This is a genomic window from Anaerococcus tetradius (assembly GCF_947087635.1).
Lineage (GTDB): Bacteria > Bacillota > Clostridia > Tissierellales > Peptoniphilaceae > Anaerococcus > Anaerococcus tetradius.
This window is the reverse complement of the sequence record NZ_CAMUDP010000003.1, coordinates 1-57,671: the sequence shown is the minus strand read 5'-3', so window position 1 is coordinate 57,671 and position 57,671 is coordinate 1. Positions and strand designations below refer to the sequence as shown.

The 57,671-nt window shown below is 35.8% G+C and carries 52 protein-coding genes and 2 other annotated features (1 of these 54 running past the window's edge); of the genes, 10 read left to right on the top strand and 42 right to left on the bottom strand.

Annotated elements, in window-relative coordinates; genetic code table 11:
- Window positions 1-1,190 carry the 5' portion of an ABC transporter ATP-binding protein gene (locus P6936_RS01630; RefSeq protein WP_276880654.1) on the bottom strand. The gene continues 340 nt to the left of window position 1, outside the view, so the window shows 1,190 of its 1,530 coding nt (coding positions 1-1,190); its start codon is at window positions 1,188-1,190; the stop codon falls past the left edge of the window.
- Window positions 1,191-1,304: 114 nt separating this feature from the next.
- Window positions 1,305-2,423: a BMP family lipoprotein gene (locus tag P6936_RS01625; RefSeq protein ID WP_276880653.1), complete on the bottom strand. Its 1,119-nt coding sequence runs from the start codon at window positions 2,421-2,423 to the stop codon at window positions 1,305-1,307.
- Window positions 2,424-2,703: 280 nt separating this feature from the next.
- On the opposite strand from P6936_RS01625, the gene P6936_RS01620 reads away from it, so the two are divergent.
- Together P6936_RS01620 and P6936_RS01615 are read left to right on the top strand one after the other, a co-directional pair.
- Window positions 2,704-3,426 carry an MIP/aquaporin family protein gene (locus P6936_RS01620; protein WP_276880652.1) on the top strand — a complete coding sequence of 241 codons (723 nt, stop codon included), beginning with the start codon at window positions 2,704-2,706 and terminating at the stop codon, window positions 3,424-3,426.
- A gap of 39 nt (window positions 3,427-3,465) precedes the next feature.
- Window positions 3,466-4,938, top strand: coding sequence for an NAD(P)/FAD-dependent oxidoreductase (locus P6936_RS01615; protein ID WP_276880651.1), 1,473 nt, complete (start codon window positions 3,466-3,468; stop codon window positions 4,936-4,938).
- A 234-nt stretch (window positions 4,939-5,172) separates the two neighbouring features.
- Here P6936_RS01615 and P6936_RS01610 read toward each other — a convergent pair whose 3' ends face one another.
- The 14 genes from P6936_RS01610 to P6936_RS01545 form a co-directional block, all read right to left on the bottom strand.
- Complete coding sequence (locus P6936_RS01610; RefSeq protein WP_276880650.1) at window positions 5,173-6,051, bottom strand: class C sortase; 879 nt, start codon at window positions 6,049-6,051, stop codon at window positions 5,173-5,175.
- On the bottom strand, window positions 6,020-6,895 hold the full coding sequence (locus P6936_RS01605; RefSeq protein WP_276880649.1) for a class C sortase: 876 nt from the start codon (window positions 6,893-6,895) through the stop codon (window positions 6,020-6,022). The genes P6936_RS01610 and P6936_RS01605 overlap by 32 nt, the downstream gene beginning before the upstream one ends.
- Window positions 6,885-7,835, bottom strand: coding sequence for a class C sortase (locus P6936_RS01600; RefSeq protein ID WP_276880648.1), 951 nt, complete (start codon window positions 7,833-7,835; stop codon window positions 6,885-6,887). The genes P6936_RS01605 and P6936_RS01600 overlap by 11 nt, the downstream gene beginning before the upstream one ends.
- 55 nt (window positions 7,836-7,890) lie before the next feature.
- Window positions 7,891-9,789 (bottom strand): MSCRAMM family protein, encoded by a 1,899-nt coding sequence (locus P6936_RS01595; RefSeq protein WP_276880645.1) that lies wholly within the window; start codon window positions 9,787-9,789, stop codon window positions 7,891-7,893.
- A 313-nt stretch (window positions 9,790-10,102) separates the two neighbouring features.
- Window positions 10,103-10,459: a DUF1667 domain-containing protein gene (locus P6936_RS01590; RefSeq protein WP_004836788.1), complete on the bottom strand. Its 357-nt coding sequence runs from the start codon at window positions 10,457-10,459 to the stop codon at window positions 10,103-10,105.
- On the bottom strand, window positions 10,456-11,715 hold the full coding sequence (locus tag P6936_RS01585) for an NAD(P)/FAD-dependent oxidoreductase (protein ID WP_276880644.1): 1,260 nt from the start codon (window positions 11,713-11,715) through the stop codon (window positions 10,456-10,458). The genes P6936_RS01590 and P6936_RS01585 overlap by 4 nt, the downstream gene beginning before the upstream one ends.
- Before the next feature lie 10 nt (window positions 11,716-11,725).
- The gene (locus tag P6936_RS01580; protein WP_060928807.1) at window positions 11,726-13,147 is read right to left on the bottom strand and encodes an NAD(P)/FAD-dependent oxidoreductase; all 1,422 of its coding nucleotides are present in this window, start codon (window positions 13,145-13,147) and stop codon (window positions 11,726-11,728) included.
- Window positions 13,148-13,262: 115 nt separating this feature from the next.
- On the bottom strand, window positions 13,263-14,768 hold the full coding sequence (glpK, locus tag P6936_RS01575) for a glycerol kinase GlpK (protein WP_276880643.1): 1,506 nt from the start codon (window positions 14,766-14,768) through the stop codon (window positions 13,263-13,265).
- Window positions 14,769-14,779: 11 nt separating this feature from the next.
- On the bottom strand, window positions 14,780-15,349 hold the full coding sequence (locus P6936_RS01570) for a glycerol-3-phosphate responsive antiterminator (protein ID WP_004836784.1): 570 nt from the start codon (window positions 15,347-15,349) through the stop codon (window positions 14,780-14,782).
- Between the two features lie 206 nt (window positions 15,350-15,555).
- Window positions 15,556-16,155 (bottom strand): sugar transferase, encoded by a 600-nt coding sequence (locus tag P6936_RS01565; RefSeq protein WP_040349418.1) that lies wholly within the window; start codon window positions 16,153-16,155, stop codon window positions 15,556-15,558.
- A 33-nt stretch (window positions 16,156-16,188) separates the two neighbouring features.
- Window positions 16,189-16,887 carry a pseudouridine synthase gene (locus P6936_RS01560; protein ID WP_276864763.1) on the bottom strand — a complete coding sequence of 233 codons (699 nt, stop codon included), beginning with the start codon at window positions 16,885-16,887 and terminating at the stop codon, window positions 16,189-16,191.
- The gene (locus P6936_RS01555; protein ID WP_004836781.1) at window positions 16,884-17,210 is read right to left on the bottom strand and encodes a PadR family transcriptional regulator; all 327 of its coding nucleotides are present in this window, start codon (window positions 17,208-17,210) and stop codon (window positions 16,884-16,886) included. The genes P6936_RS01560 and P6936_RS01555 overlap by 4 nt, the downstream gene beginning before the upstream one ends.
- Window positions 17,211-17,250: 40 nt before the next feature.
- Window positions 17,251-19,806: an ATP-dependent DNA helicase gene (locus tag P6936_RS01550; protein WP_276880642.1), complete on the bottom strand. Its 2,556-nt coding sequence runs from the start codon at window positions 19,804-19,806 to the stop codon at window positions 17,251-17,253.
- A complete protein-coding gene (locus P6936_RS01545; RefSeq protein WP_276880641.1) occupies window positions 19,803-20,306 on the bottom strand; it encodes a GNAT family N-acetyltransferase in 504 nt (167 codons plus the stop codon). The genes P6936_RS01550 and P6936_RS01545 overlap by 4 nt, the downstream gene beginning before the upstream one ends.
- A gap of 117 nt (window positions 20,307-20,423) precedes the next feature.
- Here P6936_RS01545 and P6936_RS01540 point away from each other — a divergent pair, with 117 nt between their 5' ends.
- Window positions 20,424-21,605, top strand: coding sequence for an NAD(P)/FAD-dependent oxidoreductase (locus P6936_RS01540; protein WP_276880640.1), 1,182 nt, complete (start codon window positions 20,424-20,426; stop codon window positions 21,603-21,605).
- Between the two features lie 109 nt (window positions 21,606-21,714).
- On the opposite strand, the gene P6936_RS01535 is transcribed toward P6936_RS01540, so the two are convergent.
- The 7 genes from P6936_RS01535 to P6936_RS01505 form a co-directional block, all read right to left on the bottom strand.
- The gene (locus P6936_RS01535) at window positions 21,715-23,289 is read right to left on the bottom strand and encodes an ATP-binding cassette domain-containing protein (protein ID WP_423775379.1); all 1,575 of its coding nucleotides are present in this window, start codon (window positions 23,287-23,289) and stop codon (window positions 21,715-21,717) included.
- Window positions 23,290-23,466: 177 nt separating this feature from the next.
- Complete coding sequence (locus P6936_RS01530; protein WP_276880639.1) at window positions 23,467-23,937, bottom strand: hypothetical protein; 471 nt, start codon at window positions 23,935-23,937, stop codon at window positions 23,467-23,469.
- A gap of 89 nt (window positions 23,938-24,026) precedes the next feature.
- Entirely contained in the window at window positions 24,027-24,308 is a 282-nt protein-coding gene (locus P6936_RS01525) for a helix-turn-helix domain-containing protein (protein WP_276880638.1), read from the bottom strand.
- The gene (locus P6936_RS01520) at window positions 24,295-24,657 is read right to left on the bottom strand and encodes a type II toxin-antitoxin system RelE/ParE family toxin (RefSeq protein ID WP_276880637.1); all 363 of its coding nucleotides are present in this window, start codon (window positions 24,655-24,657) and stop codon (window positions 24,295-24,297) included. Before P6936_RS01520 ends, P6936_RS01525 begins: the two co-directional genes overlap by 14 nt.
- Before the next feature lie 176 nt (window positions 24,658-24,833).
- Window positions 24,834-26,453, bottom strand: a complete 1,620-nt coding sequence (gene groL, locus P6936_RS01515; RefSeq protein ID WP_060928815.1) for a chaperonin GroEL — start codon at window positions 26,451-26,453, stop codon at window positions 24,834-24,836.
- An 18-nt stretch (window positions 26,454-26,471) separates the two neighbouring features.
- Window positions 26,472-26,753, bottom strand: a complete 282-nt coding sequence (locus P6936_RS01510) for a co-chaperone GroES (RefSeq protein ID WP_040349415.1) — start codon at window positions 26,751-26,753, stop codon at window positions 26,472-26,474.
- A 92-nt stretch (window positions 26,754-26,845) separates the two neighbouring features.
- The gene (locus tag P6936_RS01505; RefSeq protein WP_276880636.1) at window positions 26,846-28,078 is read right to left on the bottom strand and encodes a pyridoxal phosphate-dependent aminotransferase; all 1,233 of its coding nucleotides are present in this window, start codon (window positions 28,076-28,078) and stop codon (window positions 26,846-26,848) included.
- A gap of 87 nt (window positions 28,079-28,165) precedes the next feature.
- Here P6936_RS01505 and msrB point away from each other — a divergent pair, with 87 nt between their 5' ends.
- Window positions 28,166-28,603, top strand: coding sequence for a peptide-methionine (R)-S-oxide reductase MsrB (gene msrB / locus P6936_RS01500; protein WP_276880635.1), 438 nt, complete (start codon window positions 28,166-28,168; stop codon window positions 28,601-28,603).
- Between the two features lie 476 nt (window positions 28,604-29,079).
- On the opposite strand, the gene P6936_RS01495 is transcribed toward msrB, so the two are convergent.
- From P6936_RS01495 to metG, 10 genes are all read right to left on the bottom strand, one after another.
- Window positions 29,080-30,372 carry an NAD(P)H-dependent oxidoreductase gene (locus tag P6936_RS01495; RefSeq protein ID WP_004836769.1) on the bottom strand — a complete coding sequence of 431 codons (1,293 nt, stop codon included), beginning with the start codon at window positions 30,370-30,372 and terminating at the stop codon, window positions 29,080-29,082.
- Complete coding sequence (locus tag P6936_RS01490; protein ID WP_276880634.1) at window positions 30,365-31,573, bottom strand: aminoacetone oxidase family FAD-binding enzyme; 1,209 nt, start codon at window positions 31,571-31,573, stop codon at window positions 30,365-30,367. The genes P6936_RS01495 and P6936_RS01490 overlap by 8 nt, the downstream gene beginning before the upstream one ends.
- Complete coding sequence (locus P6936_RS01485; RefSeq protein WP_276880633.1) at window positions 31,570-33,003, bottom strand: UDP-N-acetylmuramoyl-L-alanyl-D-glutamate--2,6-diaminopimelate ligase; 1,434 nt, start codon at window positions 33,001-33,003, stop codon at window positions 31,570-31,572. The genes P6936_RS01490 and P6936_RS01485 overlap by 4 nt, the downstream gene beginning before the upstream one ends.
- Before the next feature lie 121 nt (window positions 33,004-33,124).
- Window positions 33,125-33,436 (bottom strand): type II toxin-antitoxin system RelE/ParE family toxin, encoded by a 312-nt coding sequence (locus P6936_RS08175; protein WP_004836766.1) that lies wholly within the window; start codon window positions 33,434-33,436, stop codon window positions 33,125-33,127.
- A 9-nt stretch (window positions 33,437-33,445) separates the two neighbouring features.
- Entirely contained in the window at window positions 33,446-33,727 is a 282-nt protein-coding gene (locus P6936_RS01480) for a type II toxin-antitoxin system RelB/DinJ family antitoxin (RefSeq protein WP_004836765.1), read from the bottom strand.
- 98 nt (window positions 33,728-33,825) lie between these two features.
- Window positions 33,826-34,056, bottom strand: a complete 231-nt coding sequence (locus tag P6936_RS01475; protein WP_004836764.1) for a glutaredoxin family protein — start codon at window positions 34,054-34,056, stop codon at window positions 33,826-33,828.
- Between the two features lie 32 nt (window positions 34,057-34,088).
- Window positions 34,089-34,931 carry a 16S rRNA (adenine(1518)-N(6)/adenine(1519)-N(6))-dimethyltransferase RsmA gene (gene rsmA, locus P6936_RS01470; protein ID WP_276880632.1) on the bottom strand — a complete coding sequence of 281 codons (843 nt, stop codon included), beginning with the start codon at window positions 34,929-34,931 and terminating at the stop codon, window positions 34,089-34,091.
- Window positions 34,928-35,458, bottom strand: coding sequence for a ribonuclease M5 (gene rnmV, locus P6936_RS01465; RefSeq protein ID WP_004836762.1), 531 nt, complete (start codon window positions 35,456-35,458; stop codon window positions 34,928-34,930). The genes rsmA and rnmV overlap by 4 nt, the downstream gene beginning before the upstream one ends.
- A complete protein-coding gene (locus P6936_RS01460; protein WP_276880631.1) occupies window positions 35,455-36,216 on the bottom strand; it encodes a TatD family hydrolase in 762 nt (253 codons plus the stop codon). The genes rnmV and P6936_RS01460 overlap by 4 nt, the downstream gene beginning before the upstream one ends.
- Window positions 36,216-38,153, bottom strand: coding sequence for a methionine--tRNA ligase (gene metG / locus P6936_RS01455; protein WP_276880630.1), 1,938 nt, complete (start codon window positions 38,151-38,153; stop codon window positions 36,216-36,218). The genes P6936_RS01460 and metG overlap by 1 nt, the downstream gene beginning before the upstream one ends.
- Before the next feature lie 193 nt (window positions 38,154-38,346).
- Here metG and P6936_RS01450 point away from each other — a divergent pair, with 193 nt between their 5' ends.
- The 4 genes from P6936_RS01450 (at window position 38,347) to P6936_RS01435 (ending at window position 42,124) form a co-directional block, all read left to right on the top strand.
- Entirely contained in the window at window positions 38,347-39,726 is a 1,380-nt protein-coding gene (locus P6936_RS01450) for an alanine/glycine:cation symporter family protein (RefSeq protein WP_276880629.1), read from the top strand.
- 159 nt (window positions 39,727-39,885) lie between these two features.
- Window positions 39,886-40,251, top strand: a complete 366-nt coding sequence (locus P6936_RS01445; RefSeq protein WP_276880628.1) for a DUF3139 domain-containing protein — start codon at window positions 39,886-39,888, stop codon at window positions 40,249-40,251.
- 98 nt (window positions 40,252-40,349) lie between these two features.
- Entirely contained in the window at window positions 40,350-41,138 is a 789-nt protein-coding gene (locus P6936_RS01440) for an Mrp/NBP35 family ATP-binding protein (RefSeq protein ID WP_197416309.1), read from the top strand.
- Between the two features lie 8 nt (window positions 41,139-41,146).
- The gene (locus P6936_RS01435) at window positions 41,147-42,124 is read left to right on the top strand and encodes a DUF1002 domain-containing protein (protein ID WP_004836756.1); all 978 of its coding nucleotides are present in this window, start codon (window positions 41,147-41,149) and stop codon (window positions 42,122-42,124) included.
- 145 nt (window positions 42,125-42,269) lie between these two features.
- On the opposite strand, the gene P6936_RS01430 is transcribed toward P6936_RS01435, so the two are convergent.
- The 9 genes from P6936_RS01430 to P6936_RS01390 form a co-directional block, all read right to left on the bottom strand.
- A complete protein-coding gene (locus tag P6936_RS01430) occupies window positions 42,270-43,331 on the bottom strand; it encodes a branched-chain amino acid aminotransferase (RefSeq protein ID WP_276880627.1) in 1,062 nt (353 codons plus the stop codon).
- A gap of 61 nt (window positions 43,332-43,392) precedes the next feature.
- Window positions 43,393-43,618 (bottom strand) — a binding site (T-box leader).
- Window positions 43,619-43,817: 199 nt separating this feature from the next.
- Window positions 43,818-44,525 (bottom strand): D/L-lactic acid transporter LarD, encoded by a 708-nt coding sequence (gene larD, locus P6936_RS01425; RefSeq protein ID WP_276880626.1) that lies wholly within the window; start codon window positions 44,523-44,525, stop codon window positions 43,818-43,820.
- A gap of 13 nt (window positions 44,526-44,538) precedes the next feature.
- On the bottom strand, window positions 44,539-45,816 hold the full coding sequence (larA, locus tag P6936_RS01420) for a nickel-dependent lactate racemase (protein ID WP_276880625.1): 1,278 nt from the start codon (window positions 45,814-45,816) through the stop codon (window positions 44,539-44,541).
- A 496-nt stretch (window positions 45,817-46,312) separates the two neighbouring features.
- Complete coding sequence (locus P6936_RS01415; RefSeq protein WP_276880624.1) at window positions 46,313-48,079, bottom strand: ABC transporter ATP-binding protein; 1,767 nt, start codon at window positions 48,077-48,079, stop codon at window positions 46,313-46,315.
- Complete coding sequence (locus P6936_RS01410; RefSeq protein WP_276880623.1) at window positions 48,069-49,937, bottom strand: ABC transporter ATP-binding protein; 1,869 nt, start codon at window positions 49,935-49,937, stop codon at window positions 48,069-48,071. Before P6936_RS01410 ends, P6936_RS01415 begins: the two co-directional genes overlap by 11 nt.
- Window positions 49,921-51,120 carry an ArsR/SmtB family transcription factor gene (locus P6936_RS01405; RefSeq protein WP_276880622.1) on the bottom strand — a complete coding sequence of 400 codons (1,200 nt, stop codon included), beginning with the start codon at window positions 51,118-51,120 and terminating at the stop codon, window positions 49,921-49,923. Before P6936_RS01405 ends, P6936_RS01410 begins: the two co-directional genes overlap by 17 nt.
- 166 nt (window positions 51,121-51,286) lie before the next feature.
- Complete coding sequence (gene tyrS, locus P6936_RS01400) at window positions 51,287-52,537, bottom strand: tyrosine--tRNA ligase (RefSeq protein WP_276880621.1); 1,251 nt, start codon at window positions 52,535-52,537, stop codon at window positions 51,287-51,289.
- Window positions 52,538-52,878: 341 nt separating this feature from the next.
- Window positions 52,879-53,880: a PTS transporter subunit IIC gene (locus P6936_RS01395; protein ID WP_276862157.1), complete on the bottom strand. Its 1,002-nt coding sequence runs from the start codon at window positions 53,878-53,880 to the stop codon at window positions 52,879-52,881.
- Between the two features lie 555 nt (window positions 53,881-54,435).
- Entirely contained in the window at window positions 54,436-54,936 is a 501-nt protein-coding gene (locus P6936_RS01390; RefSeq protein WP_040349408.1) for a transcription repressor NadR, read from the bottom strand.
- Between the two features lie 67 nt (window positions 54,937-55,003).
- Window positions 55,004-55,235, top strand: a binding site (T-box leader).
- Between the two features lie 63 nt (window positions 55,236-55,298).
- Here P6936_RS01390 and P6936_RS01385 point away from each other — a divergent pair.
- Both P6936_RS01385 and P6936_RS01380 read left to right on the top strand, forming a co-directional pair.
- Window positions 55,299-56,864: an ABC transporter substrate-binding protein/permease gene (locus P6936_RS01385; RefSeq protein WP_276880620.1), complete on the top strand. Its 1,566-nt coding sequence runs from the start codon at window positions 55,299-55,301 to the stop codon at window positions 56,862-56,864.
- A complete protein-coding gene (locus P6936_RS01380) occupies window positions 56,857-57,603 on the top strand; it encodes an amino acid ABC transporter ATP-binding protein (protein WP_004836745.1) in 747 nt (248 codons plus the stop codon). Before P6936_RS01385 ends, P6936_RS01380 begins: the two co-directional genes overlap by 8 nt.
- Window positions 57,604-57,671: the final 68 nt, after the last annotated feature.

Genomic DNA, 57,671 nt, shown 5'->3' with positions numbered 1-57,671 from the left:
CTTATATCGAATTTTTCTACCAAATTCCTTGCATTTTCGTCTATTTTTTTGAAGTTGAGCCTGCCTTTTGTTGAGAAAGGCTCTTTTCTAACTCTCTCTAGGATTAGATTGTCCTTTATAGGATAGTCTAGGATTAGTCCCCTTTTTTGCCTATCTTCTGGTATAGAATTCATGCCAGTATCTAGAATTTTTCTTGGAGATGCCTTGGAAATATCTACTCCATTTAAATTAACTATTCCCCTATTAGCCTTAGTCATCCCTGTTATAGCATCAATTAACTCTGTTTGACCGTTGCCATCGACACCTGCTATACCGAGGATTTCTCCAGCGTGAAGCTCTAGATTAAGGCCCTTTAGGGCATCGACTCCCCTCTTATCCTTAACCCAAAGGTCTTCGATATTAAGGACAACTCCACCTCTTTCGATTTCTTTCTTATCTACATTAAAGCTAACATCACGTCCTACCATTTTTTCTGCTAGAATGTTCTCGTCAACAGTTGAAACATCTACCTTATCAATAAATTTACCACGTCTAATAATAGTACATGTGTCAGCCATGGCTTTAATTTCTGATAATTTGTGGGTAATAATTATGACTGACTTTTCAAGCTCTGTTAATCTATTTACTATTTCGATAAATTCCACAATTTCTTGTGGGGTAAGGACTGCTGTTGGCTCATCGAAAATCAAGATATCTGCTCCATGGTAGAGGGCCTTTAGGATTTCTACCCTTTGTTGCATACCAACAGATATATCCTCGATCTTTGCCTTAGGATTGATTGATAACTTATACTCTTCACTTAACTTTTCTACCTCAGCATAAGCTTGTTTCCTATCTAAGAAAAGCCCCTTGGATTTTTCATAACCTAGGATGATATTTTCCGTTACAGTCAAAGGTTCAATTAGCATAAAGTGTTGGTGAACCATACCTATACCTGCTTCTATAGCTTTTTTGGGCGTCATTGAAGCGAATGTTTTTCCATTGATAGTAACAGATCCCTCACTTGGAGGAAACATACCATAGAGAATATTCATAAGGGTAGTCTTGCCAGCTCCATTTTCTCCCAAGAGAGCGTGAACCTCACACTTGTGAAGGTCGAAGTCTATCTTAGTCAAAACTTCCTTGTCAAAAAAACGCTTAGTAATATTTCTCATGCTTACAACTGGGGCCCTATCAAAATATTTTTTCATTAATACTCCCCTTTACACAACTTTCTACACTTATCATATCATAAAATTAGAAAAATTTATAAAAAAAGAGTAGGAAACCTATCTCAGAAGGAAATAGGTTTCCCACCTTGCTTTCTACTTATCGTATCCCATTGACTTAAATTCGTCTTTGTTTTGTGGAACTTTGATTTTGCCGTCAATAATTTGTTTTCTTAGATCTTCTACCTTATCTTTGATTTCTTTGCTAACAAGGTCGTTTTTAGCATAAGCAATATCAACTGCCTTGCCATCAGCTAGGGTGAATTGTTTAGTTGTACCACCTTCAAATTCTCCCTTAGCTAGTCCATCAATTACAAGTTGAACAGCATCGCCAACACCCTTGATTGTAGAAACTAACATATTATCTGGAGCTTCATCAGATTGATCACGGTCAACACCGATAACCCATTTGTTATTTTCCTTTGCAGCTTCGTTAACACCGATACCAACTCCGCCTGCAGCATGCATTACAACATCAGCACCTTCTTGATACATTTGGTTAGCTATGTTTTTGCCTGCAGCTTGATCAGAGAAGCTGTTTGCGTATTGAACGTCAACCTTTATGTCTTTATTCTTTTCTCTAGCAGCTTGCTTAACACCAGCTCTGAAACCATATTCAAATCTGTCGATTACGTCAGAAACTTGACCACCTATAAAGCCAACGTGGTTTGCTTCAGATTTCATACCAGCTATATAGCCTACCAAAAATGAGTTTTGGTGGTCAGCAAAAGTAACACCTAGTAGGTTCTTTTGGTTTTTAACATTTGCATTGTCGATTATAGCATATTTTTGATCAGGATTTTTTTCAGCAGCTTCGCTTGTTGGATTGTAAAGAGCAAAACCTACTGTAAGGATAAGATTTGAGTCACTATCTAGGGCAGACTCAAGGTTTGGTTGATAGTCAGCATCTGTGTGTGATTCGATATAATCGAAGTTTACTTTTCCTTGGTCTTTGTAAGCATTTAGACCTTCAAAAGCAGATTGGTTAAAGCTTTTATCATTAACTCCACCTTCGTCTGTAACCATAGTTACCTTAACAGTATCAGTCTTAGAATCTTCAGATTTTTCATCTTTCTTGTCAGCTTTTTCGCTTGTTTCAGCTGGAGCCTTTGCTCCTTCATCCTTGTTATCCTTTGCCTTATCGCCACCACAAGATGTAAGAGCGAAAGAAAGAGTTAGGACTGAGATAAGAGACATAATTTTACTAATTTTCATTTTTTCCTCCCTAATTATGTTAACTTCTTATGACTTAATCATATAATAAATGAGAATTTTTGTCCATAGAGTAAAACGATATTAGAAAAGAAATTTCTTTTTTTATAAATTATTATAGAATTTTTTAAATTTTTAGATAAAATACTTGTAATTTTTTCAAATCATGATATACTATAAGTGTAAATGTTTTCACAATTTAATATCCGAAGAGCCTGGCAACAAACTTCTCTTATTTGTTGCTTTTTGTTTACTTATCTAAATATCTTATTAGGAGGAAATTATGAGAGATATTATTATGGGTGAATTTTTCGGTACAATGATACTTATACTACTTGGTGACGGCGTTGTTGCAAACGTTTTGCTTAACAAGAGTGGACAAAAAGGTGCAGGCTCAATCCAAATTACTCTTGCTTGGGGTCTTGCAGTACTTCTCCCAGCATTCATATTTGGAAAACTTTCTGGCGCAAGCTTTAACCCTGCTTTGTCACTTGCCTTGGCATTTAAGGGTGATGTAGCTTATTCTGATCTACCAGCTTACATAATAGCACAATTGGCTGGTGCTTTCGTTGGTGCTTGCTTGGTATATATTCTCTTTAAAGACCAATATGACGCAACTAGCGACAGACCACTTGATGTAAGAGGTACTTTCTGTACGGCTCCATCTGTTCCAAACACATTTAGAAACTTGCTATCAGAAATTATCGGAACTTACGTACTAGTATTTGCAATCTTAGGCCTTTCCCAAGTTGATGGAGCTGGCACTGTTGGCGTTGACAAATTATTAGTATTTGGAATAATCGTTTCTATTGGTATGTCTTTGGGCGGACTTACAGGTTATGCTATAAACCCTGCCAGAGACCTTGGACCAAGAATCGCCTATGCAATTCTTCCTTTCAACAACAAGGCTGACCCTAACTGGGGATATGCTTGGATTCCAGTTGTAGGACCAATTATAGGCGGACTTTTAGCAGTTGTTTGCTATAACTTTATTTTTATAGGATAATCAACTTCTAAAAGTTAAGAATTTATTAGGAAGTGACTTATGTTTGATGTAATTATAGTAGGAGCTGGAGTTAGCGGAGCTTCAATAGCTAGAAGATTGTCCCGCTACAAACTCGATATTCTCTTACTTGAAAAAGAAAATGACGTGTCCATGGGAGCAAGCAAGGCTAATTCAGCTATAGTCCATGGTGGCTATGCTGAAAGTGGCAAGGAGCTTAGGGGTAGACTTTGCTATCCTGGTAGAATAAGCTTCGAGAAACTCAACGAAGAGCTAAACTTTGGTTTTCTAGCCAATGGTTCTCTTGTTCTAGCCTTCGATGAGGACGATATGAAAATGCTAGCTACCCTCTATGAGATGGGTAAGGAAAATGGACTAAACGATATTGAAATTATAGGCCAAGATGAGCTAAGAAAGCTCGAAGAAAATGTCTCAGACCAAGCTATTGGTGCTTTGTATTGCAAGGGAGCTGGTGTATGCTCTCCTTACGAATATGTTATAGCCCTAGTAGAAAACGCCATGGACAATGGTCTAGAATTGAAATTAAATAGCGAAGTAATAGGAATAGAAAAAAATGGCGATGTCTTTAGGCTAACTTGCTCTACTGGCGAAAGCTATGAGGCCAAATATGTGATAAACGCTAGTGGCCTTAACGGAGCTAAAGTTTCTTCTATGATTACACAAACAGATTTTGACATTCATCCAAGAAGTGGTGAATATTTGCTTATGCAAAAGGGAACTGGATCTCGTGTAAAGCAGGTCCTTTTCCAAACTCCTAGCCCTAAATCAAAGGGGATACTCGTAACTAGGACCTATCATAACAATATATTGATTGGCCCTGATGCCATAGACGAGGAAGAAATAGACCTAGGAACTCACGAAGAAAGACTAAAGGAAATCTACACCCTTGCAAAGAAATCAGTAAAAGACGATGTCTTGAATCTAAGAGAATTTATAAGGTCTTTTACCGGTCTAAGACCTGCAAGCTCAACTGGAGATTTCATAATTGAAAATACTAGGACTAATGGTTTTATCAATGTAGTAGGAATCCAATCGCCGGGAATTACTTCATCACCTGCTATTGCAGAAATGGTGGAAAAAATCCTCGAAGAAATCGGTCTAAAACTAACAAAAGACCCTAACTACAACCCTTATAGAAAACCAATCATCAAATACAAAGACCTAGAAGACTTTAATAAGATTAAGGATAAGGTTGACCTAGAGTTAGGAAATCCTGAAAGGCTTGTATGTAGGTGTGAGCAAGTAAGCGAAAAAACCATTAGGGATGCCCTAAATAGGGGTATAGAACTAACAAGTTTTGATGCTGTCAAAAGAAGGACTAGAAGCGGAATGGGATTCTGCCAAGGAGCCTTCTGCCGAAATCGTGTACTCGAAGTAATGGAAGATGAATATAAACATCCTATCGAGAATCGGAAATTTGATAGTGAAAATTCAGGCATATCAAGACTTAACAAAAAAGATATAAATGAACTAATCAAAAAAATGGAAGTTTAGCAAAAGAGCCCGTTGAGGCTCTTTTGTTGTCTAAAATTTACTTTCCCTAATATGATTAGGGTGATTTCTTGGTGAAATCTTTTACTTTACCAAGTACGGACGAGATTTTTTTTATATAAACAAAAGCTTTGTCGTAATTTTAGCTAAGCAATCTATTATTCCAAACAAAAAATAAGCCTTGCAAGATTAGCTAATTTGTATCAGATGAAATTAGCTCCTGCAAGGCTCTTAGCTTTATTTGTTCTTTAATTTTCTAGTGTATTGGATTCTTCTGATTAATCTCATAAGGACTAAAATTATAAAAAAGATTCCAAGACCAGCTCCTAGTTTAGTGAAAGTCTCTGATCTTTTTACTTTCTTAGCCTTTGATTCTTTGACTTCATTAGCCGACTCCTTTTTATCCTCCTTGCCCTTGTCCTCATATCTTAGGCAATTTACAAGAAGCCTATCTGGCCTAGGTGGATAGAAGGGGCTACAAGTAAGGAGGGTTAGGACGTCCTCATCTCCCCTTTTTTCTAGCCTATCCCAATCGTAAGGGCCTATTACTTCCTTATCACTAACCTTGTAGTGGAGGGTTTCTGTCGCTCTTTTCACATAGACATCATCGCCTTTGACTAGCTCATCTACATATAAAAACATATTATCTCCCCACCAGTCCCTGTGGCCGGCTATAACAGATCTTGTTCCCTTGCCTCCTACTGGTATGCTAGTTCCTTCTACTTGGGCAACTCCCCTTGATATGTGATCAAGGGTAGCATCAAGATAGATTGGGAGATTCTTGCCAAGTTTAGGTATTACTAGATAAGCAAAAACTCGGTTAGAGTTTTTGAAATAATTGTAACGAGTTTTGTTATCCTTACTTGTAAAGGGATCGACTATTCCTGTATCGCTCCTTTTTATAAGTTCGTTATACTTTTCTGCCGACTTATTTTCTTCCTCGATTTCTTTCTTAGGTCGTTTTTCTTGTTCTTTTATAAATTCTTCAAGTTTCTTTTGGTAGGATAATTCATTAATCGTCCTATTTATTAGGGGAATAGTTATAAAAAGTAGGCCTGTTAGGATAAGAAGATATCCTAAGATGCTAATTTTTGTTAGTTTTGAATTTTTTTTCAATATCTTCTACCTCTTTTCTTAGTTTTATAGACCTTCTTTTTTCTCTTGTAGAACCTACTATCAAAAAGACTAGGACTGGAATTAGTGCTAAAACTAATTGGAAGAAGTCCGGTCTAAATCTTGGCGTGTTAGCTATACCATCATCTATGGCGTCTTGGTAAGGAATCCTATGGCCCCTTACCAAAAGCCTGTGAGAGTTAATCATGTAAGGAGTACAAGTTAGAAGGGTAGCTAGATCTTTTCCTTCTTGGACTAGGATTGGCTCGAAGTTTGAAGGCTCGACTACTAGAATCTGATCAACCTTATAGGCTAGAGTTCCTTGGAGATTGTGGAAGTAAAAAATATCTCCTTCTACTAGTTGGTCTAGGTTTCTAAACAAAACGGCATTAGGGAGGCCCCTGTGACCGGTAATAACGGTGTGGGTTGACCTACCTCCTACTGGTAGGGAAGTTCCTTCCAAGTGACCACAGCCCTTCTGAAGGACTTCTTCGCTTGTTCCTGCATATACAGGGATATCCTGGTTTATCTTGGGAATTTCTATATGGCCTATCATCTCATTAACTTCTAGCATATGGGCGTAATAGGCCTTAGCCTCCTTGACTCTTTTACTATAAGGATCGGCAAGCTTAGATGGATCAAGGGTCTCGTTGTAGACTCTGGCAAGCTCCATCCTCCTACTTACTTCCTTCTTATCAATTTCCTTAGACTGTTTTACAAACTCTATTATCTCATCTTCAGCCTTAATTTCATAAAACTTCTGTGAAATCAGAGGATAGGAGAAGATTAAAAGACCGATTAGAAAGACTATGCCAAACTTTATCTTATCCTTTAAACTACTTCTCATCTTCTCTCACCTTCTTGGATTTCTTTAACAACTCTTCTTGTCGTTTCTTTATCTCCTCGATCCTAGAATAGTATCTCTTATTGTCCCTTCTAAGTCTCCACAAGTAAACTATTAAGACTATTATCAAGAATAGGGCTAGGAAGAATAGCAGTCTGAAAATCCAGTTAGCCTTAGTCGTCCTTATTAGCTCTTCATCAACAGCTGGCACATAAGGAACCCTATGGCCTCTTACTATAAGTCTGTGAGAGTTAATCATTATAGGTGTACAGGTAAGAAGGGTTACATAGTCATGACCAGGAGAAATCAGCAAATCGCTGAAATTACTTGGCTCAATTACCTTGATTTGATCAACCTGATAGGCCAAAATCTCGGCAATATTATGAACATAAAACTTATCTCCAATCTCAAGCTCATTTAGGTGGGTAAAAAGAGTAGCTTCTGGAAGACCAGAATGGGCTGTAAGGACTGAGTGAGTGGAGTTACCTCCTATAGGTAGGGAAGTTCCTTCCAAGTGTCCAACGCCCTTCTGGAGGACTTCCTCAGACGTACCAGCATAGATAGGAAGGTCTTGGTTAATCTTTGGTATCTCCACATGGCCTATCATCTCATGAACTTCAAGCATCCTCGCATACTCGGCCCTACCCTTTGCGTGTTTATCCTTAGCATAGGGGTCCTCGGAAACATTATTTACTAGGGAGTCATTATAAGCACGAGCAAGACCCATCCTTCTTTCGATTTCTGCTGTATCTATCTTATTAACCCCCTCGTTGAAGACGTTGACTTGATTGTTAGAATCAATCCTATAATAGATTCTATTTACCAAGGGATAAAGAGCTACTAGAAGTCCGATAAGAAATACAAACCTAAAAGTCCACTTCGCCCTTCTATTAGGCTTTTTCTTAACTTTTTTATTTTGTTTATTTTTTTCAAAAATAGCCATCTAAAATCCTTTACAAGCAAAATAGATACGATATCCCTACCGCATCTATTTATTCTTATGCTAGTTGTTTCCTATCTTCTCTTCTAACAATTAGGCTTCCCCCAATAATCATAAGAAGTCCAATAGCAAAGTAAATCCAAATCCTAATATCGCCTGTCTTAACCATAGGTCCTCGACTCCTATTTGTAATTATCTTTGTTGGAGTTGAAGGTGTTATTGGTGGAGGAGTTTCCTCTTTTGGTGGTTGATATTCATTTTCTATTAAAATAGGTGTATTTAAAGATGAACTAGCATCTATATCAAACTCAGTATCTTTAGCCACCGCCTTATAATTTTCAGGATAACCTACTTCTACTAGTCTATAATGACCGTAGTCTAGATCTTTAAGCTCAATGTTACCATTTTCATCAGATTTAACAAATAATACTTCACCATTTATTAAAACAGTCCTAAACTTGGAATCTATTAGTTTTTGAACCTTAAACTTGGCATCACTTAGCTTTTTGCCATGGTCATCCTTATCCACCTTGATAAACTTATGGCTTCCTTTTGGATTTTCAGGTGGAGGGTTAGGAGTTTCTGGTGAGTTAGGAACTTTTACAGAATCAACTTTTCCATTAACTAGTATCTTATGATTTTCATCTACGCAAAATTCGAAAGAATCCTCAGACTTTTTATATCCCTCAATAGCTGTTATCTCTTTGAAGTAATAATCTCCCTTAGGCATTTCGAGAAGATAAATTCTTCCCTTAGCCTTAGTTTCAATATCCGTAAGCTTTCCAGCTTCATCATAAATGTATTCGCCAGGGTTTTTGCCTTCCTTGAAGTTTATTTTCTCTTCACTTCCTTTTTTATAAACAGCGAAGGTGACGCCATCTAGGGTTGTGTCTGTATCTTTAACGTATTTAATTAAGGATGGAATCCTTTTGTTTGTAATAGTTACAGATCCCCCAAGTTTTATTGGTTTGTCTTTGTTGTTTCTTCCTATATTAAATTGTGGATCGTAACCTTCAATAGTTTCTACTTCTTCGAAATAATATTCTCCTTCTGGAAGACCCTTAACAACAATTTTTCCGTCTGTATTAGTTCTTAGAATATTATCACCTTTAGTATTTGATGGATCATATTCATAGTAAGTGCCTGTCTCTTGTTTTTTAACAGGAACTAGAGAATAAGTATCTGGGTCAGTTTTGTTTTTCTTATCATCTTTTCTAAATAATTTAAAACCAACCTTATCAAGCTTGATGTTTTCATCATCTTCGTCAACTTTTATTAAAGTGATGTCTTTAGTAGGTACTTCTTCTGTACTTTTCATGTCAACTGGAATCACATTTTTTTCGCCACTTATACTAACAACACTTGTTACCAATTTACTTGGCTTAAATTTTTCACTGGCCTTTTTCCTAGATTCATCTGTTTCTTTAAAAAGATATACACCTTTTTCTAAATCTTTTATTACAATTCTCTCAGCACTTATACTAGCTCTAACTTTTTGCTTTCCATCAACATCACTAAATTCAGTACTATCAAAATCTATGGAGTCGTAAAGCTTATCATTAAAAACTAACTTGGATTTATCGCTTAGCTTAGCTTCCCCGAATTCTTCATTTATTTTATCGATACTTAGGCCATCATACTTTTTTTGAAGCTCTATTTTTTTATTATCATCAAGATTGTCTGGGTCTAAGTTTAATTTTTTATCAATTCTCCAATACATAACTTGTCTTTCTGATGACTTAAATATGTATCCGGAACTTTCTTTTTCAGAAGTTTCTGCATTCTGAGAGTTTTTGTCAGAATCCCACTCGTGTATTTTTAGGTCTATGACAACACTATAATTATTAGTTTTCCCTGTTTTCTCAGCATGGCTCACTGATGTAAGAAAAAAAGCTTGGAAAATCATTAGAACAGGTAGAAGGTAGGCTACCAGTATAAATTTCACATCCTTTTTCATAATTCCTCCTAAAATTTAATAATCTTTTCCTATGTAGTTAATCCTTGGCTAGATTATTATTTTATCTCCATAGTCTCTTTAGGCCTCATTTATTAGCATTTTTATTGTGATATATTTCACTTAGCAATATCTATAACAAACGCCTTCTTTTTAATATTATTATAACATAGTTTGCTAAACAATACCATCACTTTGGGGAAATATTTAATTTTTTTGAGATTTTTTATTTAGAATTTTTTCATAAAAAGAGGCTCCTGCATGATGATTTAATCATATTGCAAGAGCCCCTTTTTATTAGAATCTTGTTTTAAACTTATCTATTGGCGGTTGCTACTAGGCTTATGCCTGTGCCTGCTATGGATTTGATGATTATATCACCTACTTTTACTGGTGCTTTTATGCTTGCTTTATTGATTTCTTCCATAGCTTCTTTCATCTTAGCCTTTGGAATGGCTTCAGATGTTTTTACTGGGACTGAATAAGCTCTTCCGCCTTCTACTTTTACTGTAGATGTTACAGTCCTTACTGGATTTTTGACTTCGCTTCTGGCATATACTTCACCTCTTTTACAAGTGTTACCTGTAATATCAGTGATTTCTCCGTCAGCATCCATTGTTACTGTTACGCTACAGCCTAGAGGACAATTTATACATGTAAGATCTTTTTTCATATTTCCTCCAATTTAATTTCTATTTCTTTGGCTCCTTGAGGGACATCCTTCTTTTTTAGGATTAAATCTTCCATCTCTCCTGGAGCATATACTAGTTTTCTCTTCTTTGCTACTTCTTTGCCATCGACAAACATCTTTAGGATTCTATTTTGATAGACGTTGTTTACCCTAAATCTTATGATGGCTGTTTCATTCATTGTATCAAGATTAATGTATTGAGGAAGGGTGTAGGATATTCCATCTCCTGCCTTTAGGTAGATTGGACTAGTCTCAGATTTTTTAAATTTACCTTCTATGTAGGCTGCTGCGTTTTCTGCTGCAAGTTCACTTTCATCTGTTACATAGTCTACTAGGTCATGAACGTGGAGGACATTACCACAAGCAAAGACTCCTTCTACGTCTGTCATTAGTCTATCTGATACGACAGCTCCCTTGGTTTTTGGATCTATCTTGATTCCTGCTTCTCTTGTTAGCTCGTTTTCTGGGAGAAGCCCTACTGATAGGAGGATAGTATCGCAGTCATAGTGTTTTTCGGTTCCTGGGATTACTTTCATGTGCTCGTCAACTTGTGAGAGTGTACATCCTTCTACCCTGTCTTTTCCTTCTATACTTGATATAGTTGTGTTAAAGTATAAAGGTATGTCAAAGTCATTTAGGCATTGGACTATATTTCTTTTTAGTCCTCCAGAGTAAGGCATTATTTCTGCTACACATTGAACTTTTGCGCCTTCTAGGGTCATTCTTCTTGCCATTATTAGACCTATATCTCCTGATCCTAGGATTACTACTTTTTTGCCTGGCATATAGCCTTCAAGGTTGATCATCCTTTGAGCAGTTCCTGCTGAGAATACTCCAGCTGGTCTGCTTCCTGGTATGTTTAGGGCTCCTCTTGGTCTTTCCCTACAACCCATAGCAAGGATTACTGCCTTTGGCTTTAGGGTAAACATACCATTTTCTTCATTCATTAGAGTAAGGATCTTGTCATGGGCAAAGTCTATTACTATTGTGTTTAAGAGAATGTCTATATCTCTTTCTTCTACTAGGTCAACAAATCTTTGGGCATATTCTGGGCCTGTTAGTTCTTCTTTGAATCTGTGAAGACCAAAACCGTTGTGGATACATTGGTTAAGGATTCCACCAAGCATTTCATCTCTTTCTACAACTAGGATGTTTTTTACTCCCAAATCGTAAGCTTTGGCTGCTGCTGCAAGACCTGCAGGGCCTCCACCAACTACTACTAAATCATAATTCTTCATCACGCCCTCCTTACTTTACATGGCCTTTGATATAGTAGGAATCTGGGTGATTTTTAACTATATCATCGTAGTTTTCGCCAAGTTCTCTGGCGAGTATTTCCATAACTCTTGGTAGACAGAAGCCACCTTGGCATCTTCCTGCTGTAGCTCTGACTCTTCTTTTCACTCCATCAACAGTCCTAGCCCCAAGTGGACGATTAATAGCATTTACTATCTCGCCTTCTGTTACTTTTTCGCATCTGCAGATGATTTTACCATATCTTGGATCTTTTTTGATTAGGGCATCATGTTCTTCTAAGCTTAATTCGCTTGTTTTTGGTATCGGATTTCTGTCATAAGTAAAGTCTTTGTTTTCTTCAAGGCCAAGTTTATCGCTAACAAGTCCTGCCATATATTCGCCAATGGCTGGAGAAGATGTTAGGCCTGGAGATTCGATTCCTATACAATCGAAGAAACCATCAAGACTTTCTTTTAGGATAAAGTCTCCTCCTACTTCGTGGGCCCTGTTGCCTGAAAATGATGTGATTACCATTCTTACTGGGACATTGACAACTGTATCGTTTGATTTTTCTATTACTTCTTCTAGGTGTTCTCTAGTTGATCTTATGTCATCTTTTTCGTCTACGAAGTCTGATGTTGGGCCTACTAGGGTGTTGTTATCAATAGTTGGTGAAACAAGGATTCCCTTACCCTTTTCTGTAGGTAGGTTGAACATTACATGGTTGACGTAACCTTGTGTATCCTTATCAAGAAGGAGGTATTCTCCACGTCTTGCTCTTATTTCAAACTTCTCATCGCTTACTTTATTGTGGATTTCATCAGAATAAAGACCTGCAGCATTTACAATTGTTTTTGTTTCATATGTAGCTTTTTCTGTTACGACTTTCCAATAGCCATCTTCTTTGATTGTATCAATTACTTTTGAGTTAAACTTATATTCAACTCCATTAATATTAGAAACTTCTGCAAAAGCAATATTCATTAGGAAGGGATCAAGGATACCTGCTTCTGAACAATATAGGGCGTAGCATACATCATCAGAAACATTTGGCTCCATTTCTCTAACCTTATCTCCATCCATAATTTCCATGCCCTTAACTCCATTTTTTATACCAAAATCGTAGAGTTCTTTAAGTTGTGGATAATTTTTTTCGTCATGGCACAATACAAAGGTTCCAATTTTCTTGTAAGGAAAAGCAAGTTTTTTTGCTTCTTCTTCCATCATTTGGTTGCCTCTGACATTCATCTTAGCCTTGAGGGTACCTGGGTGAGCGTCGTAGCCACCATGGCAGATGCCGGAGTTGGCCTTGGATGTCTCAGTACATACATCTTCGTTTTTTTCTAATAATAGGAATTTTCCTTTTTTCTTTGATAATTGGTAGGCAATTGATGTTCCGGTAACTCCACCACCTATAATTATAGCATCATACATATATTCCTCCCTTTCAATGGAAAAGAAGGCGAGCTAAAGTAGGGTAATACTTTAGCTCGCCTTCTCTAATTTCTATTTAGTTTATATCTTACCTTATTTTTTAAAAATTGTTAAGTTATTCCTCGTAAGTTTTTGCCCAAGAGAATGATCTATCAACTGCTCTTTGCCAGTTTCTATCTTTCTTATCTCTTTCTTCTCTTGAGATTTCTGGGGTAAATTCTCTATCAACTAGACGATTTTCTTTTATTTCATCTAAGTCTTTGTAGTAACCTACTGCAAGACCAGCAAGATAAGCTGCACCAAGAGCTGTTGTTTCAAGAGTCTTTGGTCTTTCTACCTTAGTTTGAATCATATCAGCTTGGAATTGCATCAAGAAGTTATTTGCAGAAGCACCACCGTCTACTTTTAGTTCATGAAGGTCTCTTCCGCTATCTTTACTCATTGATTGAAGAACGTCATTTGTTAGATAAGCTAGAGATTCAAGGGTTGCTCTTACTATATGATATTTGCTTGTTCCTCTTGTAATACCTACTATAGAGCCTCTTGCATAAGCATCCCAGTAAGGAGCACCAAGTCCTGTAAAGGCTGGAACTACATAACATCCATTAGTATCTTTAACTTTGGTTGCCATATATTCTGTATCATCAGCAGCATCTACTATTCTTAGTTGATCTCTTAGCCATTGGATGGCAGAACCTGCAACGAAGATTGAACCTTCAAGTGCATAGTTAACCTTACCATCGCCAAGTCCCCAAGCTATAGTTGTTACTAGACCATTATCAGACTTAACAGCAGTTTCTCCTGTATTCATTAGTAGGAAGGCACCTGTTCCGTAGGTGTTTTTAGCATCGCCTTCACTAAAACAGGTTTGACCAAATAAGGCTGCTTGTTGGTCACCAGCCATACCTGCTATAGGAATTTCACCATCGAAATAACCTGAGAAGGTATTACCATAAACATAAGAAGATGGTTTAACATCTGGGAGCATACATTTTGGAATATTCAAGATAGAGCAAAGTTCATCATCCCATTCTAGGGTATGAATATTAAAAATCATTGTTCTTGATGCGTTTGAATAATCTGTAACATGAACCTTACCACGGGTTAGGTTATATACTAACCAAGTATCAACTGTACCAAATAATAGCTCACCATTTTCTGCTCTTTGTTGACCATTTTCGATATGATCTAGGATCCAACGAATCTTTGTTCCTGAGAAATATGGGTCAACTACAAGACCTGTCTTATCTTGGATAGTTTTTTTGTAGCCATCAGCTACGAGTTTGTCAGCCATATCTGCTGTACGGCGGCATTGCCAAACGATTGCATTATAAACAGGTTTACCAGTAGCTTTTTCCCAAACAATAGTTGTCTCTCTTTGGTTTGTTATACCGATTGCTTCTATTTCATCTGCAGTAATACCTAGTTTTGCTATAGCTTCAGTGCATACACCTAGTTGAGTTGACCAGATTTCTGTTGCATCATGTTCTACCCAACCTGGATGTGGGAAGAATTGTGTAAACTCTTTTTGAGCTACTGACAATATCTCACCTTTTTTGTTAAAAATGATTGCCCTATTACTAGTTGTACCTGCATCAAGTGCCATGATATATTTTCCCATAATATCTCCTTTTACATTTTCCATACATCGCTATTAGATGATGATATAGCTATGGCGTTAGCGTTAAGAGCATTAATCACATCACTTTTTTCATTAATAAGGCCGCCAGCCACAACAGGAATGTGAGTTCTCTTTGATATATCATCCAATATCTTTGGCATAATTCCAGGAAGTATCTCTATGAGGTCACAATTTGCTTTTTTTACCGTCTCCTTAACACTCTCATAAGAAAGTGAGTCCAAGACGAAAAATCTAAGTATTGAAAATAGGCCTATTTGCCTAGCATATGAAGCATTTTGTGGCCTCGTAGTAATAATCCCGTCAGCATCAGTGTAATTTTTGATGAAAGCCGATGACAGTTGGGAGCTTGATAATCCTTCAATCAAATCCTCGTGAACCATGACTATCTTTCCATGTTTTTTTAGTTTAGTAACTATGTGAGGGATGCTTTCTACAGTACCAAAAAGCACGAACACTATTTTGTTTTCACTATCCAAAGAGTCTCTTAAATCTTTGTTGTTTTTGATAGCCATGATAATAGGATTGTCATAAATTGTATCAAATATCTCTTCGCTAGTCATACAACCTCCATGAACGCAGAAAACGAGCGTGTAAAATTTTCACAGCTCGCCATCTCTTATATATTCTCTTACTAGTAGTTTACCACAAACAAAAAAATCTTGCAATCATTTTCATAAAATATTTTATGTATATTTGTAGGATTTGGTTTTTTACAAGCTTTGTGAACTAAAATTTTTTTCAAAAAAAGGAAAATGTTTAGTTTTTTCTAAAAATCTTCCTTTTTTCCTTCGCTAATTCCCTCGCCAGCTAGGACTTGAGGGATAGTTTTTAATATAATTTTAAAATCATTTAAGAAAGTAACATTTGCTGCATATTCTCCGTCGGTCTCAGCCTTTTTTTTGGGAGGTAGATTATCTCTTCCAGAAATTTGGCTAAGGCCAGTAATACCAGGTCTTACATTTATGGCTCCATATTCTTTTCTTAAATTTATTAACTCTGTTTCTTTTAGGATGACAGGTCTTGGACCTACTATACTCATATCACCCTTAATAATATTTATCAACTGGGGAAGCTCATCTATTGATGTCTTTCTTATGAAGGAGCCAACCTTTGTAATATAGCTATCAGCATTAGCAAGCTCCCATGTCGCAGCGTTTTTGGGTGCATCCGTTGACATCGACCTGAATTTAATACAAGAAAAAGGCCTAGCTCCCATGCCTGATCTTTCTTGGATGAAAAAGACTTTGCCTTTAGGCTCTTCTATTTTTATGGCCAAGGCTGTAAGCAAAAATATAGGTGAAAGGATTATAAGGCCTAGGAGGGCCAAGATCCTATCTAGTATATTCTTTACATATTTCTCGTACATAATTTTCTCCATTAATCTTAACTAATCCTAATTCTACTCTACAAATAGGGATATTTCATCATCACTTAGTTCCCTATATTCTCCTTCAGCAAGGTGGCTATCAAGTTTTAGTTTTCCTATTGCAAGTCTTTTTAATTTTAAAACTTCATTGTCGCAATTAGAGAATAGTCTCTTGACTAAGTGAAACTTACCTTCTGTTACCCTTACTAGGGCCTTTTTCTCTTCCAAAATCTCAAGCTTGGCAGGTCTTGCTGTATAGTCGTCTTCTTTGATATAGACACCTTCTTCGAAAATCTTTATGAGGTCATTTTTAATTTCATCACGAGTTTCTACTTGGTAAGTCTTTTCTATGTTAGAATTTGGACTTGTAACCTTGTGGATGAACTTTCCGTCAGTCGAAAGAAGGATAAGACCTGTCGTATCCTTATCAAGTCTTCCTGCTATAGAAAGATCTAAGTTCTTATAAAAATCATCCAAGATGTCTATTACAGTAGGATCCTTATCTTCTGTCGCAGAAAGAAAGCCAGCTGGCTTATTCATCATGATATATATATTTTCGAAGTAATCTACGAATTGATCCATGTAGTAAACTTCATCAAGGTCTGGGTCTACCTGGATTGATGTATCTTTTACTACTTGTCCATTTACTATTATTGCTCCCTTTTTAGCATTACGCTTGATATTTTTTCTAGTATCTAGGCCGGAATTTCCGATCATTTTATCTAATCTCATTTTCTACCTTTCTTCAAAACATTATTTGTGGCAAGACTAAGCTCATCAAAAGAAGTATAAAAACCTTCAAGGTATTGCCTACCCTTAGGACTTATATAATAATACTTCCTCCTTGGTCCAATCTTTGACTTCTTGTAGGCACCAAAGATTAGGCCCTTCTTGGATAATCTTTGAAGGATGGGATAGACTGTTCCCTCAGTCATAGCATAGAAGCCTGAATTTTTAAGCTCCTCTACTATTTCGTAGCCATATGTTTCGTTATTTTTTATTATATGAAGGATAATTCCTTCTATTACTCCCTTTAGCATTTGAGATTCAATCATTTTATCACCTGCCTATATTGTATAGCACAGTAGCGTATTTTCAAGCTCTATTGCAATAAAATTTCATCTGACAAAATTTACAAGCATCTTTATCATCTGTCCTTTTATCAAAATTTTCCTCTATAATATTTTGAGCTAGCCTATCAATTTGATCTAAATCAAAGTTTTGCTCACGAACTTTGATTAACTCATCCTTTTCTATAAAATACAAGTACATATCCTTAACTTCTTCTCCATTAAGCTTCATAAGTTTATTGTAAGTTATTACTTGCTTTTTGTACTTATCTAGGCTTTTATCATTAAAAGAGCCTGTCTTTAGATCCATAATCGATTGATCTTTTAAAATTATATCTATGTTACCTTGAAGGATATAAAAATTCCTATCTGCCTTATAATTGACTTCACTAGACCTGACTTCAAAAGCCTTGTTTAAAAGATTGGATATAGGAATAATGAAGCTTTCATTTTCTTTGAGGAAGTCTGTCATAGCCTTTTTGTCAAAATTGTCTGAATACATATATTGGGCAAGCTCGTGAACCTTAGAACCAAAAATAAGGCTTTGAGTCTTTTTTTGTCTGTAGGATAATTTCCTTACAAACTTATACTTGAGCGGACAAGTTAGGTAGATATCAATATCTGTTGTATAGGCAAGGATTTTCTTCTCATTTTCTTTCTTTGCCATCTTAAAATCAATAGAAGCTAGGATTGATGAATCATCAAGGCTTAAAGCGAAGTTTTTAATTCTAAAGTCTCTCGAATTATCCAAAACTACCAAAAGATTCTTGGCCCTAGTAAAGGCTGTGTAGTATTTTCTGTAGAAGTCTAGATTCTTTTTTTCAAGGCTATCACTTGCTAGGTAGCTATCTGTATATTTGGGATAGTCCTTTCTTGGATAATCGTTAAGACTTGAAACAAAAACCACATCAAACTCTAGACCCTTTGATTGGTGGATAGTCATAAAATTTATGGCATCTTCATAAGAGTCATCCTCATCAAATTCTCCAATGGCGTTTTTCTTAAAGTAAACAAAAAGAAAGGCATTTACAAACTTTAATCCAGAATCTTTACTCTTAGGATAAATTTCATCGAAGTCGACACATAGATTTACGAATTTTCCAGTATTCTTGTAAATCCTTTCTCTATCAAGCTCATCTATCGCCCCTTCTAGTATCTCCTTATAGAAAGCAAGGCCCATTACTTTGTAGATTATAGCTGATAGGTCTTGACCTGCTTCTAAGAAAAAAAGAAAATCATTAATCTCTCTAGAAGAAATAAAGCTATCATCTTCTAGAATACTTTTAAGATACTTCCTATAAGTGTTTTTTTGCCTTTGTTCATAGGTCATAAATCTTTCATCAAAATCCACATTTATGCGGTCAAAATTTGCAATTTTCATAAGGACATAGACAAAAAACCTAATCTCTTTCCTATGGAAAAATTTATCGCTCTTTCTATTTATTACTCTGATATTTTCCTTAGAAAATTTCTCCTCAAGGGCTTGTGGATAGGGATTGGCAAAGCTTGGAAATAGGAAGGCAATTTGATTGAGCTTTATCTTTTTTGAAAGAAGCTTTACGATTTTTACGAGATTATCCATCTCATCTGCTCTCGCCCTAACTATGGTGTTAGGATTTTCTTTCTCATCGACTGACCTTAACTCTTTTCTGCTTGCTCCCTTGGCTTCTTCCATGAACTTTCTCGCCTTATCAATTATTACTTGATTGGACCTGTAATTTATATCGAGAAAATATTTTTCCACCTTAACTTTCCTCCTTTGGTAGAATTTCTCGTCAAAATGGGTGAGGTTTTTAGCATCCGCTCCCCTAAAGGAGTAAAGGGCCTGATCATCATCACCGAAGACTATGATATTATTTGAATCAGTCAAAGCAAAGGCGATTTCTTCTTGGATGAGGTTGGTATCTTGGTATTCGTCTATAATTACAAGATCTATTGATTTTCTTATCTTTTCACCGATAAGGGGATCTTTTAGGAGGTCAAGAAATCTTTTTAGGATGAGCTGAAAATTAATTAGACCTAGCTTATTTAGAAGATTTTCATAGGTCAGATAAATTTCATAGCTTAGCCTATCCTTAGGATTTTCGGAATTTTTAAGCTTATCTAGGTCTAGGACTTGGTTAATTATAGTTTGGAAAATATCTAGGATGCTAGCTACTTCATCTTTCTTGATGAAGCTTTCAAAATTATCAAGACCTGTGAAAAGGTTCAGATTTTCCCTTACTATAAACTCTTCCATAAAGGAGTCTATGATTTTGAGATTGAAAAAATTATGGTCGAGCCTCCTATATTTTGTAATGAAATCCATGGCAAGGGAGTGAAAGTTACCTATCATCATGTCCTTTAAGTCCACCCTAAGACCTTCTTCCTTTAGCCTTGTAATTATTCTAGTATTAAGCTCATGGGCTGCCTTTTTGGTAAAGGTCGTAATAAGGATCTTGTTAGCTTTAAAGCGTTCGTTTTTTATGGCTTCTGCCACAAAATTTACAATAGTATGGGTTTTACCTGTGCCAGGCCCCGCTATAACAAGGGCTGGAAGCTTGGCATTTTTAATAATTTCTTCTTGGCCTATATTTCTCATAAGACTTTTTCATAGCATATCCTATCCTTAAAAATGCCGTCCTCATCTACTTGAATTAGCCCAAGTTTCCTAAAGGAAAACTTATCAAGAAGACCCCTCATCCTAAAATTATCCTCATGGGTGTCTATCCTAAGCGAATCTTTCCCTAAATTTTCTGCCAAAGATACGATCTCTCCCATAAATTTTGTCCCGAGGCCTTTTATCTTTGATTTCGAATCGACCATAAAAGTATGGATAACTAGATAAGTTGACCCTTCAAAGTCATTTTCATATCTATCGTAAGTTGGCTCCGCATTTTCACTTAGAAAAGCATAGGCGTAAACTTCGCCATCCCTTTCATAAACATAGCCGGATTTTTTTTCGATTTGCCCTTCTATAAGATTTTTATCCGGATTTGACTTTTGCCATTGGTCGACTCCATCTTTTTTAAGAGATGCTTTCGCCAAAGCGATAAACTCTTCTATCCTTCTTATATCTGTTTTCTCTGCGATCCTAATCATAAATAAACTCCTTACTTTCTTCTACTATACCATAGTCTTTGCTTAGCTAGTCTAAGTTTGTAAGATAAATTAACAAAATGTATAATGGACATAGAAATAAAGATTGAGAGGAATATTATGTACGATTATCTAATTATAGGAAACGGAATTGCTGGCCTTTCAGCAACTGAAGAAATAAGAAAAAAAGATCCTCAAGGAAAAATTTTAATAGTATCAGAAGAAAAACCATCTACTTATTGGAGAACAAGACTATCAGATTTGATAAGTAAAGACTTCACAGATGATGAAATCTTTGTTAAAAAAGAACCATGGTATAACGAAAGAAAAATCGAGGAAAGACTTTCAACTAAAGTAGAGAGAATAGATCCAGAAAAAAGAATAGCATATCTTGCTGGTGGAGAAGAAATCGAATTTGGCAAGGCCCTTATTGCAACAGGGGCAAGAGCCTTCGTTCCACCAATTACAAACGTAGACTCCAAGGGTGTCTTTGCCATAAGAACTGTAGATGACCTTAGAAGCTTTAAGGAGTATGTAGCCGACAAGAAGGAAGTAGTAGTTATAGGAGGGGGAATCCTAGGACTAGAAGCAGCCTTCTCTGCCCAAAAACTCGGCCTAAACATCACAGTAATAGAAAGCTTCGACTACTTACTAGCAAGACAACTCGACCGTGAGCTTTCAGAAAAACTTGAAGAAAACTTAAACAATATGGGAATTACGACCTACACAGGCAAAAACACCCAAGAAATCCTCACAAAGGACGGGGCAGTTTGCGGAGTAAAGCTTGCTGATGGAACTGAAATTCCTGCAGATGCTATAATGGTTCAAGCTGGTATCAGATCAAACATCAAGATGGCCCAAGAATCAGGACTTGAAACTGACAGAGGAATTATGGTAAACGACCACCTAGAAACAAGTCACGAAGGAATCTTTGCAGCAGGAGACTGTGCACAAATCGGCCAATTTACCATAGGACTTTGGACATCAAGCCAAGAAATGGGCAAGATCGCAGGCCATAATATGACAGGTGATAGCGAATCTTACAAGCAACCAAAACCATTCTCAACCCTAATGCTCGGAGATATCAAGCTATTTTCTGCTGGAATGAACTCAGGAGAAGGAATCGAAGAAGAAAAGAAAGAAATAGACAACAAAATCTACAAACTTTTCAAAAAAGCAGATTCATATGTAGGCGGCATCCTCTGGGGAGACATAATGTATCAAAACGATGTGAAAAATGTAGTATTTAACGGCAAAGCCCTTGAGGAAACAAAACTAGGGACAGAGATTTTTGGAAAATAGATTTTAAAAAATTAAATAAGGTTAAGCTAAAAGGCAGAGATTAACTTCCCTGCCTTTTAGCTTTTATAGGTAGACTGATTTTTAATAATTATTTTAGAAGTATTCTTTTTTAATGATTCTCAATTACAAACTCCTTATTTATAATTTTTATTTTCTTATCAAATACATTAAGAAATTCGCCATTTGTAGAATGACTAACACAGATAATTAATTTATCTTGGATTCCCTTTATTATTTTAGAAATCAGAATCTCATTTTCAAAATCTAATGCAGATGTTGGCTCATCCATAATAATAACCGACTTATCTAAATATAAAGCTCGGGCTAAATCTAATCTTTTTTTCTCACCACCTGATATACTATCTTTACTTAAAACACAATCAAATTCATTATCTTTTGAATTAAACCAGTCAGAAAGACCCACTTTTTCTATACACTCTTGTGATCTTACTAAATCTACATTTTCCGAAAATAAAGTTATGTTATTTAGTATACTTGTATTAAAAATTATAGTTTCTTGTGGTATATAAAACATATTATCGTAATAAGATGATTTATCTATTTCTGATAACTTCTTTTCGTTGATAGCAATATAATCATTAGCATACTCATATATTCCAAACAAAGAATTAAGAAATGTACTTTTTCCAGACCCACTTTCTCCTAGAAGTACGTATTTATTTCCATTCATAAAGTTAAAAGATATGTTTTTTAAGATAATTTTATTAGAAAAAGATAAATTCAAATTCTTTATATCAATTTTTTCTATATTACTTATCTTGCTATTGGTTTTTTTATCATTTGTTTTACATTTATCAATAAAATCTAAATAATCAAAGAAAATTTTTCTTGATGACAAAAACTCACTATAAATATTTGATATTGTTTGAATAGGACCAGCTATTGTAAACATTAATGTTGTCATTGCTATTAAAGATGGCAAGGTTAATAAATTCTTATACACAAATATTCCACCAATTATCCAAGTTCCAGAATATAAGACATTACCAAGTCCGTAGGATATGGAATAGGTTTTTAATAGTGATGATTCAAAAAATATACTTTCATGTTTAAGTTTCTCTCCTAATAGTTTCAATCTATCATGGAAAAATAGTTTTAAATTTGAAATATTTACAAAAAGAATATTATCTGCATATTCATTATAACTATTGAGGTACTTGTCTTTAGCATTTTTTTGTAATTCCTTTTTATTAGCAAGAATCTTTTTACTTATTATAGGTGTGAGTAATGGAATAGCTGACAGAACGAGCATAATTATAGTTAGATACCCTTGTATATATATAGCAGAAATCAAGGAAATAACAAACATAAAAGAATATAATATTATAGATAGTAAATTTCTTATATATGATTCCTCTACTATGCTCAAATCATTTACCATTTTGTTTTTTATTGTATTAGTAAAATTATAGTCCATTTTTGACAATTCTGTTTCATTTATATTTTTTATTAGGTCATTTTTTAAATCTAAGGATATCCTATTGGTGATTATAGACCTATATTTTTTTGGTATATAATCAAAACTGGCTTCAAGTATAAGGTAGGGAATTGCAAATATTGAAAATAAAATCAAAGCCCTGAAGTCATTATTTATAGCAGAACTAGTGATTCTTTGATATAAAAACGCAGTACCAGCAGTTAAACTAGCAGAAATGAAACACATAAATATATATATTATAATATTTTTTTGTTGTTTTTTATATATTTTCTCATTTTCTATACTTTTCTCTCCTCTAAAATATATTTAACGCCAATTTACATATCTATACAGATATGGCCATTTCCTTATTCTTAGAATGAATTTAATAGAGCATTTTATAAATGATAAATCAAAACTATATTATCTATAATATTTGTACTCTCTTATCCAAGTAGCTATCCATCCTCCTATAGACAAAACAAAACCTGCTATTAATTCAACAAAAAACATAGGGGTTGTGAAGATGAAATCGTTTGAAAAAGCTATTAATAAGTTAATGAAAATAAAAATCCCTATTAGAATTAAGTTAATCTTCACCCAAAAATCATAGGAATTCGCATAATTCTTTTCACTTCTAAGAGCTATTCTTGAATAATATCCCGAAATCTTCCAAGAACTTCCATATAGTTTTTTCACAAGTTCATAAGGAGGCCTAGCAAAAAACCTCAAAATATAAACAATCAGAAGTAAAATAGAAAAAGCAAAAACCAAGTAAATTGAATTTCCATTATTCTTCAAAGTGTCAAATATATATTCTTTGAAAAACTCAATTATGCCAAATATCAATAAAAGCATAATAAGATCTATCATGATAAATTTATTTTTTCTCATTACATAATCTCCCTTAACTAATAGCTTTATATATTAAAATTTCTAATACTTATATAATAGGAAAAACCTAATTCTTAAGAGTAAAATTATTATATTTTCGGAACGAATTCTATTTTTAAATCCATCCCTAGGCCTTCGGCTAATCTTTTTAGTAAATTAATAGTAGGATTTCTAGTTCCGTTTTCTAACTTACTAATATCAGCTTGATCTATTCCTGTTTTTTTCGCCAATTCTTCCTGAGTCAAATTCTGTAATTTTCTAGCATCTAGCATAGCCTTAATTATATCAAGCTCCGGGCTTATCTTTTTATATTCTTTTTTGAATTCCTCATCTTTTAATTGTTCTTCCAAGTATTTATCAAATGTTTTCATATTGTTCCCTCTCAATAAATCTTTTCCTATATTTCTTTGCTTTGTCTATTTGATTTTTCGGGGTTTTTTGGGTCTTTTTTATAAATCCATTAGTTAATATTATCTTCTTATCATAATAGAAAAAATATAGAACTCTTGTTATATCACTTCCTACTTTTCCTCTTAGCTCGAAAATACCATCATCTATATGTTTGCTATAGGGCGATCTAAGTTCATTTCCATAATCTTGGAGTAAAGAAATTATACCCACTAGTTTAGCCCTAGACTTCTTTGGTAAACTATCTAAAAATTCTTCTACTGGTATTCTTCCATTTTCAGCCTCATAAAATAGAACTTCGAAATTATCCATCACATCTCCTTAATTTTATTTTATGTTATATATACCATATTGTCAACGAAACAATTTCTTAGTAAATAGTTTATAATAGTAGGGATAGTAAGAATTGTTAAATAAAAATTAACTTAGATATAAAGTTGAACAAAAAAACAGAAGAGCTTTTACACTCTCCTGTCTTAGTTTTTATTTTAATACATGCCTGGCATGCCTGCTGGCATTTGTGGTGCTTCTTCTTTTGGGATGTCTGCTACTGCTGCTTCTGTTGTTAGGATCATTCCTGCAACACTTACTGCGTTTTGTAGGGCAGATCTTGTTACCTTGGTTGGTTCTACGATTCCTTTTTCGAACATATTTACATATTCGTCATTGTAAGCATCATAGCCTTCATCTTTAGCTGAATGTTTTACTCTTTCTACTATTACGGATCCATCCATACCAGCGTTTTCTGCAATTTGTCTTAGTGGAGCTTCTAGGGCTTTTTCTATGATGATTGCACCTGTTTTTTCATCTCCCTTTAGGCTTTCAGATAGTTTTTTAATCTTTTCTATTGCTCCTATTAGGACAACTCCACCACCTGCAACGATTCCTTCTTCAACTGCGGCTCTTGTTGCTGATAGGGCGTCTTCGATTCTGTATTTTTTCTCTTGCATTTCAGTTTCTGTTGCAGCTCCAACGTTGATTACTGCAACTCCACCAGCAAGTTTGGCAACTCTTTCTTGAAGTTTTTCTTTTTCGTATTCGCTATCTTCTGTTTCTACTTGTTTTCTGATATGGGCAACTCTTTCTTCAAGGCTTTCCTTAGATCCCTTACCTTCTACTATTGTTGTGTTGTCTTTGTCAACTTTAACTTTCTTAGCAGATCCTAGCATGTCTATTGCTGTATCTTTTAGTTCCATGCCAAGCTCTTCGCTTACAACTGTTGCTCCAGTGAGTATTGCTATATCTTCAAGCATAGCCTTTCTTCTGTCGCCATAGCCTGGTGCTTTTACGGCTACTACGTTAAAGGTTCCTCTTAGTTTGTTTAGGATAAGAGTTGTTAGGGCTTCGCCATCTACATCATCTGCTATGATTAGAAGTGGCTTGGTTGATTGAACGATTTGCTCTAAGAGTGGGAGGATTTCTTGGATGTTTGAAATCTTCTTATCTGTTAGTAGGATGTATGGATCATCAAGTTCTGCTATCATCTTTTCATTGTCTGTTGCCATGTAAGGTGATAGGTAACCCTTATCAAATTGCATACCTTCTACTACATCTAGGTGGGTATCAGTTGTCTTTGATTCTTCTACTGTGATTACTCCGTCATTGCCAACTTTTTCCATTGCGTCTGCTATGAATTTACCGATTTCAGGGTCTGCTGATGAAATTGTTCCTACGTTTTGGATAGCTTGTTTGTCTTCTACTTCTCTTGAGTTTTCTTTGATATAAGCTACGACTTCGCAAGTTGCTTTTTTAAGTCCCTTTTGTAATACTACAGGATTTGCTCCAGCTGCGAGGTTCTTTAGACCTTCTTTGATGATGGCATGAGCTAGGACTGTTGCTGTTGTTGTTCCATCTCCTGCTACGTCATTGGTCTTTGTTGCAACTTCTTTTACAAGTTGTGCTCCCATATTTTCAAATCTATCTTCAAGTTCTATGCTTTGGGCAATTGTTACACCATCGTTTGTGATTGTTGGTGCTCCATAAGCCTTATCTAAAACTACATTACGTCCTTTTGGTCCAAGGGTAACTTTTACTGCATTTGCTAGTTTATCAATTCCTGCTTCAAGACTAGCTCTTGCATCAGATGAAAATTTAATATCTTTAGCCATATAATCTTCCTTTCGTTTCTATTTTACAACTGCAAGTATATCGTTATATTTAACTACGATATATTCTTTATCATCAAGTTTAACATCTGTTCCGGCGTATTGAGAATAGATTACCTTATCTCCAACGCTTAGAGAATCTTTTTTCTTTTCGTCATTTTCTATATCAGAAGAAATTGCAACTACTTCTGCATATTGTGGTTTTTCTTGGGCACTTTCTGGAAGTACGATTCCAGAGGCTGTTGTCTTTTCAGCTTGTGCTTTTTGTATAACTACTCTATCACCTATTGGTTTTAGCATCATAATTTTCTCCTTTATTTTTACATTTAGCACTCACAAGTCTAAAGTGCTAACTCACAATATTAATATACTAAGACCAAAAATTTTTGCAAGTTTTATTTCTCATTTATATAAAAAGCTAGTCTATCGACAAGTTGTGGGATTTTTTTCTCGCTTACTCCACAAATCGCAACCCTAATCCCCTTGGCTTGAGGGATAGTAAAGATATTTTCTTTTTCTAATTCTTCTGCAATCTCAAAGGCCCTAGCAGTTGGAATAAAGGTGAAAAAACCTCCAAAATACGGAATCATGGTTAGCTTATTCTCCCTTGCTTTTAGGACGAATAAGTCCGCCCTTCTTTTAAGCATAGCTCTTAAAGCTTCAAGTTCCTTCTCATAGACTTTTTTGTATTCCTCTTTTTCCAAATCTATGAGGATGTTTTGAGCTACATGGGTTCCATTAGACCAATTGCATCTTGCTGAATGCGAAAGAGATGCTTCAAATTCTTTTATTATTTCCTCGCTTTGAGATATTCCTACTGCTGCCCCACATCTTAGGCCGTAGGCTGTGTGAGATTTGCTCATAGAAAAGCAGACTATTACCATCAAATTTTCTGGAAGAAGGGAAAATTTCTTAAAAAATCTCCTCTGCTCATCCCCATCTCCAGCAAATTCCAGATAGGCTACATCTACTATCAAAGTAAGCTTTTTGGATTTATCTTCTGCTTTTTCTTTAAGAAGACCAATAACTTTATCCCACTCATCATCTGATAGGGAATAGCCAGTTGGGTTGTTGGCAGGTGAATTGATCAAAAGAGCAATTCTATCAGCATACCTTAGCCCCTCACAAACAGCTTCTTCTAAAGCCTTGATATTAAAGGCATAATCATCAGTAAAAAACTTGTAGGTCCTAAAATCTCTCTCAAATTCTTGGCAGATTTTCCTGTAAGGAGCCCAATAATAATCGTGGCAAATTAATGGATCTCCCCTATCAAGATAAGAAAAAATCGCAGACCTAATAGCTCCTGTTCCTCCAGGACTTGCTATAGCTGAGATAAAACCTTCTGGCTTATAGGCTCCAAAAAGATTGTCAATTACTATCCTCCTGTACTCCTTCTCTCCTTCGATTGGTGCATAAGATGCAATCCTTGACCTGTCCATTTCATCAAGTCTATCATAAACAGAAGGAAGGCTAATAAGTTTTCCTTCATCATCTGCGAGTGTTCCTAAAGCAGCATTAATTACAGCGCTACTTCCATTTTTTTCTATAGCGGCGTTAGCCCTATTGTTTATAGCAAAGGCTAGATCTGGACCGTCATTCCATGTAGCCTTCTTGATTGTCATTACCATAAAATCCTCCTAATTACTTTTATTATACTACCAGCTTAAAGAATACCCCTAAGTAAAAGGTATAATTTTATTAAGAAAGGAATTTTTATGACCTACGACAAAAAAGATTTGAAAAATAGATTAAGCGATATCCCCTACAGGGTTACCCAAGAAAATGCAACAGAAAGACCCTTTTCTTCTGTCTATGACAACTTTTATGAAGAGGGAATCTATGTAGATATAGTAAGTGGAGATGCCCTTTTCTCATCAAGAGATAAGTACGATGCAGGATGTGGCTGGCCTTCCTTTACTAAGGCCCTTGATGATAGTGAAATTAAAGAAGAAGTGGATTTAAGTCATGGTATGATTCGTACCGAAGTAAGAAGTAGGGAGGCAGACAGCCACCTAGGCCACGTCTTTTCTGACGGCCCAGCTGATAGGGGAGGGCTTAGGTATTGCATAAATGGAGCAAGCCTTAGATTTATTCCCAAAGAAAAGATGGAAGAAGAAGGCTATGGTAAGTATCTAAAATTGTTTAATTGCTAATAGTTGATTAGCTTAACAAAAGTATTGTAAAAATAATTCTATTGCACTTTCAACCAATATGCTGTATAATATACGCGACTAGAAAGAAAGTAGTTCCATTTTGGACGCAAAAAAGACAGGAGAGCCTAACATACTCCTGTCTTTTTTTATTTGGCTAGTTACTATCTTTTCTGTTTTCTAACTTTTGTATTAATCTGTCTAACCATTTGCAAATGCAGTGACTAGTTACATCTACCATGACGGCTATTGAGAAAGAAAGTAGCTTTTTCATTTTGAACGCCCCCTTACTGTTACCAGTATAGGGATAGTAACATTATAATTATATCAGGTGTTTTTATATTTTTATAATATTTTAACTCCAAATTATAATTTATAAGGTGAAAAACAAATTATACCAAACACTTTAAGTTTTAATATTCTATTATAGAAATAAGCATTCAAAAAGACCGATTGTCCTAGAACAATCGGCCTCTTTTTTACAATTTCATTGAGTTTTGTCTTCTTCTTAGTCTTGTGATAGTTGCTTTTTCGTCAAGCTCTACCATGGACATGTCTATTACTGTTCCCTTTTTGATATCTTTAATAGCTCTTGATTTGTCTGTGATTAAGGCTATTGGCAAGAGGTCTTCTGTTAGGCTTCTGGCATGGCTTGTTAGTTTTCCAAAAACAGTTCTTGAGCCAACTCCTTCAAGCTTTTCTCCAGCCTTTATATCTCTTTTTGCTATTGTAACTGTATCTGCTACTTGACCATGAAGAGGAACTATTGTAGCTTCATTTTCTACTACTGCCTTGTAGATTGTAATTGGAGTTTCAAGACTTGTTAGGTGGTAAGGTCTATACATTAGATAGTTTGGACCATCACCAAAGCCTAAGAACTTCATAAGATCTCTTACGTCTTCTTGATCGCTTGTTACGATTATAAAGACTCCTGGAGCCATTCCTCTTGAAAATTCTACAACTCCATATCTTGAAAGCTTACCACCGTCTGCCTTTAGTTTGAAATCTTCTACGGCAGTTTCTGGGCTTGTGTCGATACCGTGGCAACCGAAAGTATCTGGTAAGAATCCTAGGGCGTTGGCTGCTGAGTTTAGCTCAAGCATGGTGTTTGTTCCGTCTACAAAGCTTGTAAGCATTTTTGCTGATAGGCCTTTTTTCTTTGCTTCTTCTGCGAGAGTTTCTGGTGTTGCATCATTATCTAGTGGGTTGTTCTTACCCTTTGCTGCAACTAATACTTCAAGGCCCATACCATAGGCGTATTCTACAAGATCGATTATAGCTCCTGGCTCATCGCCGAGGATTCCTGTATAAACAACTCCCGCCTTTTTTGCCATATCGTGAAGGACAGGTCCTACTACGGCATCACATTCTACGTTAAAGGTAATCATGTGCTTGTGGTATTGGATAGTTTTTCTTGCTATTACTGCTCCAAATGGAGGGTTCCCTGTACAATCTATTACTGCATTGATCTGCAAAAGCTTATAGGCTAGTCTGTAGTTTGTTGAAACACAAACGAAACCCTTTTCCAAGACTTCATAGCCTTCGTTATAGTCATCTGTAAATATTATCTTATCTTCAGCAACTCCAGCATTAACAAGGGCCTTGATTGCCTTTTGTGGAGTTCTTTCTACAACAAGCTTAACTTCCATGGCATCCATCTTTGATAATTGGCTTATCAAGGATGAACCCATCTTGCCACAGCCTATTACTGCAAGCTTTATGCTTTCTCCATTGTCTTTCAATTCTTTTAATTTTCTATTTATTTTAAACATTAATACTCCTTATTTTCTCGCAGGCTACTTTCGCTGAGGAAAAAGCCCATTGTATATTGTACCCCCCACATGAGCCGGATACATCTAGGATCTCGCCACAAAAGTATAAATCTTTATATTTTTTTGACTCCATAGTCTTATAATCTACAAATCTTGTATCAATTCCCCCTATCGTTACCTGGGCATTGGTCTTATCATTTATATCCTTGATGTGAAAACGCATTTCTTTCAAGATTTTGATAAGCATTGCCATATCCCTATCGCTAAGGTCATCTGCCCTCTTGTTTACATCAATCCTAGCCTTAATTAAGATATCATCAATCAGCCTGTCATTTACAAGCCCCAAAAGAACCTCATAGATACTTCTTTTAGGATATGTATTAAGCAAAAATCTTATCCTTTTTTCTAAGTCTTTACTTCCATAAGTCGGAAAGAAATCTATAAGGACAAGAGGATCTTCCTTTTTGCTTAAACTTATACTTATCTGGTTAGACAAATCCAAAATCGCTGTTCCACTAAGGCCATAGGTTTGGAAAATTACATCATCTGTTGATTCTTTAATCAATTTTCCACGGACAAGAAGGCTCGCCTTGGCTCTTATCCTAGTACCCTTGGCTTTTTTCGATAATTTCTCCTTGGTCTTGTAATTAGTAATAGCATAAGTAAGGCTTGTAACTTGCTGCCTATCTTTTAAAATATCTAATATCAAGCCATCAGAACCTGAATTTGGGAGGGTGATTCCTCCGCTTGCAAGGACTAGGATATCATATTTGTATTTATTTCTATCACTTACAATTAACTTCTTTTTTAAATCAATGCCAACAATTTTTTCATTAAAAACAAATTTAGCATTTTCCTTAGCACTTATGTACAAAATATCCCTAACTGTTTTGGCAGCCATAGTCGCAGGATAGCACCTGCCACTAGGAAGATGCGTGCTGTCAATCCCTAGGTCAGAAAAATATTTTATTAAATCTTCATTAGTAAATTTCTCAAGGGCATATTTTGGAAAATCGGGATTTTCCCCTTGATAATAGGAAGGAGAAAAATTTAGATTGGTAAAATTGCACCTACCATTTCCGCTCGCAAGGAGCTTTCTTCCAGCTTGATCGTTAGAATCTATTACAGTAAGGTCAAGTCCCTCTGCAAAAGATGCAAATGCAAGGCCGGCAACCCCTGCCCCTATTACAAAGACTTTCATAGCTCTTCCAAGACTTCCCTTAAAGTTTCTCTTTCACTATAAGGGGTCTTCTCATTGCCATGAAATTTGATAAAATTCTCCTCGCCCTTTCCTAAAAGAAAAACATAATCGCCTGGCTTTGCCATTTTGATGGCATATCTCATAGCATCTTTTCTTTCTTTTCTAATAACATAGTCTGCCTTGTATTCATCAAGGCCTACTATTATCTCTTCATTGATATGATCGACATTATCAAATTTTGGATCATCTGTTGTAAGGACAGAAAAGACCTTATACTTGCCACAAGCGTTTCCTATTAGCCTTCTAAATTCAGAATTTCTATCCCCATTTATGCCAAAAACTGCAATTATATTACTTCCCTTTGGCACTGACTCGAAAAGGGCCTCATAGGCTCTAGGCGTATGGGCAAAATCTAGGATGATATTTATTCCTAGGTCATTTTCTATATATTCAAATCTAGACTTAATCCCCTTAAAATTCTTAAAAGCTTCTCCAATATCCTCCATAGAAGCTCCCATTTGATTGAGGCAGGCTACCGCAGCGAGCGTATTATATATTTCGTAATTAGCAATTTTGTTGAGGACAAATTCTACTCCCCTAATCTTAAAAGTGATTTTACCGTCTTTTTTAACAATATCTTCGGCCCTATAATCTGCACTTTCTTCATCTATGGCAAAAGTTATAGTCTTTGAAAAAAGCTCTTTAGCTCTTTTACCATATGGATCATCAATATTTGCTAGGGTATTTTTTGCATTTTCAAATAAAATCATCTTGGCCTTAAAATAATTATCCATAGTCTTGTGATAATCTAGATGTTCTTCGGAAAGATTAGTGAAAATCCCATAAGCTATATCTAGACCATAAAGTCTTTTTTGATCAAGACCATGGCTTGAAGCCTCAAGGGCTAGGTGGTGGATGTTCTTTTCAAGGCACTTAGCAAGGATTCTATTTACTTCAGTGATGTCTGGAGTAGTATTTGATGTTGGAATTATCTCATCGCCTACATGAGCATTGTTTGTTCCGATACTTGCACTATCACCAAAAATCTCTCCCATAAGAAAGGCTATAAGCCTTGATGTAGTAGTCTTGCCATTTGAACCAGTAACTGCTACAAGCTCCATCTTTTTGGATGAAAAATCGTAGATGAGATTTGAAATTTGAGCTAGGGCCTTCCTAGGGTCGTTTACCCTTATATAAGAAATTCCCTCTTCACAAGTTACATCTTCTGTGTGAATAATAAGGCTTGCTCCCTTTTTTATAGCGGAAGCTATGTAAGCGTGGCCATCACTAAGAGAGCCCCTGATTGCGACAAAGGCAGTCGCCTTATTAGCCTTTCTTGAATCATTTGTAATAGCCTCTATGGCTATATCATTTGCTTTTTTATAATCTATGTAAGATATGTGTGAAATAATATCTTCAAAACTTATCAAAATAATTTTTCCTTTCAAAATAAAAATCTTTTATCTATCTCTAAGTATGTATTTTACCATTATTAAGTGAGAAAATAAAAACTAGTTTAACTCATTCTAATAAACAAGATAAACTAGTCTTCTATTGGTACAATATTTTATCTATATTTCTTTTAGCATATAAGACTCTTAAAATATAAACAATTTCTTTATCTAAATCGATACTATAAAAAATCAAATAGTTTCTAACAGGAAAACTTCTTATAGCAATTCCTAAGGATGACGACTTGTATATTCTATGTCTTTGAGGCATTACTTCTAAACTTTTTACTGCATTCTTAATATCAAGAATAGTTTTACGTGCAATATTATCTGATGATAAATTTAAAGATATATAGCTTTCAATACTATTAATATCTTCCTTAGCACTCCCAGTTATCTTAAGCTTAAACATTTTTCTAAATCAACCAAATACTTCGTCTACATCGTAGATATTGCCATCATCTATGTCTTTAAGGCCTTCTTTTAGCAATTCATCTAATTCTTTCTTAGATATTTTTGAAATATCCATGGATTTTTCTTCTGGAATTTTAAGATCAAAAGGTAGGCCCTTATTTAAAATAATTTGCCTATAAAACATATCTATCGCATTTGAAGGTGCGATTCCTAACTTTCTTAGAATATCTTCAGCTTCATCCTTAACTTCTGGTTTAATCCTAATATTAATCTTGGCTGTCTTTTCCATAAAATCTCCTTTTTTAAATTATACAGTTATGTGTGGCTTTTGTCTATACAATTTATAAGGCATAAAAAACAAAGCCGTCTCCAGCCTTGCTCCTATAATTACTTATTAAGTTTTGCTTCTATTGCTTCCTTGTCGAAGCCTACTATGTCTTCCCCGTCGATGTTAATAACAGGTACTCCACGATAGCCCTTGCTAACAAGATAATCTACTGCTTCCTTGTCTTTGTCGACATTCATTTCAGTAAATTCGATTCCTTTTTCATTGAAATATTGTTTTGCTGCCTTGCAGAAAACACAAGTGTTTGATGTATAAATTTTAATATCTGCCATATTATCCTCCGTTTTCTATATATACCCAATAATTATAGAGTCTCAATTGTTTTTGTCAAATCAATAAAATCATCTAGGGACAAATTCTCTGCCCTTAGCTTTTCATTTATACCCAGTTTATCAAAGGCTAATCTCAATTTCTCTTTATCTACTGCATCAGCTAGGGAATTTAGGATAGTCTTTCTCCTCTTGTTAAAGCCTGCGTGAACTAGGGCAAAAAGCTTAGACTCATCTACATCGTCCCTATACTTTCTAAGCTTTAGTTTAAGTACGGTTGAGTCGATTTTAGGCTGGGGCATAAAGACGGACTTAGGCACGTTTGTGATTTTTTCTGCCTTAGAGAAATATTTTATAAATACAGAAAGCGATGAGTATTCCTTATCCTTTTCTGTAGCAAGCATCCTATCAGCAACTTCTTTTTGAACCATAATAGTCATATCTGTGCAAGGCAATTTGCTTGTAACAAGTTTTTCTATTATAGGGGTTGTGATATAGTATGGGAGATTGCTTACAACTTTGAAGGCTTCTCCAGAAAATTCTTCCTCAACTATTTTTTCTAAATTAGCCTTTAAGATATCCTCGTGGATTAGCTTAAAGTTATCAAACTCTTCCATATTTTCTTCAATGATTGGAAGAAGGGCACTGTCGATTTCTATGGCTACAACTTTCCTTGCTGATTTTGCCATCTCATAGGTTATTGTTCCTATCCCTGGTCCGATTTCTAGGACATTTGTATCTTTAACATCTGCTCTATCTACGATTTTTTCTACGAAATTTTTATCTACAAGAAAATTTTGGCCGAGCGATTTGGAAAATCTAAAGTTATAAAAATCTATTATATCTTTTACAACTTTTGGTGAATATAATTTTTTCATAATTTTTCTACCGCCTTTTCAAATTCTTCTCGACTTATGGCAAAGGAATTGAGCTTTGATAGGAGTTGTTTGGCATTGTAATAGCCTATTCCTAACATATCTCCAAGCTTTTCCCTATTATCCCTAGAGTCCTTACCAAAGGAAAGTCCATTGTTTATGAGATCGGCCATAGTAAATACCTCTCTCTTCTCGCTTATTTCAGCCTTGGCATTTTTTAGAGCCTCTCTTATAACTTCAGGCTCTGCATTTTCTACTCCAAGGTCGTTTTTCTTGATAGCTTTTTTTCTGTCTATATAGGCGTGCTTGGCAGTGGGTATGTGCCCCGCAATCCTTGCCCTAATCTTTTTTCCTGCATAGTCAGGATCAGTTAGAATAATTATCCCACACCTGTCGTTTATGACTTTTAGCCTTTCTATTAGGTCTATGCCAAAGGCAAGGCCATTTGTTGCAATCATCTCACACTCTACCGCCCTTTTGACATTGGCTATATCATCTTTTCCTTCTACTACTATTGTTTCTTTAATCATAAGGCAAAAAATTCCTCTGCATTCTTACTTGTCTTTTTTTCTAATTTTTTAAGCTTCATTCCTCTAAGGTTAGCAATCTCACGAGCAACTTCTATTATCTTTCTAGGATCATTTCTAAGACCCCTATAAGGCTCTGGTGTTAGATATGGGCTGTCTGTTTCAAGCATAAGCCTATTGATATCGACATGGCTTGCAGCAAGCTTCTCATTTTCTCCATTAGAAAAGGTCACAACCCCACCTATTGAAATATAACAGCCAAGCTCCATATACTTATCTAAAAGATCCAAGCTTTCAGAAAAGCAGTGGATTTGAATTTTTAAATCCCTATAAGCCTTTAAAATCTCTAAGGCATCTTCACCAACATTTCTCGTGTGGACTACAACTGGAAGCTTTAGCTTTCTTGCGATTTCTAGTTGCTTTATAAAGATTTCTTTTTGCTTATCTTTATTATCATCACGCCAGTAATAATCAAGGCCAATCTCTCCAATAGCTACGACTTTTGGATTTTGGGCTAGCTTTTCTATAATTTCTAGGTCATCTCCTCCCATAGTTTCAATTTCTTCTGGGTGGATGCCGACTTGGGCATAGAAGTTGTCAAATTTTTGGGCAAGGTCTACCGCCATCTTTGAATCGTGGATGTTACAGCCAGGATTTATTAGAGCTTTAATATTAAAATTGGACAGGTCCTTAATAATAAAGAGCCTGTCACAATCGAAAGCCTTATCTGTTAGATGGGCGTGGGTGTCTATTAAAGCCATTAACTTACCTTACTTCCTGGCTTGATGTCTGTGAGGGTTGATAGGAGAGTTAGGTCATTATCGAAATCTGCCGCCAAAAGCATGCCTTGAGATTCAATACCACGCATCTTTCTTGGGGCGAGATTTTTAACAACTATTACGTTTCTGCCTATCAAGTCTTCTGCCTTATACCATTTTTTGATGCCAGATATAATTGTCCTTGGCTCAGCTTCTCCAATGTCAACCTTAAATACCAAAAGCTTGTCAGCATCTGGGTGGTTTTGGGCTTCTAAGATTTTTCCTACAACCAAGTTTACCTTAGTAAAATCTTCGAAATCTATAAATTCTTCTTTTTCTTCTTTTGCATTTTTCTTTAGTCTTTGTTCGATAAGTGCACCATTGGCATCATGAAGTCTTACAAGTTCCTTGTCAATATCAAGTCTATCGAAGAGGTTCTTGCCCTTAGATACTCTGGCATTTTCTTCAAGAAGTCCAAACTTTCCAGCTGACTCAAAACCCTTGTTGTCTGTGCCGATTTTTTCTAGGATTTCTCTTGTAGTATTTTTCATAACTGGCTCGATTAATTGGGCTACAATTCTAATAGTTTCAGCAAGGTTGTATAAGACTCTGTCAAGCCTTTCTTTATTAGCCTCATCGCGGCCTAAAATCCATGGTTCTGTTTCATCTACATACTTGTTGGCACGACGAATAAGTACCCATATGGCTTCGATGGCTGCGTTAAAGTTAAACTCATCCATAAGCTTGTTAAACTTGCTGTAAGTCTCTCTAGAAAGAGCTATTAACTCATCATCAAAGCTATCAGAAACTGTTCCCTTTCTAACAACTCCACCATTGTACTTATCAATCATTGAAGTAGTTCTTGAAACAAGATTTCCTAGGTCATTTACAAGGTCAGAATTATATCTTTCCATGAATTTCTTGGCTGAGAAGTTGCCGTCAGAGCCGAAGTTAAATTCACGAAGCATGAAGAATTTAAGAGCATCAACCCCATAAAGGTCTACCAGTGGTTCTGGATACATGATATTACCCTTGGACTTACTCATCTTGTCATTATCAAAGAGAATCCAACCATGGGCGAAAACTTTCTCTGGTAGAGGAAGGTCTAGGGCCATCAAGAGGGCTGGCCATATTATAGTATGAAATCTTACTATATCCTTACCAATTAGATGGACTCCGGCTGGCCAATATTTCTCAAATTTTTCCTTATCATCCCCGAAGCCTATAGCAGAAAGATAGCAAGATAGGGCATCAATCCAAACGTAAACAACATGCTCATTATCAAAAGGAACATCTACTCCCCAGTCAAAGGAATTTCTAGTTACAGAAAGGTCGGATAGACCCTTGTCTATAAAGTTGTTAAGCATTTCTTTTTGCCTAAAGGCTGGTTCAAGAAACTCTGGGTGGTCTTTGAAAAGCTCTTTTAGCCTGTCTGTGTATTTGGAAAGTCTAAAGAAATATGTTTCTTCTTCTTGATAGTCTACATCCCTTCCACAATCAGGGCACTTGCCATCTTCAAGTTGAGCTTCAGTCCAAAAAGTCTCGCAAGGAGTACAATAATATCCCTTGTACTCACCCTTGTAAATATCACCTTGTTCATAAAGTTTAGTAAAAATATTTTTAACGTCTTCTTCGTGTTGCTTCTCAGTTGACCTAATGAAACGATCATAGTCAATCTCAAGTTTTTTCCAAAGCTCAATTGTCTCAGAAGCAATTTTATCAACGAAAGCTTGAGGGTTAACTCCAGCATCTTGGGCACTTTTCATAATCTTTTGACCATGCTCGTCAGTTCCTGTAGTTAGGAAAGTATCATAGCCAAGGAGATTTTTATATCTTTTTAGCACATCAGCTATCACTGATGTATAGGTATTTCCGATATGTAAGTTAGAATTTGGGTAATATATCGGAGTTGTTATATAGTAAGTTTTTTTCTCAGTCATAATAATCCTTTCATAATTCAAATGAATACATTAGTTTCATCATACTTCAACAAGAGGGATAAATCACCAAATTATAAGTCTTATTTTTATATAGCGAAGGAAGCCTTACTAATTAGACCCTTTATAAAAAACTTGAATTTTTCTTTGTTATTTATTATACTATATTGGTATTTCAGTTTTAGAAGGGGGAAATATGGATATAATTTTAAAAGTCGCAGATTTTATGTGGTCCAATGTAATTGGATATGTGCTATTGGCAGTAGGCCTTTACTATTCCATAAGACTTGGCTTTCCACAATTTAGACATGCGCATTTGATAAAAAAGGTTATAAAGAAAAACCTAAAAAACGATGATGGAGTAAGCGGCTTTGCTGCTCTTGCTACAGCAGTTGGTGGACAAGTTGGAACAGGCTCTCTTGTTGGTGTTGCAACTGCTATTTGTTTTGGTGGACCTGGTGCAATTTTTTGGATGTGGGTTACTGCTATCTTGGGTATGGTAATTACTTTTGCAGAAACTGTTTTAGGTCAATTATATAGGGTCAAATTAAAGGATGGCTCTTATAGGGGCGGACCTGCATATTATGTGCAATTTGGTTTGAAGTCTCGTAGTTTTGGAATATTTACAGCATTTTTCTACATACTAGGCGTTGGTCTTTGTATTGCCTTCATGCAATCAAACTCGATAAGCCAAGCCTTTACAGGTGTTTTGGATCTTAATCCAATAATCCCAGGCATAATAGTTACAATTGCTGCTTTCATCATAACTATAGGCGGTATAAAAAGACTTACTGATTTTTCTTCAAAGGTTGTTCCTTTGATGGCTCTTAGCTATATAGTTGTAGTTTTAATTATTGTTTTTACAAACATAAGTAAATTTCCTTCTGTTATTGCTATGATTTTCAGGAGTGCCTTCCTTCCTCAAGCAGCCTTTGCTGGTATGCTAGGCCATACAGTCATGGAAGCTTTTAGGCAAGGGGTCGCTCGTGGTTTATTTTCGAATGATGCAGGTAATGGAATCGCAGGTATTATGCATGCATCAGCAGATGTAAAGCATCCTGCTGAACAAGGCTTTCTTGGAATGTTCGGAACTTTTGTTACAACAATTATAATTTGTTCCCTTTCTGCTTTCGCCCTACTTTTAACAGGAGTTGTGGGAGATCCGGCTAATGGAGCAGGTATTACCCTTGTCCAAGATGCCTTCGAAAGTATTATGGGAGTTTCAGGTAGATGGCTAGTGTTTTTTGCCATGTTTATGTTTGGCTTTACAACTCTAATAGCCGACCTCTTTTATGGTGAAAGCAATATTGTATTTATCTTTAAAGATAAATATAAAGTTCCTCTTTGGATTTATAGGATAATAGCCTTCATCATGTTTCTTATTGCCACTCAAATGGATCTAAAACTTGTTTGGGGCTTTATAGACGTCTTCGTTGGAATTGTAGTATTTATAAATGTAATAAGTTTATTCTTGCTCTTTAAAGATGTAAAAATGGTTTTAAGCGACTATCAAAGCCAACTTGCCCAAGGTATAGAAGATCCCGTTTGGAAGAGGGATAAGGAATATAAATTATAAAAATTTAATTAATAAACTAAAATCTTATACAAAATTAGAACAAAGCTCCAAAATCGGAAGAAGGATCTTGGAGTTTTTCTATGCCCAAATATTTCATTGATTAAGTTTAATCCTAGAAATAATTTGACTTCGTCCTATAATATTAGAAAAGGAGGACTTATGAAAAAGAAAAAATTTTTGTTGGCGATCTTGGTCTTTCTTGCAATAATCTTAATATTTATATATCCTGTAGAAAGGAAGCTTGCCCTAAGGGCCTATAAGGATTATAGAAGTGCCCAAGGAATTGGTGAAGAAAATATAGAAAGTGAAGAAGTCTTTAGGGATTATAAGAATGGTGGCTATAAGATTGTAGCAAACTATAAGGATGATCCGGGCTTAACTTACTATTATTCTTACTATCCTTGGACTCATAGGAGGGGAGAAAATTTACGTTTCAATAGAATTTTTCTTAATATAAGTAATTCCCACGAACAATTAGGTCCCCCCTATGAAAATAAGTGCAAGTACCCTCCCCTTTATGAATGAATCTTTCTTCTCTAAGCTTATCGGCTTAACATATGATAAATTGAAAGTATAATATTCCTACATCTGCGAAAGTACAGGTGCTTAGAAAAGGAGAGAACATGCAAAAGAAAAATATTAATTTAGATAAATTCAAAATCAAAGTCCACGAAGGTTCTTCAATCAAGAAGGTAATAGCTGTAATGAGTGGTAAGGGAGGCGTTGGAAAGTCTTCTGTTTCAGCCCTTCTTGCAAATAGCCTTAACAAAAAAGGCTACAAGGTAGCAGTCTTTGATGCTGATATTACAGGTCCATCTATGGCAGAAGCCTTTGGTATTGATGAAGCTGTTAGGGGCACAAAGGAAGGGCTAATGTATCCAGCCATAAGTCGTGATGGTATAAAGCTTATTTCTGTAAATATGATTCTACGTGAAAAAACTGATCCAGTTATTTGGAGATCATCAATAGTTACCAATGTCCTAAAACAATTTTACACAGATGTAGACTGGGGAGAAATCGACTATATGATAGTAGATATGCCTCCAGGAACTGCTGACGTGCCACTTACAGTTTTCCAATCTTTACCAATAGATGGTGTAGTAGCTGTAGCTACCCCTCAAGGCTTGGTAGAGATGGTTGTAGAAAAATCAATCAAGATGGCCAAGATGATGGGCAAAAACATCATAGGTCTTGTTGAGAATATGTCATATTTCAAATGTCCTGATTGCGGAAGTGTCCATCAAATCTTCGGCAAGAGCAATCTTAGCGAAGTAGCTGAAAAATACGACATAACTTGCATAGCCAAGCTTCCAATCGACCCACAAATAGCAGAAAAAATCGACTCAGGTCTTTGCGAAGATATTGATATGAAAGAGTTAAGTCCAATTATAGAAAAAATTGAGAGTCTATAGGAGATAATATGGTTAAGAAAATTTTGGCAGGGCTATTAACACTTGCAATCTTTCTTCCTCAGGTCGCTATGGCTAGTGACTTTGATAAGAATAAGGATGATGTAATATATGGTGTAGCCCTAAATGACGATCAGATAAATTTAGTCGATAAGGCTATGGATGTAGCAGATGATGTAAATGTTTCTCGTGTTGATGGCTCAGATCTTGAAAAATATCTCGGCTATTCAACAGCTGATTCAAATATGATTTCGTCTGTCTATGTAAAAAGACACGGAAAGTCTAAGGGGATTTCAGTAAAGATTAAAACTCCTGAAAATATAACAGAGATAACTGAAGGTCAATACACTAATGCTGCCATTACAGCAGGAATTACTGGTGCAGATATTCTCGTTGCAAGCCCAAAGCCTGTAACAGGTGAATCAGCCCTAGTCGGAGTCTACAAATCAGAAGAGTTGCGTGGAGTAAAGCTTGATAGCAAGAGAACTCAAACTGCCCAAGAAGAGCTTGAAACTGTATCTTCTGTCGCCAAAGAAAATGAAGGTAAGGATAAGTTCGATAGCAAAAAACTCGATAAGGTAGTAATAGATGTAAAACAAAAACTTGCCGAAAACAAGAAAAAAACTGGCGAGAATGCCTCATCAGACCAAATTGCTGTCTATATTAAAGATGCCCTTAACAATGTAAATATGGGAGATATCTTATCCAATAATAACATTCAAATTCTTGTCAACTACTTCGAAAACTACCAAAACACTTCTGCAATAGACAGTGCCGAGGTTAAGGAAAATCTTACTAAGCTTGCTGGTGATATAACACAAAAGGCCGGCAAATTCTACGAAGATAACAAGGATAGTATCAATAAGGTTGCCCAAGAAGCCAAGGATAGTGGTCTTTGGGATAAGATAATGGAGTTTTTTAGATCAATTTTCGATTCTATCATGAAAGCCTTTAACAACAATGATGAGGCTAGTGATACAAATAATTAAAAAGATTTAATTTATAGACATATCTCCTCCAAGATGACTGGCAAGGGATAAGTCTTACAATTATCCTAAGGATTTTCTATAAAATTCATATTTTAAAAAAGTAGCTGAGTAAATTTCTCAACTACTTTTTTTATCCAGTATTTTTTTATTTTACTTCTCTTCTCCAAGCGTACTTATCTTCTACCTTTGCCCATTGGATATCTGTTAGGTCCTTGTAGAGTCTGTGGGTAAGATTGCCTGTCTTAAAATCATTGACTTGGACTTTCTCACCCTTATAATAAAGCTCACCTATTGGAGATATTACTGCAGCAGTTCCCGTTCCAAAGGCTTCTGTTAGTTTTTTACTCCTTGCTGCCTCAATAAGTTCATCAATAGAAAGATGCTTTTCTACGACCTCATAGCCATATTCTTCTAGGAGCTTTAGGATGGAATCACGAGTTACTCCAGGAAGAACTGTTCCTTCGATAGGAGCTGTAATGACTTTTCCATCTATTACAAACATAGCATTCATTGAGCCAACTTCTTCTACATATCTTCTATGAACACCATCTAGCCATAGGACTTGGGTATAGCCTAGTTCTTCTGCCTTAGCTTGACCTATAAGACTTGCAGCATAATTTCCACCGCATTTTACAAAGCCTGTTCCTCCAGGACTTGCTCTAACATATTCATCCTCTACATATATTTTTACAGGATCGATTCCTTGTGGATAATAGGCTCCTACAGGAGATGCTATGATTAAAAATTTGTAGGTTTTTGCCACATGAACACCAACTGATGTTTCGTTAGCAAACATAAATGGTCTGATATATAAACTTTCTCCTTCTTTTTCTGGAATCCAAGCTTCTTCAACTTTTACAAGCTCCTCGATAGCTCCTATAAATAAGTCTTCAGGGACAATTGGCATGCACATCCTCTTGTTAGAATTGATAAATCTTCTAGCGTTCATCTCTGGTCTGAATAAATATACCTTTCCATCAGCCCCCCTATAGGCTTTTAGGCCCTCAAATGTTTCCTGAGCATAGTGTAGAACCATTGTAGCTGGATTCAAATTAACATCCCCATAAGGAAGAATCTTCATATCATGCCAGCCTACTTCGTCGGTATAGTCCATAGAAAACATATAATCTGTAAAATATTTTCCAAAGCCTAGTGATCCATGTGGTTTTTCTTTCAAATTTTCCCTTTTTATAAATTCGTATTTCATAATTCCTCTTTTCTATAATATAATTTTTGCAACAAAAAAACTCCCGCCTCCTTGCCCTTAGCAAAGAGACGAGAGATAGAATAATCCCCGCGGTACCACTCCTTTTCATCTATTGATGCACTCAATTCATAATGAATAACTCTGTAACGGGAGTTCCCGGCAAGGCTTACTCTGTTGGGCCTTGTAGCTCAGTGGTGATTGTTCGATATAACTTATCTAGTATTTTTCACCAAACAACACCTCTCTGAAAGATAAGTTATTCTACTTTTCCACGTCACAACTTGTTGTCATAATAATACATTCTAATGAAATAAAAATCAAGTTTTCAGAATAAATTTTTAAAAGCAAGAAGGACCTTATGAAATTAAGCCATACTTAATAATAACTTCATTAAAAATATATTGACTAAAAAAATTTAAGCGGAATTTTCATCTTTTGTTAAGACTAGATTCCGCTTAAAAATTCACATATTAATAAATTATTTTCCTAAAAACCAAGATAGAACTTAGCAAATAAGGCAGCTGCAATAGCTCCTACATATGGAGCAATTCCAGGAATTGTCAAACCATATTGCCAGTCATTATCTGTTTTGTTTTTGATTGGTAATAGGCTATAGGCAAGTCTTGGACCTAGGTCTCTGGCAGGGTTCATAGCAAATCCTGTAGGGCCACCCAAGGCCATACCAATTGCCCATACTAACAAGCCGACACCTATTGGCACAATATTTGGTTGATTTTTAACAAGACCTAGTATTGATGATAAGAAGATAAATGTTGCAAAAAACTCTACAAAGAAGTTTCTAGGAAGGTTTCTGTATATAGGGTTTGTTGAAAATATATTTCTTACCTTTACTGGGTCAACGTCTAGGGATGAATCAAATTGATCTTTGTATAGGACATAGCAAATTAAAGCTCCTACACATGCTCCCAAACATTCAACTATAACATATGGGACAAAGTAGCTCCAAGGGATAAGGCCAAGGATTGCTTGGCAAAATGCCATGGCAGGATTTATACATACATCCCCAAACACTACTAGAACTATAGTAATACCAAATCCCCATGTTGTTATGGCGAACAAGTGGCCTGAGCCTTGGTATTTGGCCTTGTTAAGCACCTCGTCGCAGTGAACACCAACACCGAAAATAATCATAAGGGCAGTTCCTAAGAACTCTGCTATTAGTTTTGAAATCATCTTCGCTCCTTAATTAATTCTCTACAACTACGCCTAAACCATCTGGAATAACAACTACTTTAGCATCTTTACCCTTTATATCAAAAGCTAATTTCAAAGCATCGTCCATAGTTCTTGCAAGTTGCATGTGTAAATCTGTAACAAGTTTTTCATCTACTTGGTCAGATACCATTATTACATGATAGTGAGAAAGGATACGGGCAAAGATTTGAGATGTCCATTGGTCTGGCACAGTTTCGAGCCTTGGAGTGTTGATAGCCATTTCTTCAAATTCTCTAGCTTCTTTTACATCGGCAATATTGTGATAGAAACCTTCACCACCGTGACCATCACCACAAGCACAACAGCTTATGATTACTCCGCCTTCTTTAACAGTTGCTTCAGCGGCTGTCATACCCTTTACAGCTTGGTAAATATTTTGATCAAGAGGAGCTCCACCATTTGTAGTGATAGCTATATCACAGTCAATCTTCTTAACGCTTGCAAGTTCTCTTACAAAGTCACAACCAACCTTGTGAGCCTCTTCCATATCACCTGCAAAGGAACCTATGATTTCGTGTTTACCATTCAACACAACGTTAATGATAAAGGCAAGATTTGCTGTTCTTGCTGCATAAACCATATCTTCGTGGATTAAATTATGCTTTAGGTTACCTGTCCTTGAATGTTTATCATCTATAAATTCACCACTGTGGTTAGCCATGATTGTCTTATAAGAAGCAATTCCTGGCAAAACTGATTTTCTTCCGCCAGAAAATCCTGCGAAGAAGTGAGCTTCAATAAATCCTTCAGCAATCAACAAATCACATTCTGCAGCAATCTTGTTGATAATGCAAGCTCCACCACTTGGAAGAGTTCCAATTTCTTTCATTGAACTATCATCTGTTGATACGTGCATTACAATTTCTTCGTTATCTACGATTTCTTGACCGTATTTGTTTATTAATTCTTCCCTAGTTGATGGGCGGTGGAATCCTGTTGCTACAAGAATACGAATACGAGCATCTGGGTTAGCACTGCGTATTCTTCTTAGCAAAATAGGTGTAATAACTTTTGAAGGAACTGGACGAGTATGGTCTGAACTGATAATTACTATATCCTTTTTACCTACTACAAGTTCTTCTAGACTCTTTTGTCCGATTGGATTATCTAAAGATTCTTCAACTAACTCTTCTTGAGACTTTTCAGAAACATAGTGGGTTTGTTTTCCCTCTAGTTTTCCTGCAAAGTTTTTATCTTCTAATGCGACCTCCATAGTTGTATGATCGTAAGGTACATTGATTTTAATCATTTTAACATCTCCTATCGTATTAATAATTATTCAACGCAATAGATTATAGCACAAATGGTCACTAATATCAAGATAAATTTTATTCGTTAGTATGCGTATAAAGAGATAAAAAGCAAGACCCCTATAAACTCTAAAATGTAAAACGTTTTTTGTAGATAAGAGATTTATATTTCATTAAATTATAGATATAATTTTGTAACAATTTGATAATATATGCAAAATTAAGTCTGTGCATTAATATACAAAACTCATAAAAGTTTATATGTAAAGACTTATAAATAGGCACTTATAAAAAAATTAAAGAAAAATATTAGTCAAGAACACATACTAAGAAATGGCTGAAATAATGCAAAAAACTGGAAAATTTAGCTTGATTTTATAAAAACTACCAGGGGTCTTTTTAGCTACAAATATTTTCCTAGTTGATATTAGGTATAATTATAAATTTTGAAATTAAAGTAAAAAAGCCCTCAAAGCTAGAAAATTTGAGGACATTTTACTTGTAGTATTTGGCTTGGGACTTGTAGAGTCTGGAGTATATGTTGTCGGTTTTCATCAGATTTTCGTGGGAGTCAAAAGCCTTGATTTTACCTTCATCTAGGACTAGAACCTTGTCGGTAAATCTTGTTGAGCTCATCCTGTGAGAGATGAAGATTGCAGTTTTCCCAGAGGTCATTTGATTAAATTGCTCGTAGATTTTCGCCTCTGCTAGGGGGTCGAGGCTTGCTGTCGGCTCATCTAAAATGATTAGGTCAGGATTTTGGTAAAGGCATCTAGCTATGGCAAGCTTTTGCTTTTGGCCGAGGGATAGGTCTGTTGCATTTTCGTAGATATCCTTGTTCATGTAGGTATCAAGGCCATATTCTAGGGAAGATATCTTCTCATCGAGGCTTATTTCCTTTAAAATCTTATTGATTTTTTCCTTGTCGTAAGCCTTGTTAGCTAGGATATTGTCCTTGATTGTAAAAGGCATGATGGAAAAATCCTGGAGGACGGCAGAAATTTTACTATAGAGGGATTTCTTGTCGATTTCTTTGATGTTTTCTCCATTGTAGAGGATTTCTCCTTCTTTGATATCAAAAAATCTCTCTAGCAACTTTACGATTGTGGTCTTTCCTGCGTTATTTACTCCAACTATAGAAATCTTCTCTCCCTTTTTTATCTTAAAGGAAATATCATCGAGGATTAGCCTGTCGCAAGCTTGGTAGGCAAAGGATACATTTTTAAATTCGAGACTTTCAAAAGCCCCTGCCTTTTTAAGTTTTCTTTCATCATCGCTTTCAAGATTGATGAAATCATAGAGGGGGATGAGATTGGCAAGGCTTAGGATAAAGTCGCCAGTTTCAGTAAACATGGCTTGGAAGGCTTTCATAAAGTTTTCATTGGCAGAAATTACTAGAGAAAACTCGCCAAAAGTAATTTGTGGGCCATAGGACGCTGAGAGGGTCCTCATTGCTACATAGGTGTAGGAAATAAATCTTAGAATAGTTTCTAAGAATATTTTTATAGCCCCCATATTTGCCTCATAGGCATATCTCTTGTTAAATTGATTAAGCATCTTATCGAGGTAATTTTTTACCTTTGCATTTATCAAATCTCCTAGCTCATAGACTCTTATTTCTTTTTGGTAGTGAGGGCCACCAATCAAGGAGAAATAGTAGGAAAATCTCCTATTTACATCAACAATTTCTAAGTCAAACTTTCTAGTAAAGGCAGATTCTTTGATGCTCGTTACAATTATTAGTAAAGAAATTCCTATAGAAAAAGCTACTAGATAAGGAGAGAAATTTATTATGATTAAAGCTGTAGCAAGCATGGTTGAAATACTTGTGATTATTTCTCTTAAGCACCACAAGAGATTGTGGATTGATCCCATATTTATGGCAGCATTGGCTTTTTCCTTTAGGTCGAGGGTGTGGGGATTTTCTATATTTTCGTAGGATAAGTCCATGGCTTTTTTGGCAAGCTCAAAGGTTAGGTAGTCATTTATCCCCTGACGTCTTACAAATTCTTCCCTGCTAGATACCCTCTTTATAAGGTCTAGGAGGATTTTTCCCAGGACTAGGGCAAGGATAAGTTTAAGGAAGTCTGGGATAGGCCTTGGATTTGTGATTTGGTTAATAAAAATCATTGGCACAAATACATCTACCATGGTGAAGGCTGAATCGATTAGGGCATTTAGGAGGATCACTCCTAGGTAGAAGGGATCGTTTTTGCAGATAATTTTGGCAAAAAGCCACAAGGCTTTAAATTTATTTTTCATTATCTTCCTCCTTATAATATTTCCTTTGGGATTCGTACATTTCTTTATAGAGTTCATTTTTCGCTAGAAGCTCTTCGTGAGATCCTTTCTCTCTTATCCTTCCACCATCAAGGAGCATTATCCTATCACAAAATCTGGTTGAAGCTAGCCTGTGGGAAATAAAGATTAAAGTCTTTCCTTGGCTTATTTTTTCTAAGTCCCTGTAGATTTTCTCCTCAGCTAGGGCATCGAGGGCAGCTGTTGGCTCATCCATTATCATAGCCTTGGCATTTTCTCTGTATATAGCACGGGCTATGGCGAGTTTTTGGTTTTCACCACCAGAAAAAAGAGTTCCATCCTCGTAAATATTTCTAGTCATCTGAGTATCTATCCCCTTTGGAAGTTGGTCAAGCTTATAGGAAAGGCCCGCCTTTTCTAGGGAATCTATTACTTTTTTTCTGTCGATATTTTTATCAGTTCCTGAAACATTTTCTGCTAGGGATACAGCAAGAGGCTCTACATTTTGAAGGACTGTGGCAAAGGCCTTGTATCTTTCATTTAAGTCTATGTACTTAGCATCCATGCCATTTATTAAAATCTCCCCTTCTGTCGGCTTATATAGACCTAGGATTAGAGAAACTATGGTGGATTTGCCAGCTCCATTTACCCCAACTATGGCTACTTTTTCCCTTTCTTTGATGGTAAAGGAGAGATTTTCCAAGACCTTTGTGCTAGAAAGAGGGTAGGAAAAAGATACATTTCTAAATTCTATTGTCATAGGTCCTGTGATTTTCTTATCTCCCCAAGTAGATTCTAGGTCATTTCTTATCATATCAAAGCCATCTCCTACATACAAAAGATTGGCCCTAGTTTGGGCAAGGTTTGTCACAATGGCAAGGGATACTTTGCTTAAGATTGCCACAGAAGTTATCATTAGGGTAAGCTCTTTTAGGCTTATCTCGTAACTTTTTATTTTTCCTGTCAAGAAATAAAAACAAATCGCCTCTATCCCTACAAGACTTATGGCAAGGATAGGAGATAAGAATATCTCAGGCTTGATAAACACTCTTGAAATTCTTACTACATCAGCTACTAGGGGCCTAAAGCCTTCTATAAATCTTTCCTTGAAGGAGAAAATTCTAATATCTTTGGCAAAACGAAAGTCACTAGCTTCGCTATAATAAGAAGACGTCTTTCTTCTTACCATGTTAAGCTCTCCTGTATGCTCGTGTCTGTATCTATCAGTATAATTTCTAACTACAAGTTGGATCAGAATAGAAATTAGAGCAAAGATACAGATTAGGGGATTAAGCCTTGCCAAAACTATCGAAATCACGATAAAGGAAAGGATACTTGAAAGAAGGGGGTACATATCGTGATAGATTCCCTCAAGACCTGTATTGTTGCAGGAAAATGGCTCAAAACCTCTGGTAAACTCTCCCATAAAGAGGGAATTTTCCCCAAGGCCATAGTCCATTTTCATAATAGATTCTGATGCTTTCACAAATAAATTTAACCTTGTATCCATATAGGTCGGATAAGTTCTACGTTCTATTTGCTTAGAAATCAAAGAAAAAGCAAAAATTATAAGGCTATAGGATGTAATTATAAGAATCATAGTCCTAAGGTCGGTCTTATTATTTATAAGTTCTACCAAAAAGTACATGATAAAGGCCTGTAAGACCGGTATCAAACCATTTACAAATGGATAAATCAACAAGGAAAGTTTTATCTTTAGATTATCCTTAAAAGGAGCGTAGGCTATAAGCAAAAGCTTGAAATTAGACAACTTATTCCCCCTAAGAAAGGCTCTTATGCTTTCTTCTGAATTTAAGTTTTGGGCTAGGTTTTCTTTTAATTTCTCATTCTCTTTGGTCATGATTTTCCTCCCTTATGTTACTAGCAAATTCGCTAAGTTCTTCTATGATTTTTTTAAAACCAGCTTTTCTCAAATAGTAATAAGTCTTTCTACCATCAATGTAAGCTCCTACAAAGCCACAAACGTGAAGTTGGCTTAGGTGGTAGGAAAGAGTGGCAGGAGTTATGAAAAGTTTGTCCGATAATTCCTTTGAATAGTAGGATCTTTCCATTAGTAAATCTAGAATATCAATCCTAGTAGCATCTCCCAAAATCTTTAGGTACTGGTTTAGGAGTTTTAACTTCCCTAGGCTTTTCTTCTCCTTATCAGCAAAAACACCCAACTTTATAAAGGCAAAGTCTAGATCTTCTGACATAAATTGAATCATTTCCATATTGGCTGCCATACACAGAGAGTAGACATTAAGGGGCTTAGCATTAGCAAGTAAAAAAGAATTTATCCCAACTTGGTCAATAATATCCTTGATAAACTTATAATCATCCTCCCTGATATGGTCAAAATGATTTGTTAGGTCTTTACTTAGGAGAGGAATCTTCTCCTTCAAAATTTCACAAAGCTTTTCAAGAAGGGGAAGGAGTCTGTTATAAATAGACCTAGTATTTGAGTAAGACCTCACTAGGTCCATAGACAACTCATCCCTGTAAGGAAGTTTCGCCATCAAGGTCAGGAAATTTTCCTTGAAGGCCTTCTTTTTGCTAGCTATAAGACTTGCAAGGTCCTTGTGATTTTCATCTCCAAGCTCAACTCCCATAAATTTTAGGAAACAAAAGTCAAAAACTTCTTTGAAACGCTCATAAGTTAAATCTTTTAAATCAAAAATATTTAGATTTTGGAAAATTCCCGCAAAAAAAGGCAGATAATTTTCGTCATTTTCCATAAATATGTAAAAAAGATTAAGAATATCAGTATTCTTTTCCGTAAAAAACTCTTCCAAATAAGGAAAGGCCTCACTTTTAACTTTCTTTACAAAATCAACATAGGCTTTTTCGGAAGTAAAAAGCTCTTCTATGGAAATTAGTAGCCAATCTTTTGAGAAAGAAAAGCCAGGATAGGCTACATCAAAGCTATATTGACCCTTGTTTGAAGCAGCTAGCCAATTTGTATAGTAGTAGATGATAAGCCCTGCCTCATTTACAAGAAGGGGCTTTTCTATGATATTAAAATCATTAAAAACTTGATCCATAAGACCTCCTTTGTTCGATAAATATCTAATAATTAATTTTAAATTAGATATGTATTTGATTAATTTAATTATAGGACAAATTTCATCTAATATCAATAGACTTATATTTGATATTTATCTAATATAATGGCAAAAAAAAGTAGCCCTAAGGCTACTTGTAAAATATCTAGGCTAGTTCCACCTTGTGGAAGTTTTTCTTGCCTTTTTTGATTATTATTCTTCCTTCTTCAAAGATTTCTTCTGTAACTTCAAAGGAAGGGTCGGTTATTTTTGTATCGTTGATTGATACTCCACCTTGTTGGATGGCTCTTCTTGCCTCTCCATTTGATTTGGTAAGGCCTATTTCTGTCATTAGAGCAAGTAGACCCTTTGGTAGGTCAGCTTTTCCTATTTGACTGGTAGGCATAGCAGATTCATCTCCCTTACCTGAGAAAAGAGCTCTTGCTGCTGCTAGGGCTTCATCTGCCTTCTCCTTACCATGGACAAGTTTTACTACCTCGTAGGCGAGGATTTCTTTTGCCTTGTTGATTTCACTTGCCTCTGTTTGATTTCCTAGTCTCTTACATTCTCCTGTTGGAAGGAAGGTTAGTTGGAGGAGGAATTTCTCGACATCCCTGTCATCGACATTTCTCATGTATTGGAACATTTCGTAAGGGGAAGTCTTATTTTCATCAAGCCATACAGCTCCCTTTTGAGATTTACCCATTTTTACTCCGTCAGCTGTTGTAAGGAGGGAGAAGGTCATACCGTAGGCCTTGCCATTTTCGTGTTTTTTTATAAGGTCAACTCCACCGATGATGTTTGACCATTGGTCAGACCCACCCATTTCAAGACTTACCCCATCTTCCCTATACATTTTCAAGAAGTCATAGGATTGGAGGAGCATGTAGGAAAATTCAAAGAAGGTTAGTCCACCTGCTGCCATCCTATTCTTGTAGGCATCTTTTTTTATCATTTCGTTAACTAAAAACTCGCTTCCCACATCTCTTAGAAATTCTACAAAGTTTAGGTTAAGGAGCCAATCCTTGTTGTTAAGCATTGTAGCCTTGCCATCAGAGAAGTCCAAAAATCTTTGGAATTGCTTGTAGAAGCAATCGGCATTGTGGTTAATCCTTTCGACAGTCATAACTTGACGCATATCACTTCTTCCTGAAGGGTCTCCTATAAGAGTTGTTCCTCCACCGAGAAGGGCAACAGGCCTGTGGCCGTAGTTTTGCATACGCATCATTACCATGATTTGGATGAGGTGGCCTACAGTTAGGGAATCGGCTGTGGCATCAAATCCACAGTAAAACTTAACTGATTCGTTTTTTAATAAGTCTTTAAGTTCTTCTTCGTTGGTAGCTTGTTCATAGTAGCCACGATCAACTAATTCATCAAATATATTATCGTATTCTTTTTCGTAAGTAAATTTCATTTCTCTTCCTTTCTTTTCGTAAAAATAGGTACAAAAAAAGAGCATAAAAGCGCAACAAGTGCGGTACCAGCTTTCTTTATACTCAGTGCCTAGGATAGACTCTAGGCGGGTCTTAAACAAAATGAAGTGTAATTCGCACCAAGTTATTTCAAACAAGGTCCTACTGGATTTCATTGTAAGTTCTATTCTTATTACAATATACACGATATTGAAAAATAAAGCAAGCCCCCTAACTTTTTCCCTTTAATAAAATAAAAGCCCAAAGCCCTTCTTAATAAATTGACGGGCCTTAGGCTTTCTATTTCACTAATAAATATTAACTTAACAATACGAACTTTCTTCTAAAAGTCAATTTTCATATCTCCATCCTTAATAAGTCCTCTATTTTTCATTATCTTATAGATTATAAAAGACAAGATAGCTGGTAAGATTATGTGAAGGAGAAGGACCTTGTATATAGCTCCTAGACCCATAGCATTTATAGTTCCGATTTGACCTACCAAACCACTTGTTCCCATGCCTGAACCTAGGGGTGTGTTTTTCATCTTGAAAACTAAAGTTCCTATAGGAGCAAGGATTGCGCTAGCAAGGGTAGGTGGAAGCCATATCCATGGATTCTTGATTATATTTGGTACCTGAAACATACTCGTTCCAAGACCTTGGGCAAGAAGACCCTCTAGACCATTGTCCTTATAAGAAATTACAGCAAAGCCAATCATTTGTGCACAACAACCTACTGTCGCAGCACCACCTGCAAGGCCTTCAAGACTTAACATCATACAAATTGCTGCTGATGAAATAGGAAGGGTTAGGGCCATACCGATAGTAACAGCTACTACAATTCCCATGAAAAATGGTCTAAGCTCGGTAGCCTTCATAATAAATATGCCTATAGCCTTCATAAAACTTGCCACATAAGGTCCAATCAAATCCCCTACCAAGATTCCTACGATGATGGTGATGCTTGGAGTTATGATAATATCAAGCTTGGTTGATTTTGATACGAGCTTGCCAAATTCAACTCCAAAAATTGTAGCCAAAAATACTCCAACCGGGCCACCTAGCTCGTAGGCTCCAAGACCAACTATGGTAGATGCAAACAAAACTAGATTTGGTGCCTTTAAGCTTACAGCTATGGCAACGGCTATGGCTGCCCCACTGGCAGACTTCGCTAATGGCCAAAGTCTATCGGTAAGATAGGCAATATGTAGGCTTTGACCAAGGCTGTTAAGTATAGTTCCAACCAAAAGAGATGCAAACAAACCAAAGGCCATAGCCCCTAGGGCATCAATAAAATAAGTTCTCCAGGATAAATTTATCCCCTTTTTTCTTAAAAATTCCATTAATTTCCTCCAAAATATATTCATTTAATATTTTAGCACAAAAATTATTCGTTGTATATACAGTGGGGAATATTTTTCATCCAATGCCTAATCCTTATTTGAAAATACTAAATTTAAAATAAGAGGGTTTCTCTACTGACTTTTTCTACTAAATTTTAAGTATATTTTCTTGTAATTTTTAAGGATTTTTGCTGACCCTTAGAATTTTTCCTAAGAGTTAATTACTTGTGTTTGCTTGGGCTTATTTGCCGTCTTTGAGTTTTTTATATTTTTAACAGCTCTTGGAATTTTCATTTTCTTTAAATTTACCTACTCGTATTAAAGCAGTTTTTTTACATCTTTTAATTTTGTTCACGAGCTTGGAATTTTTTCCTAAGAGTTAATTACTTGTGTTTGCTTGGACTCATTTTCCGTCTTTGAGTTTTTTTATATTTTAATAGCTCTTGGAATTTTTATTTTCTTTAGATTTACTTACTCTTGTTTATGAAAGTTTTTCTCATCTGTTAGGATTTTTTATAGATCCTAGTATTTTTTGCCAAATTTTAGTTAGTTTTCCTAATCGACCAAGATGCCTTTTTCTCTTAGCTTTTCTCTTATGTTGGTTTTAGCAAATTCATCTCTTACTCTTATGGTGTGGTAGTGGATACTGTCTGTTAAATTTTTTAGGGGAGTTGCCTTATCTATGGATTTTATGAAGGAGTCCACCCCGTTTCTAGATTTAATATCCAAATTTTTTTTAATCAAGCCATAGGTCTTGTGATTGATAAATACATCGAGGATTTCTCCTCCATTGTCGACTATGGTATTTAGCTCTTCTCCAATCATGAAATCATCATGCTTGCACTTAACTATGAAAGTTAGACAGGCTCCATCTTCAAGCTTGTAGCCCTTGTTGGTCGATATTATATCATAGCCTAGGGCCTTTAGAATGGAGATGTCTTTTACTATTACTTGTCTTGTTACGCCAAAGTCTAGGGCAAGGCTTGTTCCTGATATCGGGTAGGTCTTATCTTGTAATATTCTTATTATTTCTAATTGTCTGTCTTTTATGTCCATATTAACCTCTCTATCACTGTACCCTAAAAATAAATTTGACATTATTTTTATTTGATGTAATATATAATCAACAACATTGATAAGACGAGTAACCCAAGATTATAAAATAAAGAGAATCCTAGTTGGTGCGAATGGAGATTTTATGCTTGAGTGAATAAAGACTTTGAGTTTTGTCGGGGATATTTTGATCTGACAACGGGGCTTGCCCGTTATAGCGAGAGAGTATGATTGTACTTATTGAGTAGTAGGCCGTGAGGTTTACTAAAATTAAGGTGGTAACGCGAATTTTCGTCCTTATTGCTTCCAAATGGAGCAGTAAGGACTTTTATTTTACAATCAAATTTATTTAGAAAGGATTTATTATGAAAAAGATTTTAAGAATGATGCTTGCGATCGTCCTACTTTTCACCCCTTTTTGTAGGGCAAATGCTAGCCAAGAAGACACTTTCAGAGTTGGTATGGAGGTAAACTATGCACCATACAATTTTTCTGAAGTAGACGATAAGAACGGGGGATGTCCTGTGGCCAATTCTCCTGGCGAGTTTGCTAATGGATATGACGTGCAATTTGCTAAGAAAATTGCTGATGGACTCGGCAAAAAACTTGAGATTTATAAAATCGAATGGGATGGTCTGATCCCTGCCCTAACTAGTGGCAAGATCGATGCTATTATTGCAGGTATGAGTCCAACTGAAGAGAGGTTAAAGCAAATTGACTTCTCTGTTCCTTACTACCATGCTTCTATGGTTGTAGTTACCCAAAAGGACTCAAAGTATGTAAATGCTAAATCAATTAATGATTTTGCTGGAGCAAAGATTACCGCTCAGCTTGGTACTTTCCACGTAGCAATGATTGATCAAATGAAGGGTGTTAATAAGCAAGAGCCTATGGATTCCTTCCCTACTATGATTGCAGCTGCTAATGCTGGTACTATTGATGGATATATTTCCGAAGAAGCTGGTGCCCAATCAGCTATAGCTTCCAATCCAAAGCTAACTTATATAAAGTTTGAAGATGGCAAGGGCTTTGAAACTAAGGATGAAGATACAACTGTTGGAGTTGGTATTGCTAAAAATTCTCCACTAACAGACCAAGTCAACAAGATTCTTTCTTCAATGGATATTCCAAAGGAGCAAGAAGAAATCATGGCTAAGATGACCAAGCTTACCGCAAACGAGAAAGAAAGCACTGGTTTTATATCAGAAGTTAAGTCAATTTGGTCTACCTATTCAGGACTTTTCCTAAAGGGTGTTGTTAACACTATGTTTATAGCTGTTGTTTCAACTATTTTAGGTTTCTTGATAGGTTTAATCGTAGCAGTAATAAGAAGACTTGAAGTTAAAAAGACTGATAATGTAATCTCCTACTATTTCCACAAAATTATAAATGCAATTTTGGCAGCTTATGTAGAAATTTTTAGGGGTACCCCAATGATGGTACAGTCTGTAATCATCTTCTATGGACTCAAACAATATTTTGATATAGACTTATCAACTATATTTGCAGCTGTCCTAATTGTATCAATCAACACTGGCGCTTACTTATCAGAAGTCGTTCGTGGTGGTATTAATTCAATTAATAAGGGCCAATTCGAGGCTTGTAAGGCTATAGGAATGACACATTTCCAAACTATGATACATGTTATCCTCCCACAAACCATCCTTACCATCCTCCCATCCCTAGGCAACGAATTTGTTATTAACATAAAGGATACTTCCGTACTTAATGTAATCTCTGTTACAGAATTATTCTTCATGTCTAAATCAGTTGCAGGATCAACCTACCAATATTTCCCAACTTATTTGATAACAGCAGTAATCTACTTTGTCCTAACCTTTACTATTACAAGAATCCTTCTTGTTCTAGAAAAAAGATTTAACGATACTGACTTTATCATGGAATCATCAACAGGAGCAAAAAATGTCTGAGATAATTAGAGTAAATAATTTAGAAAAGAAGTTCGGGGACAATCTAGTCCTCAAGGATATTAATATGGAAGTCGACGAAGGAGAAGTTGTTTCTATTATAGGTTCTTCTGGATCTGGTAAGTCTACCCTCCTCCGTTGTTTAAATCTTTTGGAAAATCCAACTAGTGGAGAAATCCTCTACAGGGGAGAAAATATTCTAGATCATAAGTTCGACCAAAGAAAATATAGGTCAAGAGTTGGCATGGTTTTCCAAAATTTCAACCTCTTCGCCAATAAAACAGTTCTAGAGAATTGTATGCTTGGTCAGATGAAAGTCCTTGGTAGAAACCACAAGGAAGCTGAAGAAATTTCTAGAAAATATCTTGAAAGCGTAAATATGCAAAACTATGTCAATGCTAAGCCTAGCCAAATTTCTGGTGGTCAACAACAAAGAGTAGCCATAGCTCGTGCCCTTTGTATGAATCCGGATGTATTACTTTTTGATGAGCCAACAAGCGCCCTCGACCCAGAAACAGTCGGAGAAGTTCTCGATGTAATGACCAAACTTGCTAAAAGCGGTATGACTATGATAGTTGTAACCCACGAGATGGACTTTGCAAGGGATGTATCAACTAGGGTTTTATTTATGAACAAGGGCATAATCCTAGAAGATGCAAGCCCAGAGAAAATCTTCACTAACCCTGATAACGATAGAACTAAGGAGTTCTTGAAGAGATTCCTCTCTGATAAAGTAGACTAATATAAAGTAAAGAAAAGGGGCTGTTGCAAAAGTCCTGACACAGAAAAAAGGCGAGGAAAGTGAAATCC

What these genes read in the sequence shown, in the direction of transcription:
- P6936_RS01625 (WP_276880653.1), bottom strand. Translation starts at nt 2,423, where the DNA reads ATGAAAATTAGTAAAATTATGTCTCTTATCTCAGTCCTAACTCTTTCT.
- P6936_RS01620 (WP_276880652.1), top strand. Translation starts at nt 2,704, where the DNA reads ATGAGAGATATTATTATGGGTGAATTTTTCGGTACAATGATACTTATA.
- P6936_RS01615 (WP_276880651.1), top strand. Translation starts at nt 3,466, where the DNA reads ATGTTTGATGTAATTATAGTAGGAGCTGGAGTTAGCGGAGCTTCAATA.
- P6936_RS01605 (WP_276880649.1), bottom strand. Translation starts at nt 6,895, where the DNA reads ATGAGAAGTAGTTTAAAGGATAAGATAAAGTTTGGCATAGTCTTTCTA.
- P6936_RS01600 (WP_276880648.1), bottom strand. Translation starts at nt 7,835, where the DNA reads ATGGCTATTTTTGAAAAAAATAAACAAAATAAAAAAGTTAAGAAAAAG.
- P6936_RS01595 (WP_276880645.1), bottom strand. Translation starts at nt 9,789, where the DNA reads ATGAAAAAGGATGTGAAATTTATACTGGTAGCCTACCTTCTACCTGTT.
- P6936_RS01590 (WP_004836788.1), bottom strand. Translation starts at nt 10,459, where the DNA reads ATGAAAAAAGATCTTACATGTATAAATTGTCCTCTAGGCTGTAGCGTA.
- P6936_RS01585 (WP_276880644.1), bottom strand. Translation starts at nt 11,715, where the DNA reads ATGAAGAATTATGATTTAGTAGTAGTTGGTGGAGGCCCTGCAGGTCTT.
- P6936_RS01580 (WP_060928807.1), bottom strand. Translation starts at nt 13,147, where the DNA reads ATGTATGATGCTATAATTATAGGTGGTGGAGTTACCGGAACATCAATT.
- glpK (WP_276880643.1), bottom strand. Translation starts at nt 14,768, where the DNA reads ATGGGAAAATATATCATGGCACTTGATGCAGGTACAACTAGTAATAGG.
- P6936_RS01570 (WP_004836784.1), bottom strand. Translation starts at nt 15,349, where the DNA reads ATGACTAGCGAAGAGATATTTGATACAATTTATGACAATCCTATTATC.
- P6936_RS01565 (WP_040349418.1), bottom strand. Translation starts at nt 16,155, where the DNA reads ATGTACGAGAAATATGTAAAGAATATACTAGATAGGATCTTGGCCCTC.
- P6936_RS01560 (WP_276864763.1), bottom strand. Translation starts at nt 16,887, where the DNA reads ATGAGATTAGATAAAATGATCGGAAATTCCGGCCTAGATACTAGAAAA.
- P6936_RS01555 (WP_004836781.1), bottom strand. Translation starts at nt 17,210, where the DNA reads ATGATTGAATCTCAAATGCTAAAGGGAGTAATAGAAGGAATTATCCTT.
- P6936_RS01550 (WP_276880642.1), bottom strand. Translation starts at nt 19,806, where the DNA reads ATGAGAAATATAGGCCAAGAAGAAATTATTAAAAATGCCAAGCTTCCA.
- P6936_RS01545 (WP_276880641.1), bottom strand. Translation starts at nt 20,306, where the DNA reads ATGATTAGGATCGCAGAGAAAACAGATATAAGAAGGATAGAAGAGTTT.
- P6936_RS01540 (WP_276880640.1), top strand. Translation starts at nt 20,424, where the DNA reads ATGTACGATTATCTAATTATAGGAAACGGAATTGCTGGCCTTTCAGCA.
- P6936_RS01535 (WP_423775379.1), bottom strand. Translation starts at nt 23,289, where the DNA reads ATGTGTTTCATTTCTGCTAGTTTAACTGCTGGTACTGCGTTTTTATAT.
- P6936_RS01530 (WP_276880639.1), bottom strand. Translation starts at nt 23,937, where the DNA reads ATGAGAAAAAATAAATTTATCATGATAGATCTTATTATGCTTTTATTG.
- P6936_RS01525 (WP_276880638.1), bottom strand. Translation starts at nt 24,308, where the DNA reads ATGAAAACATTTGATAAATACTTGGAAGAACAATTAAAAGATGAGGAA.
- P6936_RS01520 (WP_276880637.1), bottom strand. Translation starts at nt 24,657, where the DNA reads ATGGATAATTTCGAAGTTCTATTTTATGAGGCTGAAAATGGAAGAATA.
- groL (WP_060928815.1), bottom strand. Translation starts at nt 26,453, where the DNA reads ATGGCTAAAGATATTAAATTTTCATCTGATGCAAGAGCTAGTCTTGAA.
- P6936_RS01510 (WP_040349415.1), bottom strand. Translation starts at nt 26,753, where the DNA reads ATGATGCTAAAACCAATAGGTGATAGAGTAGTTATACAAAAAGCACAA.
- P6936_RS01505 (WP_276880636.1), bottom strand. Translation starts at nt 28,078, where the DNA reads ATGGTAATGACAATCAAGAAGGCTACATGGAATGACGGTCCAGATCTA.
- msrB (WP_276880635.1), top strand. Translation starts at nt 28,166, where the DNA reads ATGACCTACGACAAAAAAGATTTGAAAAATAGATTAAGCGATATCCCC.
- P6936_RS01495 (WP_004836769.1), bottom strand. Translation starts at nt 30,372, where the DNA reads ATGTTTAAAATAAATAGAAAATTAAAAGAATTGAAAGACAATGGAGAA.
- P6936_RS01490 (WP_276880634.1), bottom strand. Translation starts at nt 31,573, where the DNA reads ATGAAAGTCTTTGTAATAGGGGCAGGGGTTGCCGGCCTTGCATTTGCA.
- P6936_RS08175 (WP_004836766.1), bottom strand. Translation starts at nt 33,436, where the DNA reads ATGTTTAAGCTTAAGATAACTGGGAGTGCTAAGGAAGATATTAATAGT.
- P6936_RS01480 (WP_004836765.1), bottom strand. Translation starts at nt 33,727, where the DNA reads ATGGAAAAGACAGCCAAGATTAATATTAGGATTAAACCAGAAGTTAAG.
- P6936_RS01475 (WP_004836764.1), bottom strand. Translation starts at nt 34,056, where the DNA reads ATGGCAGATATTAAAATTTATACATCAAACACTTGTGTTTTCTGCAAG.
- rsmA (WP_276880632.1), bottom strand. Translation starts at nt 34,931, where the DNA reads ATGAAAAAATTATATTCACCAAAAGTTGTAAAAGATATAATAGATTTT.
- rnmV (WP_004836762.1), bottom strand. Translation starts at nt 35,458, where the DNA reads ATGATTAAAGAAACAATAGTAGTAGAAGGAAAAGATGATATAGCCAAT.
- P6936_RS01460 (WP_276880631.1), bottom strand. Translation starts at nt 36,216, where the DNA reads ATGGCTTTAATAGACACCCACGCCCATCTAACAGATAAGGCTTTCGAT.
- metG (WP_276880630.1), bottom strand. Translation starts at nt 38,153, where the DNA reads ATGACTGAGAAAAAAACTTACTATATAACAACTCCGATATATTACCCA.
- P6936_RS01450 (WP_276880629.1), top strand. Translation starts at nt 38,347, where the DNA reads ATGGATATAATTTTAAAAGTCGCAGATTTTATGTGGTCCAATGTAATT.
- P6936_RS01445 (WP_276880628.1), top strand. Translation starts at nt 39,886, where the DNA reads ATGAAAAAGAAAAAATTTTTGTTGGCGATCTTGGTCTTTCTTGCAATA.
- P6936_RS01440 (WP_197416309.1), top strand. Translation starts at nt 40,350, where the DNA reads ATGCAAAAGAAAAATATTAATTTAGATAAATTCAAAATCAAAGTCCAC.
- P6936_RS01435 (WP_004836756.1), top strand. Translation starts at nt 41,147, where the DNA reads ATGGTTAAGAAAATTTTGGCAGGGCTATTAACACTTGCAATCTTTCTT.
- P6936_RS01430 (WP_276880627.1), bottom strand. Translation starts at nt 43,331, where the DNA reads ATGAAATACGAATTTATAAAAAGGGAAAATTTGAAAGAAAAACCACAT.
- larD (WP_276880626.1), bottom strand. Translation starts at nt 44,525, where the DNA reads ATGATTTCAAAACTAATAGCAGAGTTCTTAGGAACTGCCCTTATGATT.
- larA (WP_276880625.1), bottom strand. Translation starts at nt 45,816, where the DNA reads ATGATTAAAATCAATGTACCTTACGATCATACAACTATGGAGGTCGCA.
- P6936_RS01415 (WP_276880624.1), bottom strand. Translation starts at nt 48,079, where the DNA reads ATGAAAAATAAATTTAAAGCCTTGTGGCTTTTTGCCAAAATTATCTGC.
- P6936_RS01410 (WP_276880623.1), bottom strand. Translation starts at nt 49,937, where the DNA reads ATGACCAAAGAGAATGAGAAATTAAAAGAAAACCTAGCCCAAAACTTA.
- P6936_RS01405 (WP_276880622.1), bottom strand. Translation starts at nt 51,120, where the DNA reads ATGGATCAAGTTTTTAATGATTTTAATATCATAGAAAAGCCCCTTCTT.
- tyrS (WP_276880621.1), bottom strand. Translation starts at nt 52,537, where the DNA reads ATGAAATTTACTTACGAAAAAGAATACGATAATATATTTGATGAATTA.
- P6936_RS01395 (WP_276862157.1), bottom strand. Translation starts at nt 53,880, where the DNA reads ATGGAATTTTTAAGAAAAAAGGGGATAAATTTATCCTGGAGAACTTAT.
- P6936_RS01390 (WP_040349408.1), bottom strand. Translation starts at nt 54,936, where the DNA reads ATGGACATAAAAGACAGACAATTAGAAATAATAAGAATATTACAAGAT.
- P6936_RS01385 (WP_276880620.1), top strand. Translation starts at nt 55,299, where the DNA reads ATGAAAAAGATTTTAAGAATGATGCTTGCGATCGTCCTACTTTTCACC.
- P6936_RS01380 (WP_004836745.1), top strand. Translation starts at nt 56,857, where the DNA reads ATGTCTGAGATAATTAGAGTAAATAATTTAGAAAAGAAGTTCGGGGAC.